The organism is Citrobacter sp. Cm046 (genome assembly GCF_030333065.1).
GTDB classification, from domain to species: Bacteria; Pseudomonadota; Gammaproteobacteria; order Enterobacterales; family Enterobacteriaceae; genus Citrobacter; species Citrobacter murliniae.
In genome coordinates this window covers 1-57,671 of sequence record NZ_JAOWGP010000032.1, presented here as the reverse complement: position 1 = coordinate 57,671, position 57,671 = coordinate 1, and the positions used below count along the sequence as shown (strand labels likewise).

General features: G+C 49.2%; 46 protein-coding genes (1 of these 46 running past the window's edge). 12 read left to right on the top strand and 34 right to left on the bottom strand.

From position 1 onward, the window contains the following. From rfbB to OGX98_RS03910, 29 genes are all read right to left on the bottom strand, one after another. Positions 1-171: the beginning of a dTDP-glucose 4,6-dehydratase gene (gene rfbB, locus OGX98_RS04050; protein ID WP_286594864.1), read on the bottom strand. It extends 915 nt beyond the left edge of the window; the window shows 171 of its 1,086 coding nt (coding positions 1-171); its start codon is at positions 169-171; its stop codon lies off the left edge, out of view. Between the two features lie 16 nt (positions 172-187). Beyond that, on the bottom strand, positions 188-730 hold the full coding sequence (rfbC, locus tag OGX98_RS04045; protein WP_286594905.1) for a dTDP-4-dehydrorhamnose 3,5-epimerase: 543 nt from the start codon (positions 728-730) through the stop codon (positions 188-190). A gap of 19 nt (positions 731-749) precedes the next feature. Continuing rightward, a complete protein-coding gene (wbaP, locus tag OGX98_RS04040) occupies positions 750-2,180 on the bottom strand; it encodes an undecaprenyl-phosphate galactose phosphotransferase WbaP (RefSeq protein ID WP_286594863.1) in 1,431 nt (476 codons plus the stop codon). Between the two features lie 3 nt (positions 2,181-2,183). Continuing rightward, the gene (locus tag OGX98_RS04035) at positions 2,184-3,119 is read right to left on the bottom strand and encodes a glycosyltransferase family 2 protein (protein ID WP_286594862.1); all 936 of its coding nucleotides are present in this window, start codon (positions 3,117-3,119) and stop codon (positions 2,184-2,186) included. Continuing rightward, positions 3,119-4,258 (bottom strand): glycosyltransferase, encoded by a 1,140-nt coding sequence (locus OGX98_RS04030; protein WP_286594861.1) that lies wholly within the window; start codon positions 4,256-4,258, stop codon positions 3,119-3,121. Before OGX98_RS04030 ends, OGX98_RS04035 begins: the two co-directional genes overlap by 1 nt. Further along, entirely contained in the window at positions 4,251-5,159 is a 909-nt protein-coding gene (locus OGX98_RS04025; protein ID WP_286594860.1) for a glycosyltransferase family 2 protein, read from the bottom strand. The genes OGX98_RS04030 and OGX98_RS04025 overlap by 8 nt, the downstream gene beginning before the upstream one ends. A gap of 20 nt (positions 5,160-5,179) precedes the next feature. Further along, complete coding sequence (locus OGX98_RS04020) at positions 5,180-6,013, bottom strand: glycosyltransferase family 2 protein (RefSeq protein WP_286594858.1); 834 nt, start codon at positions 6,011-6,013, stop codon at positions 5,180-5,182. A gap of 6 nt (positions 6,014-6,019) precedes the next feature. Beyond that, positions 6,020-7,273, bottom strand: coding sequence for a flippase (locus tag OGX98_RS04015; RefSeq protein ID WP_286594856.1), 1,254 nt, complete (start codon positions 7,271-7,273; stop codon positions 6,020-6,022). Between the two features lie 343 nt (positions 7,274-7,616). Continuing rightward, positions 7,617-8,510: a GalU regulator GalF gene (gene galF, locus OGX98_RS04010; RefSeq protein ID WP_045444671.1), complete on the bottom strand. Its 894-nt coding sequence runs from the start codon at positions 8,508-8,510 to the stop codon at positions 7,617-7,619. 165 nt (positions 8,511-8,675) lie between these two features. Next, positions 8,676-10,064, bottom strand: coding sequence for a colanic acid biosynthesis protein WcaM (wcaM, locus tag OGX98_RS04005; RefSeq protein ID WP_286594855.1), 1,389 nt, complete (start codon positions 10,062-10,064; stop codon positions 8,676-8,678). 11 nt (positions 10,065-10,075) lie between these two features. Next, positions 10,076-11,296 (bottom strand): colanic acid biosynthesis glycosyltransferase WcaL, encoded by a 1,221-nt coding sequence (gene wcaL, locus OGX98_RS04000; protein ID WP_286594854.1) that lies wholly within the window; start codon positions 11,294-11,296, stop codon positions 10,076-10,078. Continuing rightward, the gene (wcaK, locus tag OGX98_RS03995; RefSeq protein WP_048221106.1) at positions 11,293-12,573 is read right to left on the bottom strand and encodes a colanic acid biosynthesis pyruvyl transferase WcaK; all 1,281 of its coding nucleotides are present in this window, start codon (positions 12,571-12,573) and stop codon (positions 11,293-11,295) included. Before wcaK ends, wcaL begins: the two co-directional genes overlap by 4 nt. A 23-nt stretch (positions 12,574-12,596) precedes the next feature. After that, positions 12,597-14,075, bottom strand: a complete 1,479-nt coding sequence (wzxC, locus tag OGX98_RS03990) for a colanic acid undecaprenyl disphosphate flippase WzxC (protein ID WP_286594853.1) — start codon at positions 14,073-14,075, stop codon at positions 12,597-12,599. 1 nt (position 14,076) lies between these two features. Next, positions 14,077-15,471: an undecaprenyl-phosphate glucose phosphotransferase gene (gene wcaJ, locus OGX98_RS03985; protein ID WP_286594852.1), complete on the bottom strand. Its 1,395-nt coding sequence runs from the start codon at positions 15,469-15,471 to the stop codon at positions 14,077-14,079. 39 nt (positions 15,472-15,510) lie between these two features. Further along, positions 15,511-16,881, bottom strand: coding sequence for a colanic acid biosynthesis phosphomannomutase CpsG (gene cpsG, locus OGX98_RS03980; protein WP_048221104.1), 1,371 nt, complete (start codon positions 16,879-16,881; stop codon positions 15,511-15,513). Between the two features lie 112 nt (positions 16,882-16,993). Next, positions 16,994-18,430: a mannose-1-phosphate guanyltransferase gene (gene cpsB / locus OGX98_RS03975; protein WP_286594851.1), complete on the bottom strand. Its 1,437-nt coding sequence runs from the start codon at positions 18,428-18,430 to the stop codon at positions 16,994-16,996. A 3-nt stretch (positions 18,431-18,433) separates the two neighbouring features. Further along, positions 18,434-19,657, bottom strand: a complete 1,224-nt coding sequence (gene wcaI, locus OGX98_RS03970) for a colanic acid biosynthesis fucosyltransferase WcaI (protein WP_200012714.1) — start codon at positions 19,655-19,657, stop codon at positions 18,434-18,436. Next, positions 19,654-20,133, bottom strand: a complete 480-nt coding sequence (locus tag OGX98_RS03965) for a GDP-mannose mannosyl hydrolase (RefSeq protein WP_284097173.1) — start codon at positions 20,131-20,133, stop codon at positions 19,654-19,656. The genes wcaI and OGX98_RS03965 overlap by 4 nt, the downstream gene beginning before the upstream one ends. 2 nt (positions 20,134-20,135) lie before the next feature. Beyond that, complete coding sequence (gene fcl, locus OGX98_RS03960; protein ID WP_048221100.1) at positions 20,136-21,101, bottom strand: GDP-L-fucose synthase; 966 nt, start codon at positions 21,099-21,101, stop codon at positions 20,136-20,138. Between the two features lie 2 nt (positions 21,102-21,103). After that, positions 21,104-22,225: a GDP-mannose 4,6-dehydratase gene (gmd, locus tag OGX98_RS03955; RefSeq protein ID WP_045444698.1), complete on the bottom strand. Its 1,122-nt coding sequence runs from the start codon at positions 22,223-22,225 to the stop codon at positions 21,104-21,106. 24 nt (positions 22,226-22,249) lie between these two features. Then, complete coding sequence (wcaF, locus tag OGX98_RS03950; protein WP_045444700.1) at positions 22,250-22,804, bottom strand: colanic acid biosynthesis acetyltransferase WcaF; 555 nt, start codon at positions 22,802-22,804, stop codon at positions 22,250-22,252. Positions 22,805-22,813: 9 nt separating this feature from the next. Then, on the bottom strand, positions 22,814-23,560 hold the full coding sequence (gene wcaE, locus OGX98_RS03945) for a colanic acid biosynthesis glycosyltransferase WcaE (protein ID WP_286594850.1): 747 nt from the start codon (positions 23,558-23,560) through the stop codon (positions 22,814-22,816). Positions 23,561-23,565: 5 nt separating this feature from the next. Next, complete coding sequence (wcaD, locus tag OGX98_RS03940) at positions 23,566-24,783, bottom strand: colanic acid polymerase WcaD (protein ID WP_286594849.1); 1,218 nt, start codon at positions 24,781-24,783, stop codon at positions 23,566-23,568. Then, complete coding sequence (wcaC, locus tag OGX98_RS03935; protein ID WP_200012722.1) at positions 24,758-25,975, bottom strand: colanic acid biosynthesis glycosyltransferase WcaC; 1,218 nt, start codon at positions 25,973-25,975, stop codon at positions 24,758-24,760. Before wcaC ends, wcaD begins: the two co-directional genes overlap by 26 nt. Continuing rightward, on the bottom strand, positions 25,972-26,460 hold the full coding sequence (gene wcaB, locus OGX98_RS03930; RefSeq protein ID WP_045444710.1) for a colanic acid biosynthesis acetyltransferase WcaB: 489 nt from the start codon (positions 26,458-26,460) through the stop codon (positions 25,972-25,974). Before wcaB ends, wcaC begins: the two co-directional genes overlap by 4 nt. A gap of 2 nt (positions 26,461-26,462) precedes the next feature. Further along, positions 26,463-27,305 (bottom strand): colanic acid biosynthesis glycosyltransferase WcaA, encoded by an 843-nt coding sequence (gene wcaA, locus OGX98_RS03925; RefSeq protein ID WP_225761144.1) that lies wholly within the window; start codon positions 27,303-27,305, stop codon positions 26,463-26,465. A 76-nt stretch (positions 27,306-27,381) separates the two neighbouring features. Continuing rightward, positions 27,382-29,544, bottom strand: coding sequence for a tyrosine-protein kinase Wzc (gene wzc / locus OGX98_RS03920; protein ID WP_286594846.1), 2,163 nt, complete (start codon positions 29,542-29,544; stop codon positions 27,382-27,384). Then, on the bottom strand, positions 29,541-29,990 hold the full coding sequence (wzb, locus tag OGX98_RS03915) for a low molecular weight protein-tyrosine-phosphatase Wzb (protein WP_045444719.1): 450 nt from the start codon (positions 29,988-29,990) through the stop codon (positions 29,541-29,543). Before wzb ends, wzc begins: the two co-directional genes overlap by 4 nt. Before the next feature lie 5 nt (positions 29,991-29,995). Beyond that, positions 29,996-31,135: a polysaccharide export protein gene (locus OGX98_RS03910; protein WP_045444723.1), complete on the bottom strand. Its 1,140-nt coding sequence runs from the start codon at positions 31,133-31,135 to the stop codon at positions 29,996-29,998. 653 nt (positions 31,136-31,788) lie between these two features. On the opposite strand from OGX98_RS03910, the gene OGX98_RS03905 reads away from it, so the two are divergent. Beyond that, positions 31,789-33,375, top strand: coding sequence for a TerC family protein (locus OGX98_RS03905; protein ID WP_045444726.1), 1,587 nt, complete (start codon positions 31,789-31,791; stop codon positions 33,373-33,375). A gap of 54 nt (positions 33,376-33,429) precedes the next feature. Here OGX98_RS03905 and asmA read toward each other — a convergent pair whose 3' ends face one another. From asmA to udk, 3 genes are all read right to left on the bottom strand, one after another. Further along, positions 33,430-35,283, bottom strand: a complete 1,854-nt coding sequence (gene asmA, locus OGX98_RS03900; RefSeq protein WP_045444729.1) for an outer membrane assembly protein AsmA — start codon at positions 35,281-35,283, stop codon at positions 33,430-33,432. 26 nt (positions 35,284-35,309) lie between these two features. Beyond that, entirely contained in the window at positions 35,310-35,891 is a 582-nt protein-coding gene (gene dcd / locus OGX98_RS03895) for a dCTP deaminase (RefSeq protein ID WP_045444731.1), read from the bottom strand. Positions 35,892-35,982: 91 nt separating this feature from the next. Next, the gene (gene udk, locus OGX98_RS03890) at positions 35,983-36,624 is read right to left on the bottom strand and encodes a uridine kinase (RefSeq protein WP_003036776.1); all 642 of its coding nucleotides are present in this window, start codon (positions 36,622-36,624) and stop codon (positions 35,983-35,985) included. 316 nt (positions 36,625-36,940) lie between these two features. On the opposite strand from udk, the gene OGX98_RS03885 reads away from it, so the two are divergent. Beyond that, positions 36,941-40,270, top strand: coding sequence for a diguanylate cyclase (locus OGX98_RS03885; RefSeq protein ID WP_048221094.1), 3,330 nt, complete (start codon positions 36,941-36,943; stop codon positions 40,268-40,270). Here OGX98_RS03885 and alkA read toward each other — a convergent pair. After that, entirely contained in the window at positions 40,238-41,107 is an 870-nt protein-coding gene (gene alkA, locus OGX98_RS03880; RefSeq protein ID WP_048222613.1) for a DNA-3-methyladenine glycosylase 2, read from the bottom strand. The genes OGX98_RS03885 and alkA overlap by 33 nt on opposite strands. 136 nt (positions 41,108-41,243) lie before the next feature. Between alkA and yegD the strand changes: the two genes are divergently transcribed. After that, on the top strand, positions 41,244-42,596 hold the full coding sequence (gene yegD, locus OGX98_RS03875; protein ID WP_286594904.1) for a molecular chaperone: 1,353 nt from the start codon (positions 41,244-41,246) through the stop codon (positions 42,594-42,596). Positions 42,597-42,695: 99 nt separating this feature from the next. Here the strand turns inward: yegD and OGX98_RS03870 are convergent, their stop codons facing one another. After that, positions 42,696-42,755 (bottom strand): type I toxin-antitoxin system Ibs family toxin, encoded by a 60-nt coding sequence (locus tag OGX98_RS03870; RefSeq protein WP_136345439.1) that lies wholly within the window; start codon positions 42,753-42,755, stop codon positions 42,696-42,698. A 278-nt stretch (positions 42,756-43,033) separates the two neighbouring features. Here OGX98_RS03870 and OGX98_RS03865 point away from each other — a divergent pair, with 278 nt between their 5' ends. From OGX98_RS03865 to OGX98_RS03825, 9 genes are all read left to right on the top strand, one after another. Next, on the top strand, positions 43,034-44,281 hold the full coding sequence (locus OGX98_RS03865; protein ID WP_286594844.1) for an MdtA/MuxA family multidrug efflux RND transporter periplasmic adaptor subunit: 1,248 nt from the start codon (positions 43,034-43,036) through the stop codon (positions 44,279-44,281). Continuing rightward, positions 44,281-47,403, top strand: a complete 3,123-nt coding sequence (locus tag OGX98_RS03860) for an MdtB/MuxB family multidrug efflux RND transporter permease subunit (RefSeq protein ID WP_284097179.1) — start codon at positions 44,281-44,283, stop codon at positions 47,401-47,403. The genes OGX98_RS03865 and OGX98_RS03860 overlap by 1 nt, the downstream gene beginning before the upstream one ends. Continuing rightward, positions 47,404-50,484 (top strand): multidrug efflux RND transporter permease subunit MdtC, encoded by a 3,081-nt coding sequence (gene mdtC, locus OGX98_RS03855; RefSeq protein WP_048221090.1) that lies wholly within the window; start codon positions 47,404-47,406, stop codon positions 50,482-50,484. It begins immediately after the preceding gene. Further along, positions 50,481-51,893: an MFS transporter gene (locus OGX98_RS03850; protein WP_048221089.1), complete on the top strand. Its 1,413-nt coding sequence runs from the start codon at positions 50,481-50,483 to the stop codon at positions 51,891-51,893. Before mdtC ends, OGX98_RS03850 begins: the two co-directional genes overlap by 4 nt. Further along, positions 51,893-53,296 (top strand): envelope stress sensor histidine kinase BaeS, encoded by a 1,404-nt coding sequence (gene baeS, locus OGX98_RS03845; RefSeq protein WP_045444753.1) that lies wholly within the window; start codon positions 51,893-51,895, stop codon positions 53,294-53,296. Before OGX98_RS03850 ends, baeS begins: the two co-directional genes overlap by 1 nt. Next, positions 53,293-54,015 carry an envelope stress response regulator BaeR gene (gene baeR / locus OGX98_RS03840; protein ID WP_045444756.1) on the top strand — a complete coding sequence of 241 codons (723 nt, stop codon included), beginning with the start codon at positions 53,293-53,295 and terminating at the stop codon, positions 54,013-54,015. Before baeS ends, baeR begins: the two co-directional genes overlap by 4 nt. Positions 54,016-54,153: 138 nt before the next feature. Next, positions 54,154-54,486 carry a YegP family protein gene (locus tag OGX98_RS03835; protein ID WP_045444759.1) on the top strand — a complete coding sequence of 111 codons (333 nt, stop codon included), beginning with the start codon at positions 54,154-54,156 and terminating at the stop codon, positions 54,484-54,486. 159 nt (positions 54,487-54,645) lie between these two features. After that, a complete protein-coding gene (gene trhP / locus OGX98_RS03830) occupies positions 54,646-56,007 on the top strand; it encodes a prephenate-dependent tRNA uridine(34) hydroxylase TrhP (RefSeq protein WP_045444762.1) in 1,362 nt (453 codons plus the stop codon). Between the two features lie 274 nt (positions 56,008-56,281). Then, a protein-coding gene (locus tag OGX98_RS03825; RefSeq protein ID WP_286594712.1) for an IS3 family transposase occupies positions 56,282-57,639 on the top strand; the annotation gives its coding sequence in 2 pieces (ribosomal slippage) (positions 56,282-56,744 and positions 56,744-57,639; 1,359 coding nt in all). The last annotated feature ends 32 nt before the right edge of the window (positions 57,640-57,671 follow it).

Sequence of the window (57,671 nt, the reverse complement as noted above, 5' to 3'; positions counted from 1 at the left end):
TGCTTTCTCGAAAGAATAACGCTCACTATCAACGATGCTTTTTAACGATTCCAGATTACCTGCGTAGGTCAATTTATCAACATTGACAACGTAGTCAGCGGTATTATTTATAATATATCGAACCACTGCAGAACCAATAAACCCCGCGCCGCCTGTTACCAGAATTTTCATCAAATAGACCTATAAATTAAAGTTGAGAAGCATATTCTTTAAAAGTTAATCCTTTCATATCCTTATCAGAAAGAACAGGATCGGATACCAGCCATTCAATATTCAGATCAGCATCATTCCATAAAATACATTTTTCACTTGCAGGATCGTAATAATTTGTACACTTATATTCAAAATCAGCGATATCGGAGAGAACAACAAAACCATGAGCAAGTCCTGGCGCGATCCAAAATTGTTTTTTATTGCTTTCGCTAAGGATTACTGACTCCCAAAGACCAAAAGTTGGTGAATTTTTACGGATATCAACTGCCACATCAAGTACTTCTCCATGAACCACACGAACTAACTTGCCTTGTGGATTATTGGTCTGGAGATGTAAACCGCGCAAAACATTCTTGACTGAACGTGAATGGTTATCCTGGATAAAATCATGTTCAATATCTAACATTTTCTTATAACGCTGGGCGTTAAATGTTTCCAAAAAGAAACCACGTGCATCTTCAAATACTTTGGGTTCTATGATCTTCACACCATCGATCTTAGTATCAATAACTTTCATCATCGCACCTTTAATAGAATTAATAAGCACCGTCGCGTTTTAAAACGACACTAACTGTTTTAAATAAAATAACGATATCATTCCATAGAGACCAGTTTTTAACGTACCATGAATCAAAATATACTCGTTTTTCATAATCAACATCATTTCGTCCGCTTACCTGCCATAAACCTGTCATACCTGGTTTTGCCATGAGGTAGTAATCAGCTTCATCGTTGTAGCGTAGTAGCTCCTCAGCGATAACTGGTCGTGGACCTACTAAACTCATCTCACCTTTCAAAACATTAAAGAGCTGAGGAAGTTCGTCCAAGCTGGTACGGCGAATAAATTTTCCTATTGGGGTAATTCGAGGATCATCTCGTAACTTAAAGTCTTTTTCCCATTCATCTCTGGCTTGAGAATCACTTTCAAGCAGGTTTTGTAGCACCTCCTGCGAATTCATCACCATTGAGCGGAATTTAAGACATTTAAATAAGTTTCCTTTTCGACCAACCCTTTCATGCCCATAAATAGCATACCCACCGTCTTTCTTTACTTTAAGGCTCAGATAAATAAGTAGTGGAGAAAGTACGATTAAAAGAAGGCTAGAGACTATAATATCAAAAGTTCGTTTAACAAAACGAGAACTGCGTTTAGCTAGATTGTTATTCACTCTAAGTAATAAGACTTCATGACTAAAGATGAATGCCATATCTGTTCCATACAATGGCACACCACGAATTGTAGGTATTACCGAAATCGAACGACATTTTTTCTTTGTGAGATTTTTAAGCCATCGTTCTAATTGTTGATAGTCACCATCATCAAATGCAAGGATATATTGGATATTTCTAAAATCTTCAATTTTGTAGATATCCTCCTCTTCTGTAAGAACCTTAATATCTTCACTAATAGGCTCAACCTTGCCATTGACAGTATATAAATATTGAATATCATAGCCTAAATTCTTTTCACTCATTAATGCTTGATATGCGTCATAAGCGTTAACACCGCCACCTAGAATAATAGTTTTCTTTTTCCACATACCTATTTTTTTTAAGAATCGCTTAACTAAATTTCGGCCGACCGGTATAAATATAAAAATTCCACACCAAGTAAATGCCCAAAGATAGCGAGAAAAATGCCATTTTGAAAACGCGACGATCGCCAAATCTATTACAGCGAAAATAATGATTGTTCGTAGTATCTCTTTTAGCTCATTCCAAAATGGTTTCCTGTATGTATAATGGCGTAAGCGAATTCCAAACCACGCTACAGCGACGAATCCAAGAATGAAGTGAGAGAGTACTCGGTAATTATAATCTTCCCCAGGCAGAAAAGGCGATAAGTCACCACCAAAAAAATACTTGGTAAGCATCATTGCTACAAAAAGAGAGGATATATAGGCAAAAAAATCAACACTTGCGAAAATATATTTCGGTATATTATGCTGAAACTTATTCTTTATCATGACTCACCTGTTATAAGAATTCTTCCAGTAATTCCTGTGCATACTCATTTTTTTTATGACACTAAGCGGGAGATTTTTATATCTCAATCCAATTTTGTATCCAATTAATTTTGCAATATTATTCATAGATGCTTTAATAATTAACAATGGATTATATCTCATTAGATAAATTATCTCTGATTTAATGAATCTATTACCTTCTGAGGATACTCCATTAAATTCTTTCTGAATCCACGGTTCATCTTGATGGAAAACACCAATATCGAAATAACGCTTATATTCTTCGATAATTGAGTAATTATGTGAATGACGGACTGCAGCCTCAGAGCAATAGCCTGTTTTTAGATTATGTTGAATAGCTTTCGCCGCAAAAAACATATCTTCACAAAGGATAGTATCCGTTGGGAAACCACCAATACGACGAAAATCATCTACTTTATAAGCGGAAAATGAATTTGACATGAAAGCGGTTTTGATACCACGAACAGGGATACAATCTAGCTGATTTATCAACGAGTTGCATCCATAATTAAATTCACGCGCATGGGCCGCTATTGGATTAGCATCAATATGAGGGAGTTGCTTACCATATGCAGCGCATAGATCATTTTCGATCATAAAATTGACTAATGTAGTCACACTATTTCTGGTTTCAAGAATAGCATCCTGAGTCAGAAAAACAACATAATCCTTATCATGAAAAATATCCATAGCTAGATTACGAGTACCACCATGATTAAAATCATGCTGCTGAATCTCATGGACAATGAATCCATACTGTTGGGCAACCGCTTGGGTGTTGTCCTTACTTTGTGAGTCCACAACCACGACATCGGTACCGGGTTGACAATTTAGATGAATAGCTCGCGCCGCTTTCTCCCAAATTCTCCCACCATTATAAGTCACTACCGCAATACCAACTTTTAAAGTAGAGCTCATTATTTAATTTCCAAAGAATCAAGAATCTGTTTCGCTAACTCAGCCCAACTGTGGCTAACCAAATATGCAGGATCATCAGTAAATGTAGTCGGTTCGAAAATATCTTCACCTTGGGAAAATGCAGCTAATTTTTCGGCCAACAGAACAGCATCATCAGGTTTGAAAAAGTTCACTCTTTCATAATTTCCTATTGTCTCATGAGCATAGGGTAGATCGACAGAAAGAATTGGTAATTTAAACTCTTTTGCTTCAGAAAGAGGAAGCCCCCATGTTTCAAGCTTAGAAGGAAAAATAAGAGCATCGGTTTCATTGCGATATATATCATCTAATTTTTCTTTGCTTTTCAGACCAATGAAATGTATATTTTGCAGCCCACGCTCCTCACACTCAGAAATAATAAAATCTCCAAATTTCGTCATTCCTTTATTAAAGGTTAATAATATGTTTAATTTATTATAGATATGTACTTGTTGTTTTTTTAAGATTGCCATCGCATCAAGAAGTATATTAAAATTTTTAAAAGTTCTTGGAAATGCTGGGTACAGCAATCTTTTTACTTCAGTAGACACTGAGTTGCATTGAGCAGTTTCACGGTTTCCTATCTTGTCTGCCTCAGGGCGGGCAACCAACAAATTATTAATACTATAGTTTTCCTTAAAATACTTTGCAATCCATTGTTGTTGCACAATGACTAGCTTATTAGATTTGATATTAATACGATATAAATATTTATAAAGTTTGGTAAACAAGAAAAAAGTGCGATCATACTTACGATCGAGATGACTTGCCTGATAAAATGGAGATGGGTTATGACAGTACACAAACTGGTTGGCCGTAGCTACCCGTGCAGACATATCGTGCAGACATATCCAAGCATCTGGATTTAGTTCTTTACTCAATGTAAAGCTAGTTATATATTCAAATTTGATTCTTTTAAGCCAGCCTGTTTTAATATTTTTATACTCATAAAATTCAATATTTTCTTGTGACTTAAATTGTTCAAATAAATTCACATCGTGAACCAAGCAAATTAACCTCACCCCAGAGACTTTGCTAAATGTAGTGATCATTGTCCTGAATACGGTCAAAATACCGCCTTCAACCATATTAACACCGGAAAGAACAATTAACTTATTCATAAATCAACCAAAGTATTGAAAAAATTGCACTGTAGGCAAACCTCTCATTATAATAAGGCTTAACACATTTATGCAAGAAACGCATTTTTTGTAAAAAAGTTAATTTCCTTTTACATTCATTATTTTCCAGCAGATTAAGCATTATTCGCGCCGATATGACTGAGCGCTTGATTCCTGATAAGGTCTTTTTCACTCTTTTAGCTCTAGCGAAGATACTACGTCGTTGGGCACCTACAACGTTTGCTGAGTGTTGACGATAATTAACAAGAGGCCGAGCCAGATAAAATATTTTCCCACTCCTCGCAGCTTGAAAAGCATACCAGTGATCATGCATTGCAATATGCTCTGGCACCATTCCAGCTATTTTGAGAAGTATTGAATTCATCATAACTGTACAGCCATAAACCGACGATCGCCAGGTTAAATAATTTAATGCCAAATTATTATTAGGATCCAGTTTTGAATAATTGTAAAAATCATCACTTATTAAATTAAGATTTTCATCAACTATTCTAAGGTTTGAAAAGCCTAAACAAGGGACTTTTTCTCCGTTGACTATCTCTTGTTCACGAATCTCATTAAGCATCAGTTCTATTTTGTCTTTTTCCCACACATCATCTTGATCGCAAAAAAGAATGTAGTCCGCTGTACTGAATTGGATGCCATTATTGAAGTTTTGTACAACTCCTGCGGCATTAGGACAAACATGACAACTAACCCTAGAATCCTTATTCGAAATACTGCGAACAAGGTCAACTGTACCATCAGAAGACCCGTCATCTGTAACAATTAAATTTAGCGCCGTATGCGATTGTTCTAAAATAGAAAAAATTTGCTGCTGAATAAATTTGGCACCATTATGAGCCGCGAGAATAACATCAACATGAATATCCTGATTCATAGTTATTTAAAACACTCATTTTAATATGAGTATTTTCCTCCTTTGCCTTTAACTCCATCCCAAATACCTTGCAAAATAAATTTAATTCGTTTCCTTTTTGGTGCCATTATCGCAAAAAGAGGTATTTTTTTTAGCAAAAGGAAAATAATTATAAGTTTGCTCCTCATGTCAAAACTCTTAGATTTTAATGAGAAAACCCAGTTGCGTACAAGATAATATTGTCGTATCGGTGAACCTATTCTAACCTCCCAAACAAAAAGTTTTGGATACTCATTTTCACCAATATTATGGTTCATCATCACACGTGGAGTTTCAAAAGAAAGAAATCCTTTCGTTCGTGCACGATAGCTCCACTCAACATCAATCATATCGATGAACCAATCGGCTTTAAACATCCCCACGGTTTGGAAGGCACGTAGAGGAAAAAGAGCGCCAGAAGAAATAATAAAATCTTTCTCAGTCAACCCCACACTCTTTGGTTGATGACCTGTTGATTGCCGGTTAATTGTTGGCCCTATACAAGCGATAGGATACTGATCTTTAAAATTATTATACTCAGCAATCATTTTTTTGCAGTATGAATCTGAAATCTGTGAGTCTTGATCAAAGGTAAAAATGAAATCACAATTTTCATCCATAGCTTTCTGCAACCCAATATTTTGCGCCGCAGCGATACCAATATTGTCATTCAGCCGAATAATATCCACACCCTTGTAGCTATTAACTTGTGAAGGCTCACTATTGTCAACAATAATTACCTTAGATACCTGATGTGTTATTTTTCTGACGAACTCATCAAGTACTGAATTGTCTGGATTATAGGTGACAATGATTGCAAATAATTTGTAGTCCATATTAATTTATCTTTTATAAATTCGTAATTTATTTGATACAATCTTTAGCAGTAGCGCATCCAAAGCCACTCGCCCTGTCCAAGCGATAGCTGTACCTAATAATCCATAATGTAAAGTTAAAGCATACAGAATGATAAGATACGGGATTATCTCAGAAAGATGGATAAACGCTGTAAACTTAGCTTTTCCTGCCGCCTGTATTAGTGAATATGGGATCTGAGCTAAGGCGTTAAAATAAAACCCTACAATTAAGACCTGTAGAATGTGTGCTGAATGAATGCCAAACTCCTCTCCCATCCATAAAGTCATTAGCTGCTTGGAAAAGAACAAGCATGTGATGACCACGGGAACACAGATAATAGACATCAATAGGACACTTTGCTTTTCAAGCCTTATTCTTTCCTCTACTGATTGCGCGTAACTAAGCTTAGGAAATAAGGCTCTTGCTAAAGCAGCCGGAATATTTAATAGTCGGCCAACCCCCTCTGATGGAGCAGTATAAAAAGCGACTTTACCCGCACCTAATAAATTTGACACTACAAACCGGTCAAAATAAACCATCATCGGGCTGATTATATTGCTAATCGTTAGCCATCCTCCAAAATTTATGAGCCGTACAAATGTTGCTCTGCTAAAATTTATACCACTGGAAGCTATTATTTTTCGACAAATAAAACATGTAATTATGAATGAAATTAACCTACCGAATATTAAACCGATGATCGCAGACTTTAATGTAGGTTGGAACATACAGCATAAAGCAGGAAGCCCAGCAATCGCTGAATTACTAATTGAACGCTGTACATTAATATTAATAAATTTCTCATGACCTTCCAACCATGCTAACCATATCTGATTTAATAGATAAATTGGAATAATAAATGCCAGTAATATGAAAGACTGACGAACTTCATCTCTCATATCTACTGACACTTTTAAAAACGAATTAAGATACGGCACACTCAGTAATAAAAGAATTGCGGCCGTACAGCCTAGGAACAATACTACTACACCTGATGTAGCAATAATTTTATGCTGTTCTTGCAAGTCATCGCGATAAATAGAAATTTCTCGAATGACAGCACGACTGAGCCCTGCGTCAAAAATACTAGCATAACCCACAATTGCAAATGCTAATGTGAATATACCAAAAGCTTCGACGCCTATAACTCGAGCAAGATAACCTAAGGCCGGTACAGCAATGAATGTTGGAATTGCAAAACCAGCCAAATTATAAAAACTATTCTTTATTAGACTCATAACTCTATTTTTTTGAAAACCTGCAGATGTCTGCACATTTTTTAGGTATGCTACCGCCCCTGGCTTTACAGCAACCAGAGCACTACCTAAAATCCAAAATTGTCACCAGCCCTGCTAGCTTTCGCAAAGCTCTGTTAAATCCAAACGCTAATTGTCTTACCAAATGCGGCCAGAAACAAGGAAAAATCCAATCAAAAGCAGATTAAACTTAGTAGGTTAACCTGTTGTTATCCTTTGTTTTTAAAATAAAAAGCGACAGTAACACCCCACAGCATCAAGCATAGACGCTGGAATGTTAGCTGCCGCTATTTTTTGTGGAGTATTGTCACAAAGAAATCAAAATCTATTCGCTAAGCAACTTCTCAATGCTCTTGCGAAACTTCGGTCCTTCCTTCAGGTTGCGCAGCCCGTACTTCACAAAGGCCTGCATGTAACCCATTTTTTTACCACAGTCATAGCTATCGCCGGTCATCAACATGGCATCAACAGACTGTTTTTTCGCCAGTTCAGCAATTGCATCGGTTAACTGAATACGTCCCCATGCGCCAGGTTGCGTATGCTCTAATTCAGCCCAGATATCTGCAGAAAGCACATAACGCCCCACGGCCATCAGATCGGAGTCCAGCGTTTGTGGCTGATCGGGTTTTTCAATAAATTCAACGATGCGGCTAACTTTACCTTCATTATCTAAAGGTTCTTTGGTCTGAATAACAGAATACTCTGAAAGGTCGCCTTCCATACGTTTAGCCAGTACCTGACTGCGCCCTGTCTCATTAAAGCGGGCAACCATAGCAGCCAGGTTGTAGCGCAACGGATCTGCACTTGCATTGTCAAGAATAACATCAGGTAACACCACCACGAACGGGTTATCCCCTACAATCGGGCGGGCACATAGAATTGAATGACCAAGGCCAAGCAGCTGAGCCTGACGAACGTTCATAATAGTCACGCCAGGAGGGCAGATAGATTGTACTTCGGCTAGCAGTTGGCGTTTTACGCGTTGCTCAAGAAGAGACTCTAATTCATAAGAGGTGTCGAAGTGGTTCTCTACTGCATTCTTGGATGCATGAGTAACCAGAACGATTTCTTTGATCCCTGCAGCAACAATCTCGTCGACAATGTACTGAATCATCGGCTTATCGACGATCGGCAGCATCTCTTTTGGGATGGCCTTTGTGGCAGGCAACATATGCATCCCCAGGCCCGCTACCGGAATAACTGCTTTCAAATTAACCATTAAGTCATTCACCTATACAATAGTTGCTGAATTATAGCTTTTTAGCTTGTTTTAGCCAGTATGAATTACATTGATCAGATGCCTCACATGTTACTCCGCTTATGTGCCAAATGCAGTAGTATTAATCTCAAGCTGGTATCATTTTAGGCAGAAAAGCTCGTAAAATTACCGCTCCGGTAGCGTAAAATTCACTGTATCCACATTCACCACCTGATGATTCACACTGTCGATATCGGCCGAACTCTGCCCGGTCTCATTTACCGCATTGACATTAGCCAGTGACAGCAATGTATTCTCTTTGGCCATAAACTTCCCGCGAATGTCCTTACGCAGATCGAAGTGCATTTTTAGCGCGGGTCCCACTGTGGATTGCTGCATTACCTTGATATTACGTAAAAACAGATGCTGCGGTTTGTTATGTAGCTCAAGCGTTCCACGCTTCATATCGACATTGGTGATGGATACGAAAGAGGTAGCATTACCTGAGGAAATCTGGATGCCGCGTAATTTATAATCAAAACTAGTGTTATCCAGTTGAATATTATTTAATTTAAAGTTTTGAGGGATCGATAAATATCGCCCTTTGACTACGCCGTAACCAATCAGTATTCCCGCGCCATTCCTCATCTTTATATTATCTATCACAAAATTATCACACCCATAAATAGCAATCGTTGCATTATCAATACCCGCTTTCTTACTGAAATCCGGAGTGATATTCCGCGCATTGACATTACGAATGATAAAGTGCTTACCGTTCTCCACATGGATTAACTGGCGGCAGTCGCTACCGGTGATATTCGCAACCACAAAGTTTTTCACTGCCTGGTCGTCCGGGTAGGTATTGTCATAGGTACTTCCCGCCAGCCCTATACCGATGCCCCAGTTAACATTGCCATTGGTACAGTTGATGCGCTCTATAACATGGTCGGAGATAAGAATATCGCGATCGTTTATTGCCACATTCCACTCAATGGCATCGCCCTGCAAATCACTAAAGCGACTATTAGTGATTTGCACACCATCCAGTTGGTTATGAAATCCCTGGCGCAGGATCCCGTAATTAGCATGGGTGATGGTAATATCATCGATGGTAAGGTTGCGCATCACCCGCTTTTTTTTACCGCCGATATATATCTGCGTCACCGGACCAAAACCGCTCATCATGATTCCTTTAATCAGGCAGTCCGATCCACGCACATCGAGGGTAATATTATGCAGGCTCCCGCCTTTCTCCCCTACTACCTTGCAACCATCCTGCAGAACAAATCGACCACGCCCATTACTGCTTATGTGACCTTGCAGAAGTAATGTTTTACCTTGCGGAATGAAAATCCCGGTATTCATGTTTCCACATACCAACCCGACAGGTACAACGACCGTTTGTGCCTCTGAAAATGCCTGTCGGAACGAAGCTACCCAATCCTTTGGATCGTAGTCCTGAATGTTAACGCTGCGCCCGGTTTCAAGCGAGCGTCCAACCGGTGAATGGAGTACGACAAGCGCGGAGCCTGCCGCCAGAAAGGTACGTCGGGAAAGTTTTTTCTCTGGCATACAACCTCGAATCACAGCGTTTGCAACAGGCTGGATAACTGCGTATTGATGACTGACTGATTGAATTCAGATTCAATTTTCTCACGTGCACGCAGCACAATTGGCTTTAGCTCTCCGCTGTCGATATGAGTCAATGCTGCCAGTCGTTCTGCCAGCGCCTGCGCATCGTTTTCGGGAACCAGCCAGCCTGTCTTACCGGACTCAACCAGCTCAGGGATACCACTGTGAACGGTAGAAACGACCGGGATCCCCACAGCCATCGCTTCCATCAGTGCCACCGGGATCCCCTCCATATCACCATCCGTCCCTGTGATTGAGGGCAGCAGAAATACGTCCGCTCGCTCGAGCATCTCTTTCACCTGATGACTGGGCATAAAACCCGACATTTCAATCACATCATCCAGTTGATATTGCTCAATCAGCGTACGCAGACGACGCTCCCAGGGGCCAATGCCCAGGATCCGATAACGAAATGCCATGCCCTGCTCTTTCAACTGACGACAGGCTTCGATGGCGACGTGCAGCCCTTTTTTCTCGGTTAATCGTGCGACAGAGAGAATTTCCAGCAGAGCAGCAGGTGCTTTCACTTCACGAGGAGTAAACCGTGTCATATCTATCCCCATGCGTGATACAGCGATTTTTTCTGGCGGGCATCCCATCTTTTGTAAACGCCCGGCCCAAAGATTACTGATCGGCAACATTAAATCTCCGCGCTGAAACAGCTTTTGATATTCCGGGGTATAACGGGCAAGCACCTCCCGATGTGAAATATCAATGCCGTGAAACACCGTCGCTATTTTGCCGCTAATTACACCAAGCTCACGTAGTTTCGCCGCCGTCACACCTGCCGGTCCAAAGTGAGCAATAAACACATCGGCATGCAATGCCTTTGGCGTTAACCCGCATATGGCGGCCAAAATCAGGTTGCGCGCCTCATCACCGTAGCGCGAAATATTGAGTGCCTTCCAGGAGACCATGCGGGTAATCCCTTGTAACGCAGCAGTAATCCGGTATTGCAACTTCCTCAGTTTGTCGTTCGGTTCATCAAGCAGCCAGCGCGTTTTTTCTGCCAGCTGATAGGCATCGTATGAGGCATGCGTATTTTCAAGGTCGCCCTTATGCAAGGCGACAATTTCCACTTCATAACCCATATCAATAAACGCAGTGATCTGATTAAGCACAAAAGTTTCTGATGAAAGCGGGAATTTGAGCAGGAAAAATCCAACCTTCATTTTTCCTCCCCGATACGAGCTAATACCGACTGCACCATCCGCAACCCCTGTTCACGTTCACGCTTTACAGCGTCTTCCACGCGTACGTTCAGTTCCGGTAGTTGGCCGAGGGTATCGGTAACCTTACCTTCCAGGCTGCCATCCAGCAGATGACTAATATCAACAGCCATCTCCGGTAGCCCCAGTTGTTGCATAATCCCCGCTGATTTATGCTCGTAATTGATAGCAATCGCCGGAGTGTCAAAGTTCATTGAGATGATGGCGGAATGCAGACGCGTGCCCACCGTTAAATCACATGCGCCGAGAATTTTCCCCATCTCGAGGTCGTTCAGTTCATCCATTACCACGTGGTAACGGTCTGGATCGTTGATGTACTGACGCAGATTCAGCGCCACCATGCGGTCATCTTTGTTGTAACTATCAATCCCGGTACACGTTGACAGCGCCACCACCTGGTAACCTGCGTCAAGGATCCTGTTTACCACTCCGGCAAAAGCTTGCTCATAGGCCTGCTGCGTTGTTCCCAGACGCTTATCAAACGGTGCCAATTCGCGCAGGGTAATGGCGACGGTTTTTTGTTTTGCCACCGTTTGTAACCAGTGCTGTACAGCATAACCTGGCTCAAAATCATCCTGATGATTGTCAACGAGCCAGGCTGTATCCACGCCGGACTCAACTTTCGCCGTGGTTATTTCACTGCGTTTCATCAGTTCCAGGCTGACTGATTCACGTAAAATCAGCGCATTGCAGTGCCCAAAAACGTAATTCGCCAGTTGATTAAACTGTTCATCCTGGAATGGCCCCACACTGTGACCAATCATGTACAGCGGTTTTTTGGCCATAAATGAACACAAAGCATGCTCAAACTGCGGTACACCGTACAAATCGACAAAAAAAGATCCGCCGACCTGGATAATGGCGTCATAGCGCGAAAGCAGACGGACAAAGTCGGTAAATCCCTGAGCAATCGCGATATTACGCAGATTGCCAGAATCAGTGACGCGAGAAAGCAGTACCTGATGCTGATAGCGACGGCGCAGTATTTTCTTCACCCGCCCCACCACACCCGCAGCATTGTTGTGCTGCTTCATTTGTGAATACAACGGATCACCCATCACCGGGCGGTTCAGTAACCAGGAGGAACTCACCGGGTAGCGGCTCATCACATCTACTTCAGTCTCTGGCTGTAGCGTATTAATGGCATCCAACAAACCGCGCAGAATAGCGCTATCGCCACGATTTCCGCAGGTGTGGTTGCCCAGAATTAGTAATTTCATAATGACCTCTTAAAACGATTTTCTTACCCTGCGCGTAGCAGTGTTTTCATTTTTTCACTGCGGCAGAACTGGCGCTTAACCTCCACCACCAGCGGATGACGCGAAAGTAAAATCATCACGGTAAACGCCAGCGCCCCTGCCGCTATTTGTAAGGCCAGCAGCATGCTTAACGGCAACTGACCTTGCAGCGTAATTCCAGTCAGGTAACTCACAACCAGTGTCGGTAAGGAGAGATAGAACGGTAACCACAGACTGAGCATGTACTGCCGGTAGCTCGGCCCCAGTACCGGTTTGATCATCACGAAATAGCTAAGGATGGTATTAATGATCTGTACCAGCAAAAACCCCAGCGTGACGCCAAGCGCACCAGCAATATTCCCGCCAACCAGAATGGCAGGGATAAACAAAAAGGTTTTGAATACATTGAATTTGAAGCTGATATCGACACGTGCTTTTGCCATCAGCAAAGAACCTATCGGATTACCGACTGAACGCAGCAGACCCACAATGCACAGCAGTTGCAGTACCGGAACGATACTGTTCCACTTCTCACCAAACACCAGCGGCACCGCGTTGTTCGACACCACCATTAATCCCAGCAGCGCCGGGAAATTGATAATCCCCACGACCGACAGCAGCTTGTAAAAATTCACCCGTAGCTTTTCCGTGTCGTCCTGAATTTTGGCAAACGCCGGAAACAGCACACGGGTAATAATTGGATTCAGTTTTATTGGCGGCACAACCGCCACATTCCAGGCAAGGTTGAACCCTCCCGCAACGCCAGCCCCCAGAGTTCTGGCCAGTACCAGGATGGAAAGATTGGTATTAACGTAATTGATGATGCTGTCTGCAGTCAGCCACGCGCCAAAACGCAGGTTTGCCGACACGCTAGCGAGGGAAAAATGCAGTCCGGGGCGATAAATTTTGCGACCCAAATAGCCGAACAGCAGCGTTCGCAGCACACAGTTCACCAGATAGCCCAGAATAGCCGTCATCGCTAACGGCCAAACGTGGGCGCTGACCACGGTAAAGGTAAAACCGGTCAGCACCGAACTGGTTTCGATGATGCCAATTTTGTTGAATTCCAGCTCTTTTTGCATCAGGGCGCGGAACTGTTGGCCATGCGGTATTACCACAAACGCCAGCGACAGCGCTTTTATCAGCGGCGCCAGATCGGGGGTGTTCAGTACACTGGCAATCGTATCACTGAGCAGAAACATCGCTACGCAAACAACAATACCCAGCCCAACGTTTATCCAGTACAGGGTGGTGAGTTCAACATAACCGATCTCTTTGCGCTGAATAATAGAATTGGCGATACCAAAATCTGACAGCGTATCTGCCAGCGCGATAATCACCAGCGACACGGTTAACAGCCCGAACTGATGGCTATCAATAATGCGCGCCAGTACAGTCATCTGGATCAGGCCAAGGCCAATGATGATCACCGTGGCAATTGCTGACCACTTTGCGCCGTTGAGGGTTTTTTCTCGTAAGCTCATATTAATACGCCGCTTTATTCACAAAGCCTTTAAACACCGTCAGAAAAACAATCTTGATATCGAACCACACGCTCCATTCACGAATGTACTCAAGGTCAAACTCAACGCGTTTTTCCATTTTTTCCAGCGTATCGGTTTCACCACGCCAGCCATTGATTTGCGCCCAACCGGTAATGCCGGGTTTCACCTTATGGCGCAGCATGTAACCTTCGATCAACTGACGATACTGTTCGTTATGCGCCACCGCATGCGGACGTGGACCGACAATAGACATCCCCCCCGTCAGCACATTAATAAACTGCGGCAGTTCATCAAGCGAAGTGCGGCGCAGGAAGTTGCCTATGCGGGTCACACGCGGATCGTTCTGGGTCGCCTGAGTCACCACCGCATCGTTTTCCATTACCTTCATGGAGCGAAATTTCCAGACTTTGATCGGTTTGCCGTCTATGCCGTAACGCGTCTGGCGAAAAATGACTGGTCCCTTTGAGGTCAGCTTCACCATCAGCGCAATGGCGCATAACACCGGAGAAATAAGCAACAGAATTAACGACGCCAGCACGATATCTTCCGCGCGTTTCAGCAGACGGTTAATGCCTGACAGCGGCGTGTCATACAAGGGGACAACCGGCACACCGTTCATCTCTTCAATCCGCGAGTGCAGGATATTGAAAGTAAAGACATCGGGAATAAGGATCACCGAACAGGTGGTATCAGCCAGGTCGCGCACCAGTTTTTTTACGCGTGCCCCTTCGTTCATCGACATTGCGATATAGACGTTATGAATGCGTGAAGCTTTGGCGTCATCCACCAGTTGTTGCAGATTTCCGGCCCAGTCACGAGAGTTTCTTCCAGGCTCTGGGTCATGATAGACGCCAGCCACCTCAAAACCGAGCCACGGTTCATGGCGAAAACTATCCAGCAGCATCTGCCCTGCGGGGAGATCGCCTGCAACTGCTACCCGTCGAGTGTTATAACCGCGGTTTCGCAACCATCCCGCACCGAAGCGAATAAAAGCACGACACAGCACCAGGCCGGCGCTTGAAAGCAAATACCACGCCAGCCACAGGGCCAGTCGGTTATCAAAATCGTTATTAAAGGCAATCAATCCCGCACTAAAAATCAGACTCAGCGTCCAGTTTTGCAGCAGTAACACCAGCTCAGTGGATATTTTGACGCCGCGCCAGGAGCGGTAAAAATCCGTTATTCCGCCCAGCATCTGAAAAACCACCAGCGTGATTAACGCCACCAGCAGGTGCATGTACAGGAAAGGCAAACCGGCCAATTCGCAGACCATCCACAGTCCGCCAAACATGATGGTGATATCCGAAAAGCGTTGCACCATCGAGATTAACGACGCATTGGTTTTGGTTCGTTCGCGCTTTTTTAGATGTGTCATCGTGGTTCCTGTTAGTCAACCCGTCCGGAAGAACCGGCATTACTGATTCAGCAACGCCAGAAGAGTGCGTGTTCGCGCTTCCATCAACGGAATATCTCCGCGCGATTCCACATTAAGGCGCACCACGGGTTCGGTATTGGAGGAACGTAAATTGAAGCGCCAGTCGGCAAATGACATGCTGATACCATCGGTTCTGTCCACCGTCAGCGCCTCACCTGAAAAATGTTGTTCCACACGATTGATAGCCACTGCCGGCTCCGCCAGCGTGCTGTTAATTTCGCCACTCGCCGGGTACGCCGCCATCCGGTCACGTACCAGTTCGCCCAGCGACTGTCTTTTCAGACACAGCAATTCCGCTACCAGCAACCACGGGATCATCCCACTATCGCAGTAAGCAAAATCGCGGAAATAGTGATGGGCGCTCATCTCACCGCCGTAAACCGCATCTTCATGACGCATACGCTCTTTGATAAAAGCGTGGCCGGTTTTCGACATCACCGGCGTGCCTCCCGCAGTGTTCACCACATCCACCGTGTTCCAGGACAAACGCGGGTCATGGATAATTTTGGCCCCTGGATGTTTCTCCAGAAATGCCTGTGCCAGCAGGCCAACGATGTAGTAACCCTCGATAAACTGGCCCTTCTCATCGAACAGGAAGCAACGGTCAAAATCCCCGTCAAAAGCAATCCCCATATCCGCACCGTGTTCAATCACCGCATTCCGGGTATCTGCACGACATTCCGGTAACAGTGGGTTGGGAATACCATTAGGGAAGGAGCCATCAGGGGTATTGTGAATTTTGATGAATTCAACCGGCACGCCCAGCGTCTTAAACCGGGCTTCAATGGCATCCACCACCGGACCTGCCGCACCGTTACCAGAATTAAGCACCAGCTTTATCGGTTGCAGATTGTTGACGTTGATATAACTCAGCAGATGGTCAATGTAAGCGTCACGCAGATTAATAGTCTTGTAACTACCGCGTGTTGTCGGGTTGACGGGCGGAAAATCGTTAGACTGTGCCAGGCGCTGCACGTCTCGCAGGCCGGTATCGCCACTGATGGGTCTCGCGCCTTCACGTACCAGCTTCATCCCATTGTAATCCATCGGGTTATGGCTGGCGGTGACTTCGATACCACCGTCAACACCAAGGTGAAACGTCGCGAAGTAAATCTCTTCAGTGCCTGACATACCAAGATCCAGTACGTCCACCCCCGCGTCCTGCAGCCCTTTCGCCAGCGCCAGCTTAAGCGCTTCGCTACTCAGACGCACATCGCCGCCCAGTACCACCGTTTTCGGTTGCAGGAATTCACCACAGGCGCGGCCAATACGCCATGCAATGTCTTCATTCAGCTCGTCGCCTAGCTTGCCGCGAATATCGTAGGCTTTGAAACAGGTTAATTTCGTCATGATTTCCCCTTTTTCAGGCAACAGTTAGCCCTGACCGGAATATGGCCAAAACAGGTTGTTGTCATTATTTGCCCGATAACGCTGTGCTTACCGGGCCTGCAGATTTGTAGCGTTAAACCCGTCCGTAGCGGTCCTCAAAGCGCACCACATCGTCCTCTTCGAGATAGGATCCCGAGCGCACTTCAATCAGGTCTAGCGGAATTTTCCCGGGGTTCTCCAGGCAATGAGTCGCCCCCAGAGGAATATAGACCGACTCATTTTCGCCAAGCAGTTTGATGTCGTCATTGACTGTCACCTTAGCCGTACCGGCCACCACCACCCAATGTTCGGCGCGGTGATGATGCATCTGCACAGACAACCCCTCACCCGGTTTAACGGTAATACGCTTCACCTGGTAGCGTTCTCCGGCATCAATAGAGTCATACTTGCCCCACGGACGGTACACTTCACGGTGAATATGGTGTTCATGGCGTCCGTCAGCTTTAATCTGTTCAACCACCTTTTTCACATCCTGTACCGCGTTGCGATCGGCAATCAACACCGCATCTTTGGTCTGTACCACCACCAGATCCTTCACACCAACAGTCGTCACCAGGCCTGACTCCGCGTAGACATAGCTGTTTTCAGTTTTGTGGCTAATCACGTCGCCGTGATGCACATTACCTTCGGCGGTATGGGCGCTGATTTCCCACAGCGATGACCACGAACCCACATCACTCCAGCCCGCGTTCATCGGCATCACTACTGCGTCAGCCGTATGCTCCATCACCGCATAGTCCACCGACTCTTCCGGGCAGGCGAGAAAGGCCTCTTCATCAACGCGAACGAAATCAAGATCGGGATCGGCCATGCTCATGGCATTCTCACAGGCGTCGAAAATATCGGGACGGTACTTTCTCAGTTCTTCGAGGTAGCGACCGGCACGGAACAAAAACATACCGCTGTTCCAGTAGTAATCGCCGCTTGCCACATAACCCCGCGCGGTTTCAAGATTGGGTTTCTCAACAAACTGCGCAACGTCAAAAGCGACAGCATCGGTATTGGTGGGGGAAACATCGCCACGCCGAATATAACCGTAGCCAGTTTCAGCCTGATCCGGCACGATGCCAAACGTCACCAGTTTACCCGCATCGGCATAAGGCATGGCATTGCGAACCGCTTCGCGAAAAGCCCCTTCGTTGGTAATCACATGATCAGCTGCCAGCACCAACAGTAGCGGATCCCTCTGCGGGGTGTGACGTTTTGCCGCAAGCGCAGCCAGCGCAATCGCTGGGGCTGTATTGCGCCCTGCGGGTTCAAGGATAATGTTCTCGGTCAGCTTATTAAGTTGTCGTAACTGTTCCGCCACGATGAAACGGTGTTGTTCATTGCAGATAACGACCGGGCTTTCGCACTCTACGCCGTTCAGACGACAAATTGTGGTCTGCAACATGGTGAGATCGCCTTTCAGGCACAAGAACTGTTTTGGATACAGTACACGGGACAACGGCCACAACCGACTACCAGAGCCACCGGCCATAACGACCGGAAAGAGTTTGGATTGACTCATGATTTATCCCCGTATATCTGCAATAAATTGGGTGAGCACATTTTCTTTATCCAGTGTGCATTCGGCATAGTTTCGCGCCACCGTGTTTACTTTTGGCATCATCAACGCCTGTTCAATACCACTGACCAATGCACTCACCGACTCCGGCTCCACGCAAACCGCAATCCCCGGATAGCTTTCACAGAGCTGACCGAGTTCGGTTTCAGGCTCGGCGGTGATCACTGCATTGCCGCCAACAGCGAGTATATTGGTCAGTTTTGAAGGCAAAACGGCATCCGCCGCACCACGTTTTTGCACGACTAAATGGCAATCGCCCATCTTCAGTAACGCAGGTAGCGCGTCATAAGACTGCAGGGGGAAAAATTTCACGTTGTGCAGACCGAGTTCACTGACCATCTTCTCCAGCCGCGCTTTTCCACCACCCTGCCCGACGATCACAAACAACCATGGTTGATTCCTAAGTTGAACTGCCGCATCAATCACGCTTTCCAGTCCCTGTTTTTCTCCAACATTGCCTGAGTAGAGAATGATTTTTTGATCTTCAGGCAAACCGAGGTACTGACGTAGTGCCTGAGCATCGGCTGTGGACACCTCACGAAAACGCGCCACTTCCGACCAGTTAGGAAAGAAAATAACCTTCTGCGGCGCGACGCCTTTTCCCTCAGCTTTGTTCATCATGGAACGAGAGATTGTCGAAACGTGGTCCACACTGTGCAGACCACTGCGCTCAAAAGCGCTGGCCAGTTTCGCCACTGCGCTGCTTTTGCTTTTCCCGACCATCCCGAGCCCTAACATAGCGTCAACTTCATAGTCCTGGATGTGCAGCAGCGTCCGCGCCCCGGAAAGCCAGGCCAGCAACCGCATGCCAGGCGTACAAAACAGCGTTGGCACTACACCAATAATGCGATCCGGTTTCCAGCGACGCTGGGCCATTAGCGGGAAAAAACTACTCAGAGCGAAACTGCCTAAATGCAGCAGGCGCTTAAGCGTTGATGGCTGTTCAGGCACGTACAGAGGACAACGCCAGACAATGGCATCACCCTCCTCACGACGGTAGCGCCAGCAGGAATAGCGACCGTTTACTTTCCACTGTGGATAATAAGGAGGCGCGGTGATCACCCGAACGTCATGCCCTTTGCGCGCCATCCACTCCACCATCTCACCGGTGTACTTGCCGATGCCAGTTAGCTCGGGAGAATAGTTAATGCCATACACCAGGATCTTCATATTCCCGCCACTCCGGGCTGACGCTCCGGCATAAAGTACGCCAGGCTATTATCGTGCACGTTCTCACACTCCAACAGTGCCTCAGGTGTTAGCCAGCGATACGCCTCATGCTGGGCATCAGGCAATTGCAGTTCGTTTTGCTGCACCCGCAGACGAAAACCGAGCACGATGTAATGGGTCGAGAAATCCTCACCGGAAAAGTTATCGTCATAAAAGTGCTGCCAGACCCCATAAAACTTGCCTGCGGACATCGATAAACGTAGCCCCAGTTCGGCTTCGGTCAGGCGTTCGAAGGCCATATGAAGCGGCTCATCTTTTTGCACCCGCCCCCCCGGTACAAACCAGTATCCCTGAGCCGGGCGATTGATGCGCTGACCAAACAGGTACTCGCCACGCGCGTTTTCCACAATCAAATCAATAGCCACCAACGGGGCAGAGCGCACGACGGTGGCAAAATCTTCATGGCGTAAAAACATAATTACCCCCGATACCGCTGCTGATTCTCAAGGAACCACTGCCAGGTGCTGGCAAGTCCGGCCTCCAGCGACACTTCGTGATACCAGCCAAGCTGGTGTAGTCGCGTGACATCGAGCAACTTCCGTGGTGTACCATCCGGTTTCGAGGCATCAAACACCACGCGCCCTTTGTAGCCCACTACCTTCGCGATAGTCTGCGCCAGTTCGCGAATAGTGCAGTCAACACCTGTACCTACGTTGATATGCGACAACATCGGCTGGGTGTGCTCTCGCCAGACTTCGCGAGCCAGCTCCATCACATGAATACTGGCCGCGGCCATATCATCCACATGCAGGAACTCGCGCATCGGCGTCCCGCTCCCCCACACCACAACGTCCGCCGCATTTTGATTACAGGCATCATGAAAGCGGCGCAGCAACGCCGGGATCACATGCGAATTGCTCGGATGAAAATTGTCGTGCGGCCCGTATAGATTGGTGGGCATTACCGAACGATAGTCGCGGTCATATTGACGGTTGTATGACTCGCACAACTTGATCCCGGCAATTTTTGCAATCGCATACGGTTCATTAGTGGGTTCAAGCGCCCCCTGCAATAGTTCACTTTCGTGCATCGGCTGTCTGGCCATCTTCGGGTAAATGCATGATGAGCCGAGGAAGAGCAGCTTATTCACGTTATGCTGATGAGCCGCATGAATAACATTGCTCTCAATCATCATGTTTTCATAAATAAAATCAGCAGGATAAGTATTATTTGCCACAATACCACCCACTTTTGCCGCTGCCAGATACACCTGGTCAATACGTTCGGTCGCGAAGAAGTGACGCACCGCATTCCCGTCCAGCAGATTAAGCTCATCACGGGTACGCAGCACCAACTCAACGTTATCGCGCTGCGCCAGTTGCCTCACGATGGCAGACCCCACCATCCCGCGATGGCCCGCCACAAAAATACGTTGTTTCATCATCCTCAGTACTCCAGCGCGATGGCGACCTCATACCCATGGGATTTCAGCAGAGAATGTCGCTTCGCCGCCTCCAGATCGTTGGCAACCATTTCAGAGACCATCTGGCGCAGCGTAATTTCCGGTTTCCAGCCCAGTTTTTCGTGAGCCCTGGCCGGATCGCCCAGCAGAGTTTCTACCTCAGCCGGACGGAAATAACGCGGATCGACAGCAATCATCACATCGCCCGGTTTAACACCTGGGGCATCATGGCCGGTCACGGAAACGACAATCCCTTTTTCGTTCACGCCCTGACCTTCAAAGCGCAATTTAATGCCCAACTGTGCCGCCGCCATTTCCACAAACTGACGTACGGAATACTGCACACCAGTGGCAATAACAAAATCTTCTGGTGTTTCCTGTTGCAGCATCATCCACTGCATCCTGACGTAATCTTTGGCATGTCCCCAGTCGCGCAGGGAATCCATATTGCCGAGATACAGACACGACTCCAGCCCCTGGGCGATATTGGCAATCGCACGGGTAATTTTCCGCGTGACAAAGGTTTCCCCCCGGCGCGGAGATTCGTGGTTAAACAGAATGCCGTTACAGGCAAACATGCCGTAGGATTCACGGTAGTTAACGGTGATCCAGTAGGCATACAGTTTGGCAACTGCATACGGCGATCGCGGATAAAACGGCGTGGTCTCTTTCTGCGGAATTTCCTGTACCAGGCCATACAATTCAGAGGTGGATGCCTGATAAAAACGGGTTTTCTTTTCGAGACCGAGGAAGCGGATCGCCTCCAGCAGGCGCAGCGTGCCAATCGCATCGACGTCAGCGGTATATTCCGGTGATTCAAATGACACCGCTACGTGGCTCATCGCCCCCAGGTTATAAACTTCATCCGGTTGAACTTCCTGTAAAATCCGGGTCAGGTTGGAGGTATCCGTCAGATCGCCATAATGCAGATGGAATTTGGGATTACCCGAATGCGGATCCTGGTAAATATGGTCCACGCGTTCGGTGTTAAACGATGATGCACGGCGTTTAATACCATGCACTTCATAACCTTTTTCCAGCAAAAGCTCTGCCAGATAGGAACCATCCTGCCCGGTTACGCCAGTAATGAGAGCGACTTTTGACATGTTTTCACCTCTTAAATGATCCCCTCAGGGAGTAACTTTTTCGACGCGTTTGCGCGTAACAACTGCGGGATTACCCCGACAAACGGTATTTGCCGGCAGCGATTTAAAAACGCTGCTTCGTGCACCCACTACGGTGCCATCGCCAATCGTCACACCAGGAGCAACAAAAACATCCGTCGCCAGCCAGCATTTCTCACCAACAACAATCGGCGTGGCGGTAATATCAAAATATTGACTGGTGAAATCATGACTCCCGGTGCATAAATAACTTTTCTGTGAAATAACCGCGTGCGCACCAATCGTAATATTACCCAGCGTATATAAAACCGTGTCATCACCTACCCAGGCATAATCTCCCAGGGTTAATTTCCACGGATAAGTAATTTTTACTGAAGGTCTGATTACTACGTTTTTTCCTATTTTTGCGCCAAACATTCGTAATAAAAATGCGCGCCAGCGATACATCACCTGTGGTGACAGCCGAAATAATGTCGCCTGTACTGCCCACCATAATTGCACTTTAATGGCGCCGCCTCCGCGAAAACCTTTCGGTACTGAGAAGCCATTTAAATTCTGCATAGTGCGCCTCTACGTTTTACCATATAAGGTTTTTGTCTTACCGGTTGTTCGCAGGCGTAAATACCAGGAAAGCTCAGCCCAAAAACCTGGCATCCGTAATATCTGTCGCTGCACTTTTTTTGCATCCCGGCATAATTCCAGATTATTCGTAGTAGACACACCGCCCATAGAGAACTCTGACACCAGTCCGGTGATTTTTTTAAAAGAAAATCCGCACTTATATAATTTGGCAGCCAATGCATAATCTGAGGATATTTTATATTGCAAGTCATAATGCCAGACATTCAATCCGCTAACCGGAAAAAAAATCGCCTGATGGCTGGCCGGTAAGCTGTGATAGATATACCAGCCTGGTTTAGCCCGGCGTTTAATTTTATTACCATCACCGAAATCCAGTAACGCATCACCGATAACCATCGCGTTATCACTTTGCGCTTTCAGCTGACGAACAAACTTTGCGGCATCTGCATGTAGAACATCCCCGGAGTTAAGGAACAAAGCGAACCGCCCGCGCGCCAGCGCAATACCTTTATTCATCGCATCATAAATACCGTTATCCGGCTCGCTGACAAAGCGTAACCTGTGCTCTCCGTTAAGATCCTCAAGATACGCTGACGTACCGTCAGTGGAGCCACCATCAACGACAATCCACTCAAAGCTGATATCTCCCGCCTGCGCCAGGTGAGACAGTGACGCGTGAGTTTTGATAACCCCTTCCAAATTGCGAAAGGCGACGGTGATAATACTGAGCAGCATGTAAATTACCTCGCGATATTCAACGCCTTGCGCAAAATAAACGGACACACAATTAAAAAAGCGTATTCCGGACTAAATACTGAACCGGTGAAAAACAACGACAATGGCGTAAAAAGATAAAGCTGCACCCGATAATTCTGATTATCGCCAAACGCATTCAGCATCATTTTCATGGCTGTCCCCATATACCAGAGGGCTAATATCACGGCAAACCATGAAAAATATATAATCAACAAATACAAACCATTGTCTATCGTTTTACCTACATCCGCACCGTTAAAAATTCCGAATGACGCAACATACTCATAAAGTGAGCCGAATCTGACTACGCCATCAATATTCAGCAGAGAATAACCAACCATTACCAATGGGCCGACGATACGATAATACGATGACGAACCTTCTGTACCTAAATCTCCCAGACGCGTCGAGATGTATGGAAATGCAAATACCACTCCAATCAGAAACACGCTTAGTGAGATAATCGCCAACGGTAACTTCTTTTTTATCGCATCTTTATTCAAATACTGGAACACCCACTCCAGTAAATAAAACAAGATAAATGTCATCACCCCCGAAAACGATCCTGATAATATTACCCCTAACAGAATCATAGCATCGGACTTAGGCGTTTTGATACCAAACTGTTTGATACTGAGCCAAATTGAGATTAAGGCCAGAGCGAAAAATGCCGGTTCGAAATAGAGTGCGGTAGTACGTTTGCCACCAAACTTAATAAAGTTCAGAACATAACTATTGCTGTAAATAAGATATTTCGAAATAACTTCCATTACGCTACTGCTACCGCTCAGAATAATCTGTGTCATTTCAATCGCAGCAAGCCCCACCACCAGCCCTACTACCAGCCAAAAGGAACGTAAAATTTTCCGATAGTTATGCGGCGAAATCGTTTTGAACCGAATACTCCACACCATACCAATGATGATCACGGTATACACAAAAAGCATCGCGGAGGTGACATATTTGCTTGCATCCAGCGACTGACCGAACAGATAGTTAAATGCTGTCAGTCCTCCACCGACACCGAGCGCAATCAGCAACTTTTTGATATTGATGCGTTCAATAAACAGCAACAACAGAACCGGTAAAAAAGTGACGATCGTGACGGGAAAACTTTCTCCCAGTTGTGCAAGTTTGACATTAACCAGCAGATACAGCAGCGGTAACATCAGGTAGCTACAGATTCTGATAGAACGAGACATATTCCTCCAGCATCTGTTGCCCGCTGTATGCAGCCCGACTACGCTGGCTAAACGTCGCAAGCGAAGTAGCGAATACAGCCTGAGCTATTTCTGACTTATTCAGTTGTACCAGTCGCAGGACATCAGCGTCGCTGAACGTTTTTCCTCCCGATTTAGCCAGCACTTCCTGCGCTGCCTCGCTATGCGTGGCGATCACCGGCACACCGATAGATAGCGCTTCGCATAAAATCAACGGATAGTTATCAACCCGGGAACTGAATACCAGCCCATCCATTTGATTAAGAGCACTCATTAACTTGCCCTTATCGGTTTCAAATCCGTGATTGGTTACGTTCACCCCGGTAAACGGCGAAAACTTACCGAAGGTATGTAGCTCTATCTTGTCGCCCAGCGCGACCATCTGGCGCACCAGTTGCTGGTTCGTTTTACCGTCATAGCGCAAGTCGTGAGCCACTACTGCAATTTTCGGCCTGCTGTGATGTTCCATTGCCTGTGGCAGGTCAGAGAGAATGGCTTCCGTTGCAATATCAATCCCGTTATTAATAATGCGGCAGCGTCCTGCGCCGTACAGGTGGTTAAACGCATCGGCTACATGCTGACTGGGAGAGATGAACTGGCAGCCTAACGCCAGCATGGCGCGAAACATCTGTCGTTTGCCGGGCAGTTGTTGGTGCGCCTTATCGACTTTTACTGGGGGATAGTTGGTCAGCGTTGGGCATTTCTGACAGTCAGTTTTCCAGCCCTCACAGCCGTCGGTAAAGGCACAGCGACCGGTGACACTCCAGTGATCATGTAGTGTCCAGACGAAGGTGATATCGGGTTTATGCAACTTCACCTTTTGGCAAAACGCCACTACCTCTTCCAGATTCAGCCAGTAGCTGTGCAGCACATGAAAATGCAGCACCAGTGGACCAGATGTACGGGTAACTGTGCGGTACAAATTATCGAGATTGCCAAACAGGTCGCGGTTAGCCAGACGAAACAGCGCAATATTCGCCGCCGACGTCAGACGTGGCGTGTGCTTAATCACGTGTGGATAGTTGTCGTGGCTGATACTTCTCTTGCCGCCTTTGCCATAACCATACACAAAACGCGACGACAACCCTTTATCCAGCGCGCGCAGGTGCAGATCCAAAGCTACCCCTGCTGCCCCTCCTTCTGCGAGTCGGACATTAAACTGTAATATATTCATTTCGTTGCTTTAACCCGTGCTTTTTCACCCACCACCAGCGCGTCGTCAGGAACGTCATCAAGTACAACGCTGCCTGCGCCAATCGTCACGTTATGACCAATGGTGATAGCGCCAAGCAGAATGACATTAGCCCCCAGCTCAACACCGTTACCAATCACCGGGCAGGCCATATCTTTTGCACCAACATTACCGATGGTAACGCCATGGCGAAGGGTAAAATCGTCACCTGCCACTACATGTTTGTTGATAACTACCCCATAGCCATGATGGATGGTAAAACGACGACCGATAGTTGCTGCTGCCTGAATTTCATAGCCAAATACACATTCAGTGATAAGGCGATACATCACCAATATCGGTGCTGCCCACAAGTTGTTCAGCACGTTTTTTTTACGCCACACGGAGCAAAAATGAGCAATCCGATACGCCCCTACCATGCAGCAGGGACGCAGGCTCCAGCCGTTCGCACGTAAATCTTCCAGCATATTTAACGTCCTCTCAGCCCGGCGGCCAGACGCTTGCTGTTACGCACTGAAAGTAACGTCAACAACGTGCGCCAGTTCATTCGTTTGTTACGGATCTGATAGAGAGTAAACAGCTGATATTTTTTGCTGGCCCGGTCAAATTTGCCTTTGTGCTTGCGGTAGAACTGGAAGTAACCGGAGAATTTTCGTGGTGATGATGTAATACGCATCTCGCCGTGATTAACATGCAGAATTTGCGTTGCCTCTTGTACCTTCCATGGCTCGCCATACGCCACCACCATACGCAGGAAAATGTCGTAATCCTGTGCGGCTTTCAACGTTGTATCGAACAGGCACGCTTTAAAGCGCCAGGCCCAGGTAAAGACCTGATTACCAATAATGTTGCGCTTATAGAATTTACGTCGCGAGTACACGGACTTTGGGTAGAGCGGCAGACTGGCTGGCTGCGAATAGACCTCGCCTTCGCAGACATAGTCATCGGCATAGAGAAACGCACGAGTCACCAGTTGATGGCGATATTTGAGGAAGACGCTCAAACGGTTTGGCGTCCACTCGTCGTCGTCATCAATCCCCGTAATGTATTGCCCGCTGGCCTGCATAATGGCCTGATTGCGTACCGCGCATGCCCCGGAGTTAATGGCATTATGAATATAGGTAACACGTGGATCGTTCAGCTCATCGACAAACTGCTGCAACTGCTCCCAGGACGAAGAACAATCATCCACAATGATCATCTCCCAGTGAGGATAGTCCTGGCGCAGCACCGATTTAATTGCCCGGATAGCCAGTTGCTGACGGTTCCAGGTCGGCATATAAATTGAAATTAGCGGGTTGTCTGTTGTCATTCTCATTCCCCAGATCGAGATACGTTTGTCGGCCAGATAAAGCGCGTTTATGCCACCTACCGGCACCGTTCATTAATTACTTCGAATCCGACATGTACTCATATTCGTAGTAGCCGTAATCCTGGTATCCACTGGCGCGACGGAAGATAGAGTTGAGGATCACCCCTTTCACCTGAATGCCGTTTTGTTCAAAGCGGCTCAGGCTGGTTTCGACTTCTTTCAGGGTGTTGACGGCATAACGGGCGACCATCAGCGTAGTGCCGGCATGACGTCCCACAATCGCCGCATCGGTCACTGCCAGTATTGGCGGGGTATCGATGAGCACCAGATCATAGTTCGAGCTTGCCCAGGCCATCAGTTCGCCAAAGCGTTCACTCATCAAAAGTTCTGAAGGATTCGGTGGAACCTGTCCGCGCGGGACCAGATCAAAATTCGCGATTGAGGTTGGTTTTGCACAGGACGAGAGGCCACCCTTACCAATGAGGAGATCGGACAGACCATTGACGTTATTGGTCCCGAGCAGTTCGTGCGTATAGCCTTTGCGCATATCGCAGTCGATCAGCAGAACGCGTTTGTGGGTCTGACTAATGACCGCCGCCAGGTTGGCGCAGACAAACGTTTTCCCAATTGACGGGCTGACCCCGGTAAGCATCAGCACATTGTTGCGCGCCTGCATCATGGCAAAATGCAGGCTGGTACGCAGGCTGCGTACTGCTTCTATCGCCAGGTCGGTCGGATTCCCCACCGCCAACAGCTGACTTTGTTTGTAACGCTTAACACCTTTAATGGTTTTGACGCTATCACGTGCTTTTTGCCACTCAGAAAGAGGAATACTGGCATATACACTGATACCGTTCTCTTCCAACACCTGAGGATTCTCGATCCCACGATTAAACAGAGAACGCAGCAGAACGCCAACAACTGAAAGCATCAGGCCAAGGATAATGCTACCGAGAATTATCAGCGCAGTTTTCGGTTTCAGTACGCCAGGCTGAGCAATGGCGGGGTCAACAATACGAACATCACCTACCGTACTGGCTTCGGTTATCTTCAGCTCCTGCTGTTTGTTCAGTAACTGCATATAAACCTGCTGACCAGACTCAACATCGCGGGTCAGGCGGACAATTTCCTGCTGCGTTTTCGGCATTGCGGTCACGCGCCCGTTCAGTTTGCTTTTCTCATCTTCCAGCGCCTGGCGTTTTTCCAGCAGCGTGCGATACGCCGGGTGCGCTTTGGTGAACAGTTTGGAAATTTCAGCTTCTTTGAACGTCAGTTCATTCAGCTGAGCATCAATATTCACCATCGAATCCAGTACCGCTTTCGCCTCCAGCGGAAGATCTACTGAGTCCTTATCCTGGCGAAACGCATTCAGTTTATTTTCCGCAACATCCAGGTGGTTACGCACCTCGGGCAGTTGCTTTGCCAGAAACGCCAGGCTTTTGGCCGCCTCTTCAGATTTACGCGCCACGTTTTGTTCCAGGTAGTTACGGGTAATACTGTCGAGGATCTGGCGGATCTGCTCCCGGTCTTCACCGGTAAATGTCAGGCTCAATACGCCGGTGTCTTTCCCGGTTTCAGTGACGCTCAGGTTATTTTGCAGGGTATTGATCATCCCAAGCGTGGAAAATTTACTGATGGTGAATTCGCTGTCGGGGCTGGCATGAATTGCCTGGACCTGCATCGTAACCCCATCGTGGTTTAACAACTTTCCGACCTGCCCCCGGGCGCTAAAACCCCCGTCGCTCGTCAGTTGGTAACTTTTGGCATTCAGCACGGTCAGCGTAAAGATCTGTTCATTCATCGGCTTTGGAAAAGTGAATGTCGTCACTTTGACCGTTTCGTTCTGGCGGCCCATGAGTCGCTCCCAGCCCGCGCCGAAAAAGGGAAACGTATTTTTGGTGACGGCGATATCCAAATCGAGATCGTCCACCGTTTTACCCAATACCAGTCGCGACTGGATAAGCTGGATTTCGGCTTCAGAAGCCGGGGGCTTGTTCGATAACGCTGAACCAATATCCTGAACCAGCGAGTTACCGGTATTTTGCTCAATTTGCACCAGAGCATCAGCACTGTAGATAGGGGTGGCAAACAAGGTGTAGATCGCAGCACACAGCGCAAAAGCAGTGGTTATGCCAAGCACCCACCAACGCGCTTCTATAACCGTCCCCACCAGGCGACCGATATCGATTTCATCGTTGCCTGTTACCGGCGTGGCAGACTGTTTTATTTTTTCCGTCATTGTTTATCCTGCTCCGCGTTCAGCGCCTTAGCCCATTGGCGGGCAGACCGTTCAAGTAATGCGTATACCGAGTCAAATGCTTCGTGGCTTTTGCGATAGGGATCGGGGATTTCACGCTCACCGTCCCAGTGACCAAAAAGCATCACTTTGCCCCGCATCTCCGGCACCATTTCACACAGTGCTGTAATGTGGCGCTTTTCCATGGTCAGGATCAGGTCATACTCCCGACACATTCGCCCCGAAATTTGACGCGCGCTATGATTTGCAAGAGACAGGTCGTGTGTCTGAGCCACGCTAATGGCTTTTGGATCCGCACCTTTGCCGACCAACGCGCCCAGGCCCGCGGAAGAGACCGTCAACGCCGGATGAAATTGCCTTAACAACCGTTCTGCCGTTGGGGAGCGGCAAATGTTCCCCACGCAAACGACTAATATCTTGTTAAACATGGCGATTACCAGTTGTGAAGGTCGCTGGCCGTATCCGTCATGTAACGAACACCGCTGATAGTCGGCAGCAACTGATTGATCAAACGGTTCCAGCGAGAAACCGGCGCGGTCGTGACATACACCACGTCGTATGGCTGAAGTCGGAAAGAGGTCGCCATCACCAGAGAGGTCGCATCTGACATATCCAGTTGGTAGATATTGGCAATTTTGCCGCTGCGTTCGCCCTCGCCTTTTAACGGTCGAATGACGAAGATACCGCTGGCATTGGAGGTGGTCAGGTCGATACCTTCCGCATTTCCCAGCGCTTCGGTAAGCGTCATCCCGCTGAAGTCCATTTTGAGGGTGCTCTGTTTTTTCACTTCCCCCATAACGAAGACTTTCAGATCGTCATTACGTGGGACAAACAGAATGTCGCCAGGATAGAGCAGACGGTTCTGGCTCAGATCGCCATTTTGCATCAGCGCCTGCAGGGAAATACGTTGCTCCTGCCCACTATGGGTGAGCACAACGTTACGCCAGTCTGCCGCCTCGGTCAGTCCACCGGCGGCGTTAATCGCATCAAGGATAGTTAACGGAACGTTGGTGATGGCCTGCTGGCCGGATTTATTAACCTGCCCTGAGACATACGCCTTCTGCGAGCGGAAAGCAGCGATATTAACGTCCACCTGCGGGTCAGCAATGTACTTCGCCAGGCGCCCGGTAATATCACTACGAATTTCTGCCAACGTTTTCCCAACAACGCTCACTTTACCAATGTAGGGATAAAACATGGTGCCATCAGGTTGAACCCAGTTGCCGGTATCACTTGAGCTTCGGTATTGCCCCGCTGGCGTTGTGAGTTCTGGATGATCCCAGACGGTCACATTTAGTACATCACCTGCGCCGACCCGATACTGGTACCCCGAAATCTCCTGGTCCAGCGACATATTGGGTTGTGCAACATTCGGTCGTGGACGTAATTGCTCTACCAGTCGAGGGGTTAGTGGATAAACATTCACCATCCGATTGATATCAAAATCAGCATCCTGCTGTTTGATCACATCTTTACCCATCGTAGACATATTGCTGCCCGGAAGTACGGTACAACCGTTGATCAAGATTACCGATACCAATACTGGTATTAATCTAAGTTTGGATTTCATCATTGATTATTTATCACTTTGGCAGAGTAATTATCACGTGCATTCTAAATAGCGTCTTCACCTGTGCCATTTACATTGCCGTTAATTAAACGAAAATATAATCGGCATCAGTCCTAAAAAAATGAATTCGTCAGCAGTCTGTTGACAGATTAATTCAGGCTTATCGTCAGGCGACCAGGCACGCTACCGCCCCTGGCTTCTTTAGCTACCAATGCACTGATTAATTTATATTTTTCTCGCCCCTCTATTTTCATCAATTTCATAGCAACAATGCAGCAGAAATAGCACTGCGGGGTGATATAGTAATATTTCTCTTTTGGTGATTACGGAAAGAATTGTTACAGCTAACGGTGTTACAGGCAAGAAAACAGCTCGTCGTCCCCTTGCTTTTAAGATTAATATTAAGGACGCAAAATTTATATTTTTAGGATTTTATTGATATTGACATTATCACTCTGCAATTACCTAACCTGCGATATTTCTTAAATATGTTAATATTTATAAAACTATATCCTGTAGTAAATTTAAGGCTATTATCTCGTGTCACTCCAGATATAAACGGCAGAGAAATCCCTTATCGCCATTGCATTTTCCGTCGGCTTTATCCATGATCGAATTGTGACAATTGTCATACAACTATGGGTATAGCTTTTACTATGGAATGGATTGCCGATCCGTCGATCTGGGCCGGACTCGTCACGCTAATCGTGATAGAACTTGTTCTTGGCATTGATAACCTCGTTTTTATTGCCATCCTCGCGGAAAAACTGCCACCTGGCCAGCGGGACAAGGCGCGTATTACCGGACTGTTGCTGGCGATGGTCATGCGCCTGCTGCTGCTGGCGTCAATATCCTGGCTGGTGACGCTGACCACGCCACTATTTAGCATCCGGGATCTGAGCTTCAGTGCACGTGACCTGATTATGCTATTCGGGGGATTCTTCCTGCTGTTCAAAGCCACAATGGAGCTTAACGAGCGACTGGAAGGAAAAGACAGCGATAACCCCACCCAGCGTAAAGGCGCTAAGTTCTGGGGAGTCGTGGCGCAAATTGTGGTACTGGATGCCATTTTCTCTCTGGACTCAGTGATCACCGCCGTGGGGATGGTCGATCACCTGGCGGTTATGATGGCGGCTGTCATTATTGCTATTAGCCTGATGGTGCTGGCCAGCAAGTCGTTGACCCGTTTTGTAAACAGCCATCCAACCATCGTCATCCTGTGCCTTAGCTTCCTGCTGATGATCGGTTTCAGCCTGGTCGCAGAAGGGTTTGGCTTCCATATTCCGAAAGGCTATCTGTACGCCGCTATCGGGTTCTCGGTCATGATAGAAGCGCTGAACCAGTTGGCTATCTTTAACCGCCGTCGTTTCCTGTCAGCCAACCATACTTTGCGCCAGCGTACTGCCGAGGCGGTTATGCGCCTGCTAAGTGGACAAAAAGAAGACGCCGAACTGGATGCAGAAACCTCTGCTATGCTGGCGGATCATCACGACGGCCAGATTTTTGCCCCGCAGGAGCGCCGGATGATCGAGCGCGTACTGAACCTGAATCAGCGTACCGTCAGCAGCATCATGACTTCACGTCATGATATTGAGCATATCGATCTCAATGCTCCTGAAACAGAAATCCGCGCATTACTGGAGAAAAACCAGCATACGCGCCTCGTTGTGACCGGAGAAGACGAGCAGGAAGATCTGCTTGGCGTGGTGCATGTGATTGACCTTCTGCAACAATCGCTACGTGGCGAGCAACTCGACTTACGCGTCCTGATCCGCCAGCCGTTGGTATTCCCGGAGACACTGCCGTTGCTTCCAGCGCTGGAGCAGTTCCGTAACGCCCGGACGCACTTTGCTTTTGTGGCTGATGAGTTTGGTTCGGTTGAAGGGATCGTGACACTGAGTGACGTAATGGAAACCATCGCCGGTAACTTGCCTAATGAGGTGGAAGAGATCGACGCCCGACATGATATTCAGAAGAATGCCGATGGGTCATGGACAGCTAACGGACATATGCCACTGGAGGACCTGGTGCAATACGTTCCTATTCCACTGGACGATAAACGTGAGTATCACACGATTGCCGGGCTGTTAATGGAGTATTTGCAACGCATTCCAAAAACCGGGGAGGAAGTTCAGGTTGGTGATTACCTGCTGAAAACCTTGCAGGTAGAAAACCACCGGGTGCAAAAAGTACAGTTAATACCGTTGCACAATAATGAAGAAGAGATGGATTACGAAGTGTAGGTAACGTGTTGTAAGTCGGACAAGACGTTAAGACATCTTGTCCGACAATACAAATCAGAGTTTATCGAGCAGCTTTTTAACGTCCTTGCCGTTGCGGGAGTCTTTATTGCGATCGGCCCAGTCATTCAACCGGCGTTTCGCTTCATCCTGCATGTGCTTACGCAGAAGCTGGTCTACCTGCAGGTTGTAGTTTAAAGCCTGCCACTTACCGTAGACCCTAAGCGGAATAGGAGTGGCTTTCAGGAAATCAATCAGTTTGCTTTCCCCATTCCAGCCGCCCAGCACGCGTACGTTAAACTGTGTATCACAGTTCTGTTCAACCAGATCTAACGTGCCTTTACCTGAAAGTGCCAGCATCGCGGACTGCCCTTCCATGTCGTCCAGCATAACCTTGCCGTTACTCAGCGTCAGATCGGTAACAAAACGATCCAGCCGGGTGACATTGTCCAGATCTTGCTGCGATGTTACATCACCGCCGCTGCGCTCAACCGCCTGCTGCACCAGTTGCTGGAAGTTCATCCCTTCCATACGCGTGTCACTCATCTCGACGCTGGCCTGCCCCTGCCAGTTGTGACGAAATGCCTGAGCGTCAATATCTGAACCTGAAAAATCGCCAGTCAGCGACAGCTTGCCCGTCAGCGCAATCGGATAGTCAAAGGCTTTGAGGATAGTCCCAATTTCTACATTTTCCAGACGTGGATGAAAGACCGCTCGCGGCTGAGTCTTTCTGGCATCCAGCGTACCGGGAAGTGAGATAATCCCACCATTGCTTTTTCCCTGTAACTCATCAATGTTCAGCAATCCGGAATCGTTAGATATCTTCGCGGAAACATTATCAAAGGCCATTTTCCGCCAGAGAACCTTGTCCGCCTGCAATGTAATATCCGCAGAAAACCCCTTCAGTCCTTGATAAGATACGGCATCAACCTGCGAGGCGATGACCGGTCGAGCCAGCGTCGATTGACTCTGTCCCTGTTGCGCCCCACCGTTTGTTACAGCAGCGGCATCCTGTTGCACAATCAGGTTGTCGAGATTGAGCTGACCAAATCGCAGGTCGACCGACCATTCCGGCTTATCCGCCAGCGCGACCATAGCCTGCCCAGTCAGAGAGCTGTCATTAGCCGTCATCTTAATCTGGCTAAATGCGAGCTGTTTTTTATCTTCCTGCCATTGAGCCTGAAGCTGCCCCTGGCCGCGAATCCCCTGCTGCGGCAGGTCGGCGCCCTGTAACTGCCAGCTAAGCTGCTCAATATTAGCCGCGAGATTGTGCGGATAATCAGAAGCATCTACGGTGCCGCTAAGGGATAACGCAAGATCACGCTGATCGCGGTTCACGCGTCCGGTGAAGTCGAACGTACCGCGATGCTGGGCATCCTGTTCCATATTCAGGTGAATGTCACGAACCGTAATCTGTTCATCGTCTTCATGCTGAAATACCAGAACGCTGTCAGCAACCCGCAGACGAGCGATATCAAACGACCATCCGCGATCGTCTGCCAGATCAGGAAACGTATTATCTTTCGGAGCTACGGGCGCATCTTCTCCGCGCACCGCTTCGGTTTGTGGGGTCAGTTGGATCACAGCACCTTTGAGCATCACCTGCTTAACATCGAGCTGATGGCTCAGTAACGGCCACAACGCCACATCAAGACGCATATTGTCGGCACGTACCAGCGGTTCGCTGGCACCTTCAGCCGTTAACACCATGCGCCCGGAGAGGATGCTTAGCTGAGGCCATACATGCCAGCGCAAAGGACCATCTAACTGCAACTGATATCCGCTACGCGCAGCAACCTGCTTTACCATGTACGCGCGGAAATCATTCGGATTAACCAACAGTACTAACGCGGAAAAACCGGCCACCAGCACGACCAGAAGAATCATCAGCGTCGTCAGAAATCGTCTCATGCTATCCCCAATGGACTGACAAATACTCAGTCTTTATCAATCCGGCTGGCTACAGCGCCCTGCTGGTCGCGATATTTCGCATCCTGACGACGATTGTAAGGTCGCGCAGCCGGACCGGAAAGCGGCTCAAAACTCAGCGCGCCAATCGGCATGCCGGGGCGCAGGGCCAACGGTAATTTCCCGGAGTTGTAAAATTCCAGAACAATGCAACCCGACCAGCCCGGATCGATGCGGTGTGCAGTAACGTGTACCATCAGACCCAGACGCGCCAGTGACGAACGTCCGTCTAACCAGCCAACGAGATCGGATGGCAGCGTAACGGACTCCAGAGTGACAGCCAGTGCTAATTCCCCCGGGTGCAGGAAAAACGCCTCACCATCATCGAGAACGATTTCATCACTCATCACGCGATCCAGCGCGGCACTGACTTCATCCTTCGGTCCGCTCAAATCAATATACGGTGCCGTATGACCGCGGAACGTACGAAATTTGTTTCCAAGGCGCACATCTACCGTTGCGCCATTGATTCGCTCGACAGGAGGGCGTGGATTGATCGACAGACGACCTTCATCCAACCAGGCTTCAATATCTCGGTCACATAAACGCATGGCACTTTCTCCTTTCGTGCTTCAACCCCTTAACACCAGACGTGCTAAGGGTGAACCAGGTTATCACTGAACGGTACACAATTCGCTGAACTTATTCAAAGAACTGACTGATTTTCGCCTTCAGAATATCAATTGCGATGCGGTTTTTACCCCCACGCGGCACGATGATATCGGCGTATTGTTTTGAAGGTTCAATAAATTGCAGGAACATCGGACGGACGGTTTTTTGGTATTGCGCCATCACTGAATCCATGGAGCGGCCTCGCTCATTCACGTCCCGTTTGATACGACGCATCAGGCAAATGTCCAGTGGTGTATCAACAAAAATAGAGAAGTTCATCTCGTCACGCAAACGTGCATCCGTCAGCAGCAGAATGCCTTCCAGGATAATCACTTTCTTTGGTTCAATATGAATGGTGTCTTGCGTACGCGTGTGCTCAACATAGCTGTAAACGGGTAATTCAATCGCCGACCCGCGTTTAAGCGTTTGAAGATGCTGAAACAGCAGGCTGTGATCCATCGCGTTCGGATGATCGTAATTCGTTTTTACACGTTCTTCCATCGACAGATGGCTTTGATCTTTGTAATAACTGTCTTCGGGAATAACGCCAATATGTTCGTCACCCACTTGTTCGCGCAATTCGCGATAAAGAGTACTGGCAATAAGACTCTTGCCGGAAGCCGATGCGCCGGCAATGCCGATAATGACGCACTGATGAGACTGATCAGTCATAAATTTAGCGACCTGATTAACCTGGATGTAAGGAAGGGCGGCGTCGAAACGCCAAACGCGGCAATTATAGGGATTTCATTGGCGCGATGCCAGCCCAGGCTGCACCAATGCTGTCCCTGTCGCAAATTAAAATGGTCAGTTTTAAAGCAGGCACGCCATTTATTCTCCCGCCTTATGAATTAATAGCTTGGGAGTGTTAATTTATGAGCAGCTGGCGTATAAATTGTAAATTGTTTGTACTAGCATAATCTCAGATTAAACAGTACGCGCCCGGCATCTCCTCCAGGGCGACATCAGCTATTTGGGTAGAGTGGTAATGAGTAAACAATCCCAACATGTTTTAGTTACCTTACCTCATCCTCTACTGCGCCTGGCCAGTTTAGGTCTGGTGGCTTTTGTCTTTACGCTGTTCTCGCTGGAGCTATCACGCTTCGGAACGCAGCTGGCACCGCTTTGGTTCCCCACCTCTATCATGATGGTGGCATTTTACCGTCATGCGGGACGAATGTGGCCCGGGATTGCACTGGCTTGCTCCTTCGGTAGCATCGGTGCGTCTTTGCTATTTTTCCCTGGCGAGTCACTTAATTTTACCTACACGGCCATCAATATTATTGAGGCAATCACTGGCGCAATGTTATTGCGCAAACTGTTACCCTGGTACAATCCATTACAAAATCTTAATGACTGGTCACGCCTGGCATTCGGTAGCGCCGTCGTCCCGCCGCTGGTTGGCGGCGTTTTAATGTGGCTGCTCCTCCCAGGCGAAACATCGCTAAATACGTTTCTCATTTGGGTTCTGTCAGAATCCATCGGCGCCCTCGCGCTGGTCCCATTAGGTTTGCTGTTTAAGCCTCATTATCTGCTGCGCCATCGCGATCCCCGTTTACTGTTTGAGACTCTCATCACCCTGCTGGTGACCTTAACATTAAGCTGGCTCTCCATGATGTACGTTCCATGGCCGTTTACCTGCGTTATCGTTCTGCTGATGTGGAGCGCCGTTCGTCTGCCACGTATGGAGGCGTTTTTGATTTTCCTGAGCACGGTCATGATGGTTTCGCTGATGCTCGCCGCTAACCCATCGCTGCTCTACACACCAAAAACGCACATTATGACGAGCATACCGTGGTTGCCGTTTTTAATGATTCTGTTGCCTGCCAACATGATGACCATGGTGATGTACGCATTCCGGGCAGAACGAAAACACATCTCTGAAAGCGAATCACGCTTCCGTAATGCTATGGAATACTCGGCGATAGGCATGGCACTGGTCGGTACTGAAGGACAATGGCTTCAGGCAAATAAAGCCCTGTGCCAGTTTCTTGGCTATAGCCAGGATGAGCTGAGAGCGTTGACCTTCCAGCAGTTGACATGGCCGGAAGATTTGAACAATGACCTGGAACAGTTGAATATGCTGTCTCGTGGGGAAATCAATAGTTACTCCATGGAGAAACGCTATTACACCCGCGCAGGCGAAGTTGTCTGGGCGTTGCTGGCCGTTTCGTTGGTTCGCCATAGTGATAACACCCCACTCTACTTTATTGCGCAGGTTGAGGACATCAACGACCTGAAGCACACGGAGTGGATAAATAAACGACTGATGGAACGTATTACGCTGGCAAATGAGGCGGGTGGCATTGGTATCTGGGAATGGGATCTGCAGCCTGACGTGATCAGTTGGGATAAACGCATGTTCGATCTCTATGAAGTTCCTGCGCATATCAAACCAACCTGGCAAGTCTGGTACAACTGCGTCGTTCCTGAAGATCGTGAGTACGCCGAAAATGTGATTCGCGATTCGCTTGCGGCGCGGATCCCTTTCAAGCTCGAATACCGTATCGCGGTAAAAGACGGCGTGCGCCATATTCGCTCGCTGGCTAATCGGGTGCTGAACAAAGACGGTGAAGTTGAACGCTTACTCGGCATTAATCTGGATATGACCGAAGTGAAGCAACTGCATGAAGAGCTTTATCAGGAAAAAGAGCGTTTGCATATTACGCTCGATTCCATCGGCGAAGCAGTGATTTGTATTGACGTTAATATGAACGTCACCTTTATGAATCCAGTTGCCGAGAAAATGAGCGGCTGGCAGCAGGAAAGCGCAATAGGTATTCCATTGCTGACAGTGCTACGCATCACCTTTGGTGAAAACGGTCCGCTCATGGAAAACATCTACAGTGCCGACATGTCACGTTCGGCAATAGAGCAAGAGGTGGTCCTGCATTGTCGTAACGGCAGTAGTTACGATATTCAGTACAGCATCACCCCGCTCAGCACTCTTGACGGCGGTAGTATTGGTTCCGTACTGGTGATTCAGGACGTCACTGAGTCACGTAAAATGTTACGTCAACTCAGCTACAGCGCCTCGCATGATGACCTGACCAATCTTGCCAACAGAGTCAGTTTCGAGAACCATCTGAAACAATTACTGTACACCGTACAGGACTCACACCAGCGTCATGTACTGGTCTTTATCGATCTGGATCGTTTTAAAGCAGTGAACGATAGCGCTGGACACGCCGCAGGCGATGCCCTGCTGCGCGAGTTGTCTTCACTGATGCTCAGTATGCTGCGCTCCAGCGACGTACTGGCACGTCTTGGCGGCGATGAGTTCGGTCTGTTACTACCGGATTGCAATATTGAAAGCGCACGCTTCATCTCGGGCCGTATCATTAGCGCCATCAACGATTATCACTTTATGTGGGAAGGCCGCTTACATCGTATTGGTGCCAGTGCAGGGATCACGCTGATTGATGAAAAAAACCATGTCGCGACCGAGGTCATGTCTCAGGCAGATATTGCCTGCTACGCAGCGAAAAACAGTGGTCGTGGGCGAGTATGCGTGTACGAGCCAGAGCAGAGTCAAACGCATGGTACACGAGGGCTGCTCTTGCCAGATGAACAGAAACAGATTATTACCCACAACCCGATACTCATGGTTGCCAGGGGTGTCGCATCCCCGCGCATTCCTGAGACATTTAGCTTCTGGCTTCTCTCACTACGTCTATGGAATAACGACGGCGAAGTCATCGAAGAACAGACCTTCCGCGCCGGTCTGGCAGATCCCATACTCAATCATGCGCTCGATCGGCGGGTATTTAATGAGTTTTTCTCTCATTCCGCCTCAGCTGTCGCCAGCAAAGGACTCAGTATTGCCCTGCCGCTTTCCGCCGCCGGACTGCTAAATTCGGAGATTGTGGATGAACTGTTGGAGCATCTGGAACAGAGTTCGCTGCCGCCACGGTTATTGCATCTGACCATCCCGGTGGGAGTGATGAATACGCATCCTACACAGGCCGTATCAGCAATCCATCGCCTACGTCATGCAGGCTGTCGTATTATTTTAAGTCAGGCAGGTCGGGACTTAGAGGTCTTTGACAACCTCAAGTATCACGTAGCCGATTACCTTTTGCTCGACAGCGAACTAAGCGCCAGCGCTCACGGTAATCTGATGGATGAAATGTGGGTTTCCATTATACAGAGCCATGCACAGCGTCTTGATATCAAAACCATCGCTGGCCCGGTACAAATGCCACTTATCATGGATGCGCTTTCTGGCATCGGTATCGATATGATTTATGGCGATATCATTGCCGATGCCCAACCGCTGGATCTGTTACTCAACACCAGCAACTTTGCTATCAACTGACGGTTGCCAGCCTTCTGTATACCAGATATGCAACAGCGCATAGGAACGCCATGGCTTCCAGCGCTCTGCATATCGCCGGATTTGCGCAGGTGTCATGCCTGGAAAACGCTGTTTAATCAGGTAGTCATCTGGCAAAAAAATATCCTTCGCCTGCCATCCGCGCAGAGCAAAGTAGTTGGCAGTCCAGCGCCCAATTCCTGGAAAAGTTTGTAGATGCTTCACGCCTTGTTCAATATCAGACGGGGCAACAGATGCAAGCGTACCCTCCAGCGCGGACCGGGCCAGGTGGATCAACGCTTCAGCACGTTTCAGCGGCATACCTAACGCTTTCAGATGCAACGGATCGGCCGAGGCCAGCGCTTCAGGGAGGGGGAAACATACATATTCTGGAGCGTCTTCAAGTGTATCACCGTAGGCATGGGCAACTTTCGCCGTCAATTTTGCCGCCATCGTCACACTCACCAGTTGTCCTAAAATTGCCCGAACCCCCTGTTCGAAGGCATCGACCGATCCTGGTAGCCGCAGCCCAGGGCGAGCAGCCCCCAGATTACCCAATGCGCTGACAATATGTTGGGGACGGCAGGTAAGATCGAACAATCGCTCGATTTTCGCCAGACACTCGGAGGCCACGGGTTGTAACCCTGGACTCAACGTAATCTGCAGCAGGTTGGCTTCCGGATCAGGGGTGACGCTCACCAGGCCGCGATGCTCACCGATGGCCAGGCTTCTTTCATAATACAACTCCCCGACGGTTTCTACGCCATCCACCGCACGTGCGGCAAGAAACCCTAACATCCAGGGCCAGTCATAGGGTGGGTGCCAGCTCAGCGTTAACATCTGGTTTTCCTTTTTATTCAAACCTACAGCATAAACGGTATCCGAACGATGTGCCTTGCTTTCATATTCCAGTTGTCTGGACGGCAACATTTCGCTAAAGTCACGCCCCTTCTTCACTGGCATGGGGATTTTTACGGTGTTTATTGGTTTTGACTACGGTACGGCAAACTGTTCAGTGGCTGTAATGCGTGACGGGCAACCACAATTGCTCAAAATGGAAAATAACAGCACGCTACTCCCCTCTATGCTTTGCGCTCCAACGCGCGAAGCAGTAAGTGAATGGCTGTATCGCCATCATGATGTACCAACAACAGATGACGAAACGCAGGCTCTGCTGCGTCGCGCGATGCGCTATAACCGCGAAGAAGACATTGATGTTAACGCCAACAGCGTGCAGTTTGGTCTGGCGTCGCTGGGTCAGTATATTGAGGATCCGGAAGAGGTTTACTTCGTTAAATCGCCTAAATCTTTTCTGGGTGCCAGCGGCCTGAAGCCACAGCAGGTTGCCCTGTTTGAAGATTTAGTCTGCGCAATGATGCTGCACATCCGCAACCAGGCGCAAAACCAGCTACCCGAAACCATCACCCAGGCTGTAATTGGCCGTCCGATAAACTTTCAGGGGTTAGGCGGTGATGACGCCAACACTCAGGCCCAGGGCATTCTTGAGCGCGCGGCAAAACGTGCTGGTTTCAAGGATGTGGTCTTTCAGTACGAACCAGTAGCAGCGGGTCTGGATTACGAAGCTACATTGCAAGAAGAAAAGCGCGTACTGGTTGTGGATATCGGCGGCGGTACCACTGACTGCTCGTTACTGCTGATGGGACCACAATGGCACCACCGAGCCGATCGTGAAAACAGTTTGCTGGGGCACAGCGGATGCCGCGTAGGCGGTAACGACCTGGACATTGCGCTGGCATTTAAACATCTGATGCCGTTGCTCGGCATGGGTGGAGAAACAGAAAAGGGCATCGCTTTACCCATTCTTCCGTGGTGGAACGCGGTCGCGATCAACGATGTTCCCGCACAAAGTGATTTCTATAGTACCGCCAACGGACGGTTGTTAAACGATCTGATCCGCGATGCTCGCGAAGCTGACAAAGTGTCCCTGCTGCTTAAAGTCTGGCGCGAGCGCCTGAGCTATCGCCTGGTGCGCTGTGCAGAAGAGAGCAAGATTGCGCTGTCGGGCCAGACAAACATCACTACAGAACTCCCGTTTATCAGCGATGCACTGGCAACGGCTATCAGCCAGCAGGGGCTGGAAACGGCGCTGAATCAGCCCCTGGCGCGTATTCTGGAACAGGTACAACTGGCCCTGGATAATGCACAGGAAAAACCGGATGTCATTTATCTGACTGGCGGTAGTGCCCGTTCACCGTTGATTAAAAAAGCCCTTGCAGAACAGCTCCCGGGGATCCCGATCGCCGGTGGTGATGATTTTGGCTCTGTCACCGCGGGACTGGCTCGCTGGGCGGAAGTGGTTTTCCGCTAAGTGGCTCGCAGGCTGAAAAGCACGCGTATTGACATCATCACTACTGTGGCTTATTTTCAGGAATGAGGGTTAGGGAAGGTTTCCCTTCCACCTGGTGTCTTAGTAAGCCGGTAAGCTAATCACTAAGAGTATCACCAGTATGATGACGTGCTTCATCATAACCCTTTCCTTATTTTGGCCCCTTCCTCGGGAGGGGCTTTCCCGTTCCAGCGTCCCGCTGAAATCTTTGGCTTTCCTCCTTTTTGCCGTGCCAGCACTCTAACGCACAATGACGTAATCGCTATTTTCACCGCTGATTGTTGCGTAATGCCTCGCAAGCCGCGTCAGCATTCAGACGAATCCCTACAGTGTTTCATAATTCCTCCATTTTTCTCCCTTGTTCGCTGGCTAAACTAGTATCATTCCGCGAAACGTTTCAGGATGAGAAACTTATAACAATGAAAGGCAGTAACAAAACCCGCTGGGTGATAGCAATCGTGATCGTCGTGGCCGCCATCAGCGCATTCTGGTTCTGGCAAAACCATAGCGATCGCCAGGGAAGCGCGCCTGGTGCTACCGGGCAAGCGCAGCACACCTCTGGCCCTGGTCGTCGGGGAATGCGTTCCGGTTCATTGGCTCCCGTTCAGGCAGCAACCGCCACCGAACAAACCGTCCCGCGTTATCTGACAGGGTTGGGAACAATTACTGCGGCTAACACTGCGACGGTACGTAGCCGCGTGGACGGTCAACTCATCGCGCTACACTTCCAGGAAGGACAACAGGTTAAAGCCGGCGACCTGCTTGCAGAGATCGATCCCAGCCAGTTTAAAGTTGCTTTAGCTCAGGCGCAGGGACAGTTAGCGAAGGATAAAGCCACGCTGGCAAATGCCCGTCGCGACCTTGCCCGTTATCAGCAACTGGTCAAAACCAATCTTGTTTCCCGACAGGAGCTGGATGCTCAGCAGGCTCTGGTCAATGAAACTCAGGGGACGATCAAAGCTGATGAGGCCAGCGTCGCCAGCGCACAATTACAGCTCGACTGGAGCCGGGTCACGGCACCTGTGGATGGCCGCGTGGGACTGAAGCAGGTCGATGTCGGCAACCAGATTTCCAGCAGTGACACCACAGGGATTGTCGTTATTACCCAAACCCATCCGATCGATCTGATCTTCACCTTGCCTGAAAACGATATTGCCACCGTGTTACGGGCGCAAAAAACGGGTGCTCCGCTGAAAGTCGAGGCCTGGGATCGCACCAATTCGCAGAAACTGAGCGAAGGCGTACTGCTGAGTCTGGATAATCAGATTGACGTCACCACCGGTACCATCAAAGCTAAGGCCCGTTTTAATAATCAGGACGACGCGCTGTTCCCGAATCAGTTTGTTAACGCCCGCATGCTGGTCGACACCGAACAAGATGCTGTCGTGATCCCAACCTCCGCATTACAGATGGGCAACGAGGGTCACTTTGTCTGGGTACTGAACACAGAAAACAAGGTCAGCAAGCATCTTGTCAAACCGGGTATTCAGGATAGCCAAAAAGTCGTGATCACTGCAGGGCTGTCAGTGGGTGATCGCGTCGCAACCGATGGTATCGACCGCCTGACGGAAGGGGCTAAAGTCGAAGTCGTGGAGGCACACACCTCCTCAGCCACAGAAGAGAAAGCCACCGCTAGCGGGTACGGCAAAAAAGGAGCACGCTCCTGATGCAGGTGTTACCCCCAGGCAATACAGGCGGCCCATCGCGCCTGTTTATTTTACGTCCCGTCGCGACCACACTGTTGATGGTGGCAATTTTACTCGCCGGGATTATTGGCTATCGCTTCCTGCCCATTGCTGCTTTGCCTGAAGTGGATTACCCCACTATTCAGGTTGTGACGCTCTACCCTGGCGCCAGCCCGGATGTTATGACTTCCGCCGTCACCGCCCCGCTGGAGCGCCAGTTTGGACAGATGTCCGGCCTGAAACAAATGTCCTCGCAAAGTTCCGGCGGCGCATCCGTTGTCACATTGCAGTTTCAGCTAACCCTGCCGCTGGACGTAGCCGAACAGGAAGTCCAGGCCGCGATTAACGCCGCCACCAATCTATTGCCAGGCGATCTGCCGAACCCACCGGTCTACAGCAAAGTAAATCCGGCAGACCCGCCGATCATGACGCTGGCCGTCACCTCTACCGCCATGCCAATGACGCAGGTGGAAGATATGGTGGAAACACGCGTGGCGCAGAAAATTTCCCAGGTCTCCGGTGTTGGTCTGGTGACACTTTCAGGTGGGCAACGTCCGGCAGTACGCGTCAAGCTTAATGCACAAGCCATTGCCGCTCTCGGGCTGACCAGCGAAACCATCCGTACCGCCATCACCAGTGCAAACGTCAATTCAGCAAAAGGGAGTCTTGATGGCCCAACACGCGCCGTTACTCTTTCTGCCAACGACCAGATGCAGTCTGCCGATGAATATCGTCAGTTAATCATTGCGTATAAAAATGGCGCACCAGTGCGCCTCGGCGATGTCGCCACCGTCGAGCAAGGAGCAGAAAACAGCTGGCTTGGCGCCTGGGCCAATAAGCAACAAGCCATTGTGATGAATGTTCAGCGCCAGCCTGGTGCGAACATTATCTCCACAGCAGACAGCATTCGCCAGATGCTTCCACAGTTAACGGAAAGCCTGCCGAAGTCAGTCAATGTCACCGTGCTCTCGGATCGCACGACCAATATTCGCGCGTCGGTTTCCGACACCCAGTTTGAACTGATGCTGGCAATCGCGCTGGTGGTGATGATTATTTATCTGTTCCTGCGTAATATCCCCGCCACCATTATTCCCGCAGTCGCCGTTCCGCTGTCGCTGATTGGCACCTTCGCGGTGATGGTCTTTCTCGATTTCTCCATCAATAACCTGACACTAATGGCGCTGACCATCGCCACAGGCTTTGTGGTGGATGACGCCATTGTGGTTATCGAGAATATTTCACGCTATATCGAGAAGGGGGAAAAACCGTTGAGTGCGGCCCTGAAAGGGGCAGGCGAAATCGGCTTTACTATCATCTCTCTGACCTTCTCACTGATCGCCGTGCTAATCCCGCTGTTATTTATGGGAGATATTGTCGGGCGTTTGTTCCGCGAATTTGCCGTTACGCTGGCAGTAGCCATTCTGATTTCCGCCGTCGTGTCACTGACCCTCACGCCGATGATGTGCGCACGTATGCTCAGTCAGGAGTCATTGCGCAAACAAAACCGCTTCTCTCGCGCTTCTGAAAGAATGTTTGATCGGGTCATTGCCGGGTACGGTCACTGGCTGGCTAAAGTGCTGAACCACCCATGGCTGACACTCAGCGTGGCGCTCGGCACACTCGTCCTTAGCGTCATGCTGTGGGTCTTTATTCCGAAAGGATTCTTCCCGGTGCAGGATAATGGCATTATTCAGGGCACGCTGCAGGCTCCACAATCCAGTTCATTTGCCAGTATGGCCCAGCGCCAGCGCCTGGTGACTGACGTGATCCTCAAAGACCCGGCGGTTGAAAGCCTGACCGCGTTCGTCGGTGTTGACGGTACTAATCCGGCACTGAACAGCGCGCGCCTGCAAATTAACCTTAAGCCACTGGATGATCGAGATGATCGCGTACAGAAGGTTATCGCCCGCCTGCAGGATGCCGTTGATAAAGTTCCTGGCGTAGATCTCTACCTGCAGCCAACTCAGGATCTGACCATCGACACGCAGGTAAGCCGGACACAATACCAGTTTACATTGCAAGCCACCTCTCTCGACGCGCTCAGCACCTGGGTACCACAGCTGTTGGAAAAACTGCAGCAGTTACCGCAGCTCTCAGATGTCAGCAGCGACTGGCAGGATAAAGGACTGGTAGCATGGGTTAACGTCAATCGCGACAGTGCCAGCCGTTTAGGCATCAGTATGGCGGATGTCGATAACGCTCTGTACAACGCCTTCGGACAACGGTTGATTTCGACTATTTACACCCAGGCAAACCAGTATCGTGTAGTGTTAGAACATGACACCGACAATACGCCCGGGCTTTCCGCGCTGGACTCCATTCGCCTGACCAGCAGCGATGGCGGAATTGTGCCTCTGAGCACGATCGCCAGCGTTGAACAACGTTTTGCCCCACTGTCGATTAACCACCTCGATCAGTTCCCGGTTACGACCATCTCGTTTAACGTACCGGACAATCAGTCGCTGGGTGATGCGGTACAGGCGATTTTGCAGGCTGAAAAAACGCTCAACCTGCCGTCGAATATTACTACTCAATTCCAGGGTAGCACGCTGGCATTCCAGGCCGCGCTCGGCAATACCATCTGGCTGATTGTGGCGGCAGTTGTCGCCATGTATATCGTGCTTGGCATCCTGTATGAGAGCTTTATTCACCCGATTACCATTCTCTCCACGCTGCCTACTGCGGGCGTTGGGGCGCTACTGGCGTTAATGATTGCCGGTAGTGAGCTGGACGTCATCGCGATTATCGGCATCATTTTGCTGATCGGTATCGTTAAGAAAAACGCCATCATGATGATCGACTTTGCCCTCGCCGCCGAACGCGAACAGGGAATGGCGCCGCGCGACGCCATTTTTCAGGCTTGCCTGCTGCGTTTTCGGCCGATCCTGATGACCACACTGGCGGCGCTGTTGGGAGCTTTACCACTCATGTTAAGTACTGGCGTGGGTGCTGAATTGCGCCGTCCATTAGGTATTGGTATGGTCGGCGGTTTGCTGGTCAGTCAGGTGTTAACGCTGTTTACCACCCCGGTGATTTATCTGCTGTTTGACCGTCTGTCGCTGTATGTGAAAAACCGCTTCCCGCGCCAGGAAGAGGAAGCGTAAATGAAATTTTTCGCTCTTTTCATTCATCGTCCTGTCGCGACCATTCTCATCTCCGTCGCTATTACCCTGTGCGGCATACTGGGCTTTCGCCTGTTACCGGTCGCCCCGCTGCCGCAGGTGGATTTTCCGGTCATCATGGTTAGCGCATCGTTGCCCGGCGCGTCGCCAGAAACGATGGCCTCCTCGGTAGCAACGCCGCTGGAGCGCTCACTGGGGCGCATCGCGGGCGTGAACGAAATGACCTCAAGCAGTTCACTTGGTAGCACGCGCATTATTCTTGAATTTAATTTCGACCGTGATATTAACGGTGCGGCGCGGGACGTTCAGGCCGCCATTAACGCTGCGCAGAGCCTGTTACCGAGCGGGATGCCCAACCGCCCGACTTACCGAAAAGCCAACCCATCCGATGCACCAGTCATGATCCTGACGCTGACCTCGGATACCTACTCGCAGGGTGAGTTGTATGATTTCGCATCGACTCAACTGGCGCAGACTATTGCGCAAATCGACGGTGTCGGTGACGTTGACGTCGGTGGCAGTTCCCTGCCCGCCGTGCGCGTGGGGCTGAATCCGCAAGCCTTATTTAACCAGGGGGTCTCGCTTGACGATGTGCGCAGTGCCATCAGTAATGCCAACGTGCGCAAACCTCAGGGGGCCATAGAGAGTGAAACACGGCGCTGGCAGGTACAAACCAACGACGAACTAAAAACCGCAGCGGAATATCAACCGCTGATCATCCACTACAACAACGGTGCGGCCGTGCGGCTGGGTGATGTTGCGTCGGTCAGTGACTCGGTACAGGATGTTCGTAATGCCGGTATGACCAACGCCAAACCGGCTATTTTGCTGATCATTCGCAAACTGCCGGAAGCCAATATCATCCAGACGGTCGACAGCATCCGGGCCAAACTGCCGGAGTTGCAAACCCTGATCCCGGCTACCATCGATCTACAAATTGCCCAGGACCGCTCTCCGACCATTCGCGCTTCGCTGGAGGAAGTGGAACAGACGCTGATTATCTCAGTCGCGCTGGTGATCCTGGTCGTATTTGTCTTCCTGCGCTCCGGACGCGCGACGCTGATTCCCGCCGTTGCGGTTCCGGTTTCGCTAATTGGCACCTTTGCCGCCATGTATCTTTGTGGATTCAGCCTCAACAACCTGTCGTTAATGGCACTGACCATCGCCACAGGTTTTGTGGTCGACGATGCCATCGTCGTGCTGGAGAACATTGCCCGTCACCTGGAAGCGGGGATGAAGCCATTACAGGCGGCATTACAGGGCACCCGCGAAGTGGGGTTTACGGTACTGTCTATGAGCCTGTCGCTGGTAGCGGTATTCCTGCCGTTACTGTTAATGGGAGGACTGCCGGGACGACTATTACGTGAATTTGCCGTCACCCTGTCGGTAGCAATCGGTATCTCACTTCTGGTTTCGTTGACGCTCACACCTATGATGTGCGGCTGGATGCTTAAGTCCACGCCTCCTCGCCAACAGTCCCGTAAACGGGGCTTTGGTCGTCTGCTGGTCGCTTTACAACAGAGTTATGGCACTTCACTGAAATGGGTATTACGCCACACGCGGCTGGTAGGCGTTGTTTTACTCGGCACGATCGCACTGAACGTCTGGCTCTATATTTCCATCCCCAAAACCTTCTTCCCGGAGCAGGATACTGGCGTATTGATGGGTGGGATCCAGGCCGACCAAAGCATTTCGTTTCAGGCCATGCGCGGCAAGCTTCAGGATTTTATGAAGATCATCCGCGACGACCCGGCGGTAGATAACGTGACCGGTTTCACCGGCGGTTCTCGCGTCAACAGTGGCATGATGTTTATTACGCTGAAGCCTCGTGGCGAGCGTCATGAAACCGCTCAGCAGGTAATCGACCGCCTGCGTGTGAAGTTAGCCAAAGAGCCTGGTGCGAACCTGTTTCTGATGGCGGTGCAGGATATTCGCGTCGGTGGAAGACAAGCCAACGCCAGCTATCAGTACACGTTGTTATCCGATGACCTTGCGGCACTACGTGAATGGGAGCCCAAAATCCGTAAAGCGTTAGCTGCCCTGCCCCAGTTGGCTGACGTCAACTCCGATCAGCAGGACAACGGCGCGGAGATGAACCTGACCTACGATCGTGACACCATGTCTCGTCTGGGGATCGACGTTGAAGCCGCCAATAGTCTGCTAAATAACGCCTTTGGCCAGCGACAAATATCGACTATCTATCAACCGATGAACCAGTACAAAGTGGTGATGGAAGTCGATCCACGCTACACCCAGGACATCAGTGCGCTGGATAAAATGTTCGTCATCAATAACGACGGGAAGGCAATACCGTTGTCGTACTTTGCCAAATGGCAACCGGCGAACGCCCCGCTGTCCGTAAATCATCAGGGACTCTCTGCTGCCTCAACAATTTCCTTTAACCTGCCAACTGGGGCTTCACTTTCTGAAGCGACAGAGGCTATCAACAGAACGATGACTCAGCTTGGTGTACCTTCCACGGTGCGCGGTAGTTTTGCTGGCACAGCGCAGGTTTTTCAGGACACGATGAACTCGCAGGTGATCCTGATTATTGCGGCAATAGCGACGGTTTATATCGTACTGGGCATGCTGTATGAGAGCTACGTTCATCCGCTGACGATCCTCTCAACGCTTCCCTCTGCTGGCGTTGGCGCATTGCTGGCGCTGGAGTTGTTCAATGCCCCATTCAGCCTAATCGCGCTAATAGGGATCATGCTATTAATTGGCATTGTGAAGAAAAACGCCATCATGATGGTCGATTTTGCGCTGGAAGCGCAGAGAAACGGTAAGTTGACGCCGGAAGAAGCGATTTTCCAGGCATGTCTGCTGCGCTTTCGCCCAATAATGATGACCACGCTGGCGGCGCTTTTTGGCGCACTACCTTTGGTGTTATCCGCAGGCGACGGCTCGGAACTGCGCCAACCTCTTGGGATAACCATTGTCGGCGGGCTGGTAGTCAGTCAGCTTCTGACGCTGTACACCACTCCAGTGGTATATCTCTTTTTCGACCGTCTGCGTCTGCGTTTTTCGCGTAAAAACAGCAAACCGGTAGCAGATCTATGACAGAACTTCCTGACAGCACCCGCTGGCAACTGTGGATTGTGGCATTTGGCTTTTTTATGCAGTCGCTGGATACCACCATCGTCAACACCGCGCTTCCCTCAATGGCAAAAAGCCTTGGTGAAAGCCCGTTGCATATGCATATGGTCATTGTGTCCTATGTATTAACCGTGGCCGTAATGCTGCCCGCCAGCGGGTGGCTGGCGGATAAGATTGGTGTGCGTAATATTTTCTTCACCGCCATCATCCTGTTTACGCTCGGATCGCTGTTTTGTGCCTGGTCCAATACGCTCAATGAGCTGGTCATTGCCCGCGTTTTACAAGGTGTTGGCGGCGCAATGATGGTGCCGGTCGGCAGGTTAACGGTGATGAAAATTGTCCCCCGCGAGCAATATATGGCGGCAATGACATTCGTCACCTTGCCGGGTCAGGTGGGTCCGCTATTGGGACCGGCGTTAGGAGGCATTCTGGTTGAATACGCCTCCTGGCACTGGATTTTCCTGATTAACATTCCGGTCGGCATTGTCGGGGCAATAGCGACATTGATGTTGATGCCCAACTACACCATGCAAACCCGACGATTCGATCTTTCGGGTTTCATGATGCTGGCAGTTGGCATGGCGGTGCTGACGCTCGCTCTGGATGGCAGCAAGGGAAGCGGAATTTCAGACATTACTCTGGCTGCGCTCGTTATCTGCGGCGTAGTGGCGGTCCTGTTATACCTCAAACACGCCCGGCACAATCCGCGGGCACTGTTTAGCCTGAAGCTTTTCCGCACACCTTGCTTCTCCTTAGGCCTGTTTGGCAGCTTTGCCGGGCGCATTGGTAGCGGGATGTTGCCATTTATGACGCCGGTATTTTTACAGATTGGCCTGGGCTTTTCACCGTTTCACGCCGGTCTGATGATGATCCCAATGGTACTGGGCAGTATGGGAATGAAACGCATCGTGGTTCAGGTCGTTAATCGATTTGGCTATCGTCGGGTGCTGGTCGCAACGACGCTTGGCCTGTCACTGGTCAGCCTGCTGCTGATGACGACCGCCCTGCTCGGCTGGTATTACGCCCTGCCCTTCGTTTTATTCTTACAAGGAATGGTCAATTCAACCCGTTTTTCGTCAATGAACACCCTGACGTTGAAAGATCTACCTGACGATCTCGCCAGCAGTGGCAACAGTCTGCTTTCGATGATCATGCAACTGTCAATGAGCATTGGGGTTACCATTGCCGGACTGCTATTGGGTATGTTTGGTCAACAGCATATCGCTATCGGCAGCGACACCACGCATACCGTCTTTATGTATACCTGGCTGTGCATTGCTCTCATTATTGCGCTGCCAGCCATCATTTTTGCCCGCGTGCCGAACGACACGCAACCCAACGCGGTGATTTCACGACGCAAAAGGAGCACCTGATGAAGTTCTGGCGGCCCGGTATCACCGGCAAACTGTTTCTGGCAATTTTCGCCACCTGCATTGTGTTGCTGATTAGCATGCACTGGGCCGTACGCATTAGCTTCGAACGAGGTTTTATTGACTACATCAAGCATGGTAATGAACAGCGTCTGCAAATGCTGGGCGACGCATTGGGCGAACAGTATGAACAGCACGGCAACTGGCGTTTCTTACGCAACAACGAGCGCTTTGTTTTTCAGATCCTGCGCTCTTTTGAACACGAAAATGACGATGACAAACCCGGCCCGGGAATGCCCCCACACGGCTGGCGCACACAATTTTGGGTTGTCGATCAAAAAGCTCATGTATTGGTTGGTCCGCGCGGCCCGGTGCCCCGTGACGGTATGCGCCGCCCTATAAAAGTTAACGGTGCTGAAGTTGGGGCTGTCATTGCCTCTCCCGTCGAGCGCTTAACGCGCAATACGGATATCAATTTTGATAAACAACAGCGCCGAACCAGCTGGCTCATTGTCGCGCTCTCTACCCTGCTGGCGGCACTGGCAACGTTTACCCTGGCGCGTAGCCTGCTGGCACCAGTCAAGCGGCTGGTAGACGGCACGCACAAACTGGCGGCAGGTGATTTTACCACTCGAGTTACGCCCACCAGCACGGATGAACTGGGCAAACTGGCGCAAGATTTCAACCAGCTTGCCAGTACGCTGGAAAAGAACCAGCAGATGCGTCGTGATTTTATGGCCGATATTTCTCACGAGCTGCGCACACCACTCGCAGTTTTACGCGGAGAACTGGAAGCTATTCAGGATGGCGTTCGCCAGTTCACTCCTGACTCAGTTGCCTCGCTACAGGCCGAAGTAGGTACGCTCACCAAACTGGTGGACGATCTTCATCAGCTCTCGATGTCTGATGAAGGGGCTCTGGCCTACCAAAAAACCTCGTTAGATCTTATACCGTTGCTGGAAGTCGCGAGCGGAGCTTTCCGCGAACGCTTCGCCAGCCGCGGATTAACGATCCAGCTTTCGCTCCCGGACAGCGTAACGGTATTTGGTGACCGCGATCGTCTGATGCAGTTATTCAACAATCTGCTGGAAAACAGCCTGCGCTACACCGACAGCGGCGGTGGGCTGCATATTTCTGCCGAACAACGTGACCGGCTGGTGCTGTTGACCTTCGCCGATTCAGCGCCAGGGGTCAGTGAGGAGCAGTTACAGAAACTGTTTGAACGATTTTATCGTACGGAAGGGTCCCGTAACCGCGCCAGCGGGGGTTCCGGGCTGGGGCTGGCGATTTGCGTCAATATCGTCCAGGCGCATAATGGACATATCCGTGCCGCCCATTCGCCTTTTGGTGGGGTTAGCATTACAGTAGAGTTACCGCTGGAACGCGATTTACAGAGAGATGTATGACTGAGTTACCCATTGATGAAAACACACCACGTATTCTGATTGTGGAAGATGAACCCAAGCTGGGACAGTTGCTTATCGACTATCTGCGCGCTGCAAGCTATGCCCCAACCCTAATCAATCACGGTGATCTGGTGCTGCCTTACGTGCGACAGACGCCACCCGATATGATTTTACTGGATCTGATGCTGCCAGGTACCGACGGTCTGACCCTGTGCCGGGAAATTCGTCGTTTCTCTGAAGTTCCCATCATGATGGTTACCGCCAAAATTGAAGAGATAGACAGGCTACTGGGGCTTGAGATCGGCGCAGATGACTACATTTGTAAGCCCTACAGCCCGCGAGAAGTCGTTGCCAGGGTGAAAACGATCTTGCGTCGTTGCAAGCCACAGCGAGAGCTGCAACAGATGGATGCTGACAGCCCATTGATCGTTGATGAAGGTCGTTTTCAGGCTTCATGGCGTGGAAAAATGCTCGACTTAACGCCAGCCGAATTCCGCTTGCTCAAAACGCTGTCGCATGAACCGGGGAAAGTATTCTCGCGCGAGCAGTTGCTCAACCATCTTTATGACGACTATCGCGTCGTCACTGACCGCACCATCGACAGCCACATCAAGAACTTGCGCCGCAAACTGGAGTCGCTGGACGCGGAGCAGTCGTTTATCCGCGCCGTTTATGGCGTGGGATATCGCTGGGAAGCCGATGCGTGCAGAATTGCGTAAACATCCCTCTCTAAAATGGCTCTGTCAGCTGGCGGAGCCTTCGTCACTAGCAACTCTGTGAATATCACCCATACTCTTACTGGCAATACGCTGTCGTTAATAACTGTTTGATATAAAATTTTTAATCAAGGAGTTCATATGGCTGGTTGGTTTGAGTTAAGCAAAAGCAGTGATAATCAGTACCGATTTGTTCTTAAGGCAGGAAATGGAGAAACTATCCTGACCAGTGAGCTTTACGCCACAAAAGGTGCTGCGGAAAAGGGGATCGCCTCGGTCCAGGTAAACAGCCCACTGAGCGAACGTTATGAGAAAAAAACGGCGACAAACGGCAAATTGCATTTCAATCTGAAAGCGGCAAACCATCAGGTTATTGGTACCAGTCAGCTGTATGCAAACGAGCAGTCGCGAGATACCGGAATTGCGTCGGTAAAAACCAATGGCATAAGTCAGACGGTGAAAGATAAGACCTGATTATCACTTCATCAGCCGGGTAACGCCAAACTGTCGCCCGGCGTTTTTCTTTACCTGTCTTCCCCGCAGCGCTACAATGCCCGCCCTTAATATGGGGGCACTCCCCTAACCGCCTCATTGAGTGAGGCGAGTCTGACCTGTCATCAGAACGAGAAAATTATGTTTAAACCGGAACTCCTTTCCCCGGCGGGAACGCTGAAAAATATGCGTTACGCTTTTGCCTATGGCGCAGATGCAGTATATGCGGGCCAGCCGCGTTACTCGCTGCGTGTGCGCAACAACGAATTCAATCACGAAAATTTGCAGCTCGGGATTAATGAAGCCCATGAACTGGGTAAAAAATTCTACGTGGTGGTAAACATTGCCCCACACAACGCCAAGCTGAAAACTTTCATTCGTGACCTGAAACCGGTTGTGGAAATGGGACCGGATGCCTTAATCATGTCCGACCCGGGTCTTATCATGCTGGTACGCGAAAACTTCCCGGATATGGACATTCACCTGTCGGTACAGGCTAACGCTGTAAACTGGGCAACGGTAAAATTCTGGAAGCAGATGGGACTGACCCGCGTGATCCTGTCCCGTGAATTGTCGCTGGAAGAAATTGAAGAGATCCGTAATCAGGTACCGGATATGGAGATTGAGATCTTCGTTCACGGTGCGTTGTGCATGGCTTACTCCGGCCGCTGCCTGCTCTCCGGCTACATCAACAAGCGCGATCCGAATCAGGGCACCTGTACCAATGCCTGCCGCTGGGAATATAACGTGCAGGAAGGTAAAGAAGACGTGGTAGGCAACATCGTACACAAGTATGAGCCTATTCCAGTACAAAACGTCGAACCTACGTTGGGTATTGGTGCGCCGACTGACAAAGTGTTTATGATCGAAGAAGCTCAGCGCCCGGGCGAATATATGACCGCGTTCGAAGACGAACACGGTACTTACATCATGAACTCAAAAGATTTACGCGCCATTGCCCATGTCGAGCGTCTGACCCAAATGGGTGTGCATTCACTGAAAATCGAAGGCCGTACCAAATCCTACTACTACTGTGCTCGTACCGCACAGGTGTACCGTAAAGCGATTGATGACGCCGCTGCCGGTAAACCTTTCGACACCAGTCTGTTAGAGACGCTGGAAGGTCTGGCGCACCGTGGATATACCGAAGGCTTCCTGCGTCGCCACACACATGACGACTATCAGAATTACGAATACGGTTTTTCTGTTTCCGAGCGCCAGCAATTTGTCGGTGAATTCACTGGCGAGCGCAAAGGTGAGCTGGCGGCAGTACTGGTGAAAAACAAATTCACCGTTGGTGATAGCCTGGAACTGATGACCCCGCAGGGTAATATCAATTTCACCCTCGAGCAGATGGAAAACGCCAAAGGCGAGGCAATGCCGGTCGCTCCAGGGGATGGCTACACTGTGTGGATGCCGGTACCGCAAGATATTGATCTGAACTATGCCTTGTTAATGCGTAATTTTGCCGGGGAATCCACGCGAAATCCGCATACTAAGTAGTTAACTATGGATATTTTTCGGCGTTCGGAAGATTCTTAGAAACCGATCACATACCGTTTCGTTCATTAAGGGTATTATCTGTTTCGCTGAAAAACATAACCCATAAATGCTAGCTGTACCAGGAACCACCTCCTTAGCCTGCGTAATCTCCCTTACGCAGGCTTATTTTTTGCCTCTGCTCCATCCGTTACCCAATTTCAGGCGAAAAAAAACCGGGCATTTATGAACTGCACCCAAAAAGTTGGACACCCAACGAAGTAAGGTGCAGTTTTTTATGAGCAAGTATTCTCTCAGCTTTAAGCTTGAGGTTGTGCAGCACTATCTTTCCGGGCAGGAAGGACAGGAAGCGACGGCAAAACGTTTTGGTATCGATCACAGTGCCGTTCGTAAGTGGTCTGCTGCCTGGAAGCTTCATGGCGAAGCCGGGCTTACAACCCGGCATTTTACCTATTCTCCTGCGTTTAAAGAGTCCGTTATCCTGCATATGCGTGAACACCACCTGTCTGTTCGCGAAGTCTGTGCAAAATTCATTATCCCGGCCTTTTCCACTGTTTGTCAGTGGGAACGACTGTATGATGAAGGGGGATTAGAAGCCCTTACAGACAGCCGACGCAGGAAAAAAACGATGCCAGAACACCCTGAGAATCACCCTGTCCCTCCTTTGCAGGCTCCTCTTGACCCGGATGAACGTGAGGAGCTTGAACAACTGCGTGCTGAAGTGGCATATCTAAAAAAGCTGCAGGCCTTACTCAGGGAAAGGAGCACGTCAGGACGCGGGATAAAGCGCAGGTCGTGAATGAGTTAAGGCTGAAGTTCTCTCTTGCACGCTTGTTAAACGCCGCAGGGCTGGCGAGAAGCACGTTCTACTGGCAACTGGCCAGCGGTAAAAAACCAGACAAATATGCTGATGACAAGCAGCAGATTTTAACGCTGTTCCATAAACATAAAGGACGGTATGGATACAGGCGAATCACGCTGGCTGGCCGCCGGGAAGGAAGCTTACTGAACCATAAAACGGTTCACAGGTTAATGAAGGCTCTGGGTTTAACCTGTTGTATCAGAAGGAAGAAATATAACTCTTACAAAGGCCGGTATGGGAAAGTTGTGGGTAATGTACTGAACCGGCAGTTCAGTGCGGATAAGCCCAACCAAAAGTGGGTTACAGATGTCACGGAATTTAAAATCAGCGGAGAAAAGCTGTATCTGTCCCCGATTCTGGATCTGTATAACGGAGAAATAGTTGCGTACCAGATGGGGCCCCGTCCTCTTCTGTCGATGGTGGATAACATGCTGTCGAAGGCTATATCTGTACTGGGCAAAAACGAATACCCGCTGCTCCACTCAGATCAGGGCTGGCAATATCAGATGGCACATTATCAGAACCGGCTTAAGGAGGCGGGTCTGAGACAGAGCATGTCAAGGAAGGGGAACTGTCATGACAATGCAGTGATGGAGAGCTTCTTCGGCACACTGAAATCTGAGTGTTTTTACCTCACGGAACACGAGAATATCAGCGAGTTGCGCATGGCTATCGATGACTATATCCACTATTACAACCATGAAAGAATAAAACAGAAACTGAAAGGCCTGAGTCCGGTAGAATACCGAATCCAGGCCCAGATAACCGCTTAAAATAAACTGTCCAATATTATGGGGTCAGTTCA

What these genes read in the sequence shown, in the direction of transcription:
- rfbC (WP_286594905.1), bottom strand. Translation starts at nt 730, where the DNA reads ATGAAAGTTATTGATACTAAGATCGATGGTGTGAAGATCATAGAACCC.
- wbaP (WP_286594863.1), bottom strand. Translation starts at nt 2,180, where the DNA reads ATGATAAAGAATAAGTTTCAGCATAATATACCGAAATATATTTTCGCA.
- OGX98_RS04035 (WP_286594862.1), bottom strand. Translation starts at nt 3,119, where the DNA reads ATGAGCTCTACTTTAAAAGTTGGTATTGCGGTAGTGACTTATAATGGT.
- OGX98_RS04030 (WP_286594861.1), bottom strand. Translation starts at nt 4,258, where the DNA reads ATGAATAAGTTAATTGTTCTTTCCGGTGTTAATATGGTTGAAGGCGGT.
- OGX98_RS04025 (WP_286594860.1), bottom strand. Translation starts at nt 5,159, where the DNA reads ATGAATCAGGATATTCATGTTGATGTTATTCTCGCGGCTCATAATGGT.
- OGX98_RS04020 (WP_286594858.1), bottom strand. Translation starts at nt 6,013, where the DNA reads ATGGACTACAAATTATTTGCAATCATTGTCACCTATAATCCAGACAAT.
- OGX98_RS04015 (WP_286594856.1), bottom strand. Translation starts at nt 7,273, where the DNA reads ATGAGTCTAATAAAGAATAGTTTTTATAATTTGGCTGGTTTTGCAATT.
- galF (WP_045444671.1), bottom strand. Translation starts at nt 8,510, where the DNA reads ATGGTTAATTTGAAAGCAGTTATTCCGGTAGCGGGCCTGGGGATGCAT.
- wcaM (WP_286594855.1), bottom strand. Translation starts at nt 10,064, where the DNA reads ATGCCAGAGAAAAAACTTTCCCGACGTACCTTTCTGGCGGCAGGCTCC.
- wcaL (WP_286594854.1), bottom strand. Translation starts at nt 11,296, where the DNA reads ATGAAGGTTGGATTTTTCCTGCTCAAATTCCCGCTTTCATCAGAAACT.
- wcaK (WP_048221106.1), bottom strand. Translation starts at nt 12,573, where the DNA reads ATGAAATTACTAATTCTGGGCAACCACACCTGCGGAAATCGTGGCGAT.
- wzxC (WP_286594853.1), bottom strand. Translation starts at nt 14,075, where the DNA reads ATGAGCTTACGAGAAAAAACCCTCAACGGCGCAAAGTGGTCAGCAATT.
- wcaJ (WP_286594852.1), bottom strand. Translation starts at nt 15,471, where the DNA reads ATGACACATCTAAAAAAGCGCGAACGAACCAAAACCAATGCGTCGTTA.
- cpsG (WP_048221104.1), bottom strand. Translation starts at nt 16,881, where the DNA reads ATGACGAAATTAACCTGTTTCAAAGCCTACGATATTCGCGGCAAGCTA.
- cpsB (WP_286594851.1), bottom strand. Translation starts at nt 18,430, where the DNA reads ATGAGTCAATCCAAACTCTTTCCGGTCGTTATGGCCGGTGGCTCTGGT.
- wcaI (WP_200012714.1), bottom strand. Translation starts at nt 19,657, where the DNA reads ATGAAGATCCTGGTGTATGGCATTAACTATTCTCCCGAGCTAACTGGC.
- OGX98_RS03965 (WP_284097173.1), bottom strand. Translation starts at nt 20,133, where the DNA reads ATGTTTTTACGCCATGAAGATTTTGCCACCGTCGTGCGCTCTGCCCCG.
- fcl (WP_048221100.1), bottom strand. Translation starts at nt 21,101, where the DNA reads ATGATGAAACAACGTATTTTTGTGGCGGGCCATCGCGGGATGGTGGGG.
- gmd (WP_045444698.1), bottom strand. Translation starts at nt 22,225, where the DNA reads ATGTCAAAAGTCGCTCTCATTACTGGCGTAACCGGGCAGGATGGTTCC.
- wcaF (WP_045444700.1), bottom strand. Translation starts at nt 22,804, where the DNA reads ATGCAGAATTTAAATGGCTTCTCAGTACCGAAAGGTTTTCGCGGAGGC.
- wcaE (WP_286594850.1), bottom strand. Translation starts at nt 23,560, where the DNA reads ATGCTGCTCAGTATTATCACCGTCGCCTTTCGCAATTTGGAAGGGGTT.
- wcaD (WP_286594849.1), bottom strand. Translation starts at nt 24,783, where the DNA reads ATGTCTCGTTCTATCAGAATCTGTAGCTACCTGATGTTACCGCTGCTG.
- wcaC (WP_200012722.1), bottom strand. Translation starts at nt 25,975, where the DNA reads ATGAATATATTACAGTTTAATGTCCGACTCGCAGAAGGAGGGGCAGCA.
- wcaB (WP_045444710.1), bottom strand. Translation starts at nt 26,460, where the DNA reads ATGCTGGAAGATTTACGTGCGAACGGCTGGAGCCTGCGTCCCTGCTGC.
- wcaA (WP_225761144.1), bottom strand. Translation starts at nt 27,305, where the DNA reads ATGACAACAGACAACCCGCTAATTTCAATTTATATGCCGACCTGGAAC.
- wzc (WP_286594846.1), bottom strand. Translation starts at nt 29,544, where the DNA reads ATGACGGAAAAAATAAAACAGTCTGCCACGCCGGTAACAGGCAACGAT.
- wzb (WP_045444719.1), bottom strand. Translation starts at nt 29,990, where the DNA reads ATGTTTAACAAGATATTAGTCGTTTGCGTGGGGAACATTTGCCGCTCC.
- OGX98_RS03910 (WP_045444723.1), bottom strand. Translation starts at nt 31,135, where the DNA reads ATGATGAAATCCAAACTTAGATTAATACCAGTATTGGTATCGGTAATC.
- OGX98_RS03905 (WP_045444726.1), top strand. Translation starts at nt 31,789, where the DNA reads ATGGAATGGATTGCCGATCCGTCGATCTGGGCCGGACTCGTCACGCTA.
- asmA (WP_045444729.1), bottom strand. Translation starts at nt 35,283, where the DNA reads ATGAGACGATTTCTGACGACGCTGATGATTCTTCTGGTCGTGCTGGTG.
- dcd (WP_045444731.1), bottom strand. Translation starts at nt 35,891, where the DNA reads ATGCGTTTATGTGACCGAGATATTGAAGCCTGGTTGGATGAAGGTCGT.
- udk (WP_003036776.1), bottom strand. Translation starts at nt 36,624, where the DNA reads ATGACTGATCAGTCTCATCAGTGCGTCATTATCGGCATTGCCGGCGCA.
- OGX98_RS03885 (WP_048221094.1), top strand. Translation starts at nt 36,941, where the DNA reads ATGAGTAAACAATCCCAACATGTTTTAGTTACCTTACCTCATCCTCTA.
- alkA (WP_048222613.1), bottom strand. Translation starts at nt 41,107, where the DNA reads ATGTTAACGCTGAGCTGGCACCCACCCTATGACTGGCCCTGGATGTTA.
- OGX98_RS03865 (WP_286594844.1), top strand. Translation starts at nt 43,034, where the DNA reads ATGAAAGGCAGTAACAAAACCCGCTGGGTGATAGCAATCGTGATCGTC.
- OGX98_RS03860 (WP_284097179.1), top strand. Translation starts at nt 44,281, where the DNA reads ATGCAGGTGTTACCCCCAGGCAATACAGGCGGCCCATCGCGCCTGTTT.
- mdtC (WP_048221090.1), top strand. Translation starts at nt 47,404, where the DNA reads ATGAAATTTTTCGCTCTTTTCATTCATCGTCCTGTCGCGACCATTCTC.
- OGX98_RS03850 (WP_048221089.1), top strand. Translation starts at nt 50,481, where the DNA reads ATGACAGAACTTCCTGACAGCACCCGCTGGCAACTGTGGATTGTGGCA.
- baeS (WP_045444753.1), top strand. Translation starts at nt 51,893, where the DNA reads ATGAAGTTCTGGCGGCCCGGTATCACCGGCAAACTGTTTCTGGCAATT.
- baeR (WP_045444756.1), top strand. Translation starts at nt 53,293, where the DNA reads ATGACTGAGTTACCCATTGATGAAAACACACCACGTATTCTGATTGTG.
- OGX98_RS03835 (WP_045444759.1), top strand. Translation starts at nt 54,154, where the DNA reads ATGGCTGGTTGGTTTGAGTTAAGCAAAAGCAGTGATAATCAGTACCGA.
- trhP (WP_045444762.1), top strand. Translation starts at nt 54,646, where the DNA reads ATGTTTAAACCGGAACTCCTTTCCCCGGCGGGAACGCTGAAAAATATG.